Origin of the sequence: Pseudomonas sp. FP2294 (assembly GCF_030687625.1) — a bacterium.
GTDB lineage: Bacteria > Pseudomonadota > Gammaproteobacteria > Pseudomonadales > Pseudomonadaceae > Aquipseudomonas > Aquipseudomonas shahriarae.
This window is the reverse complement of record NZ_CP117441.1, coordinates 1,485,865-1,543,535: the sequence shown is the minus strand read 5'-3', so window position 1 is coordinate 1,543,535 and position 57,671 is coordinate 1,485,865. Positions and strand designations below refer to the sequence as shown.

The 57,671-nt window shown below is 60.9% G+C and carries 49 protein-coding genes (2 of these 49 only partly in view); 20 read left to right on the top strand and 29 right to left on the bottom strand.

Features of this window, described 5'->3' with window-relative positions; genetic code table 11:
• Positions 1 to 6,027: the 5' portion of a retention module-containing protein gene (locus PSH73_RS06885; protein ID WP_305462137.1), read on the bottom strand. Its footprint begins 4,782 nt before the window's first position; 6,027 of the gene's 10,809 nt are visible here — the first part of the coding sequence; it begins with the start codon at positions 6,025 to 6,027; its stop codon lies off the left edge, out of view.
• 468 nt (positions 6,028 to 6,495) lie between these two features.
• Between PSH73_RS06885 and PSH73_RS06880 the strand changes: the two genes are divergently transcribed.
• From PSH73_RS06880 to PSH73_RS06870, 3 genes are read left to right on the top strand one after another with little or no spacing between them, the layout of a single operon-like run.
• Positions 6,496 to 7,854: a TolC family outer membrane protein gene (locus tag PSH73_RS06880; RefSeq protein WP_057958844.1), complete on the top strand. Its 1,359-nt coding sequence runs from the start codon at positions 6,496 to 6,498 to the stop codon at positions 7,852 to 7,854.
• A 23-nt stretch (positions 7,855 to 7,877) separates the two neighbouring features.
• On the top strand, positions 7,878 to 10,037 hold the full coding sequence (locus PSH73_RS06875; RefSeq protein ID WP_169960383.1) for a type I secretion system permease/ATPase: 2,160 nt from the start codon (positions 7,878 to 7,880) through the stop codon (positions 10,035 to 10,037).
• Positions 10,038 to 10,046: 9 nt separating this feature from the next.
• Positions 10,047 to 11,402, top strand: coding sequence for an HlyD family type I secretion periplasmic adaptor subunit (locus PSH73_RS06870; RefSeq protein ID WP_170060457.1), 1,356 nt, complete (start codon positions 10,047 to 10,049; stop codon positions 11,400 to 11,402).
• Between the two features lie 102 nt (positions 11,403 to 11,504).
• On the opposite strand, the gene PSH73_RS06865 is transcribed toward PSH73_RS06870, so the two are convergent.
• Together PSH73_RS06865 and PSH73_RS06860 are read right to left on the bottom strand one after the other, a co-directional pair.
• Entirely contained in the window at positions 11,505 to 12,101 is a 597-nt protein-coding gene (locus tag PSH73_RS06865; protein WP_115127630.1) for a tRNA-uridine aminocarboxypropyltransferase, read from the bottom strand.
• 2 nt (positions 12,102 to 12,103) lie between these two features.
• Positions 12,104 to 12,997: a LysR family transcriptional regulator gene (locus PSH73_RS06860; RefSeq protein ID WP_057441205.1), complete on the bottom strand. Its 894-nt coding sequence runs from the start codon at positions 12,995 to 12,997 to the stop codon at positions 12,104 to 12,106.
• Between the two features lie 176 nt (positions 12,998 to 13,173).
• On the opposite strand from PSH73_RS06860, the gene speB reads away from it, so the two are divergent.
• Both speB and PSH73_RS06850 read left to right on the top strand, forming a co-directional pair.
• Positions 13,174 to 14,124, top strand: a complete 951-nt coding sequence (gene speB, locus PSH73_RS06855; protein WP_120732183.1) for an agmatinase — start codon at positions 13,174 to 13,176, stop codon at positions 14,122 to 14,124.
• 53 nt (positions 14,125 to 14,177) lie between these two features.
• Positions 14,178 to 15,560, top strand: a complete 1,383-nt coding sequence (locus PSH73_RS06850; RefSeq protein WP_305462132.1) for a sodium:solute symporter — start codon at positions 14,178 to 14,180, stop codon at positions 15,558 to 15,560.
• A 52-nt stretch (positions 15,561 to 15,612) separates the two neighbouring features.
• Here PSH73_RS06850 and PSH73_RS06845 read toward each other — a convergent pair whose 3' ends face one another.
• The 4 genes from PSH73_RS06845 to PSH73_RS06830 all read right to left on the bottom strand — a co-directional run bounded on the left by PSH73_RS06845 (position 15,613) and on the right by PSH73_RS06830 (position 18,005).
• Positions 15,613 to 15,993: a hypothetical protein gene (locus PSH73_RS06845; RefSeq protein WP_178112939.1), complete on the bottom strand. Its 381-nt coding sequence runs from the start codon at positions 15,991 to 15,993 to the stop codon at positions 15,613 to 15,615.
• Positions 15,990 to 16,568 carry an N-acetylmuramoyl-L-alanine amidase gene (locus PSH73_RS06840; RefSeq protein ID WP_305462130.1) on the bottom strand — a complete coding sequence of 193 codons (579 nt, stop codon included), beginning with the start codon at positions 16,566 to 16,568 and terminating at the stop codon, positions 15,990 to 15,992. Before PSH73_RS06840 ends, PSH73_RS06845 begins: the two co-directional genes overlap by 4 nt.
• Before the next feature lie 281 nt (positions 16,569 to 16,849).
• Positions 16,850 to 16,972, bottom strand: a complete 123-nt coding sequence (locus PSH73_RS06835) for a PA1414 family protein (protein ID WP_003210728.1) — start codon at positions 16,970 to 16,972, stop codon at positions 16,850 to 16,852.
• Positions 16,973 to 17,111: 139 nt separating this feature from the next.
• Positions 17,112 to 18,005 carry a LysR family transcriptional regulator gene (locus PSH73_RS06830; protein ID WP_057441212.1) on the bottom strand — a complete coding sequence of 298 codons (894 nt, stop codon included), beginning with the start codon at positions 18,003 to 18,005 and terminating at the stop codon, positions 17,112 to 17,114.
• Between the two features lie 102 nt (positions 18,006 to 18,107).
• Between PSH73_RS06830 and PSH73_RS06825 the strand changes: the two genes are divergently transcribed.
• Positions 18,108 to 19,271, top strand: coding sequence for a YbfB/YjiJ family MFS transporter (locus tag PSH73_RS06825; protein WP_305462128.1), 1,164 nt, complete (start codon positions 18,108 to 18,110; stop codon positions 19,269 to 19,271).
• On the opposite strand, the gene PSH73_RS06820 is transcribed toward PSH73_RS06825, so the two are convergent.
• Complete coding sequence (locus PSH73_RS06820) at positions 19,261 to 19,668, bottom strand: DUF2177 family protein (protein ID WP_169960386.1); 408 nt, start codon at positions 19,666 to 19,668, stop codon at positions 19,261 to 19,263. The genes PSH73_RS06825 and PSH73_RS06820 overlap by 11 nt on opposite strands.
• Positions 19,669 to 19,734: 66 nt before the next feature.
• Complete coding sequence (locus PSH73_RS06815) at positions 19,735 to 20,571, bottom strand: S1 RNA-binding domain-containing protein (RefSeq protein ID WP_029292380.1); 837 nt, start codon at positions 20,569 to 20,571, stop codon at positions 19,735 to 19,737.
• A gap of 334 nt (positions 20,572 to 20,905) precedes the next feature.
• On the opposite strand from PSH73_RS06815, the gene PSH73_RS06810 reads away from it, so the two are divergent.
• The 3 genes from PSH73_RS06810 (at position 20,906) to PSH73_RS06800 (ending at position 22,959) form a co-directional block, all read left to right on the top strand.
• The gene (locus tag PSH73_RS06810; RefSeq protein ID WP_007946007.1) at positions 20,906 to 21,085 is read left to right on the top strand and encodes a hypothetical protein; all 180 of its coding nucleotides are present in this window, start codon (positions 20,906 to 20,908) and stop codon (positions 21,083 to 21,085) included.
• A 218-nt stretch (positions 21,086 to 21,303) separates the two neighbouring features.
• The gene (locus tag PSH73_RS06805; protein ID WP_305462126.1) at positions 21,304 to 22,026 is read left to right on the top strand and encodes a TorF family putative porin; all 723 of its coding nucleotides are present in this window, start codon (positions 21,304 to 21,306) and stop codon (positions 22,024 to 22,026) included.
• A gap of 66 nt (positions 22,027 to 22,092) precedes the next feature.
• Positions 22,093 to 22,959 carry a DUF6279 family lipoprotein gene (locus PSH73_RS06800; RefSeq protein WP_305462688.1) on the top strand — a complete coding sequence of 289 codons (867 nt, stop codon included), beginning with the start codon at positions 22,093 to 22,095 and terminating at the stop codon, positions 22,957 to 22,959.
• Here PSH73_RS06800 and copD read toward each other — a convergent pair.
• The 5 genes from copD to PSH73_RS06775 form a co-directional block, all read right to left on the bottom strand.
• Positions 22,956 to 23,855, bottom strand: a complete 900-nt coding sequence (copD, locus tag PSH73_RS06795) for a copper homeostasis membrane protein CopD (RefSeq protein WP_305462124.1) — start codon at positions 23,853 to 23,855, stop codon at positions 22,956 to 22,958. The genes PSH73_RS06800 and copD overlap by 4 nt on opposite strands.
• Positions 23,852 to 24,226 carry a copper homeostasis periplasmic binding protein CopC gene (gene copC, locus PSH73_RS06790; RefSeq protein WP_057958833.1) on the bottom strand — a complete coding sequence of 125 codons (375 nt, stop codon included), beginning with the start codon at positions 24,224 to 24,226 and terminating at the stop codon, positions 23,852 to 23,854. The genes copD and copC overlap by 4 nt, the downstream gene beginning before the upstream one ends.
• A 52-nt stretch (positions 24,227 to 24,278) precedes the next feature.
• Positions 24,279 to 25,121: a copper resistance protein B gene (locus PSH73_RS06785; protein ID WP_057958832.1), complete on the bottom strand. Its 843-nt coding sequence runs from the start codon at positions 25,119 to 25,121 to the stop codon at positions 24,279 to 24,281.
• 10 nt (positions 25,122 to 25,131) lie between these two features.
• Positions 25,132 to 26,943, bottom strand: a complete 1,812-nt coding sequence (locus PSH73_RS06780; RefSeq protein ID WP_216312311.1) for a copper resistance system multicopper oxidase — start codon at positions 26,941 to 26,943, stop codon at positions 25,132 to 25,134.
• A gap of 98 nt (positions 26,944 to 27,041) precedes the next feature.
• On the bottom strand, positions 27,042 to 27,431 hold the full coding sequence (locus PSH73_RS06775; RefSeq protein ID WP_169989937.1) for a transcriptional regulator: 390 nt from the start codon (positions 27,429 to 27,431) through the stop codon (positions 27,042 to 27,044).
• A 155-nt stretch (positions 27,432 to 27,586) separates the two neighbouring features.
• Here PSH73_RS06775 and PSH73_RS06770 point away from each other — a divergent pair, with 155 nt between their 5' ends.
• A complete protein-coding gene (locus tag PSH73_RS06770) occupies positions 27,587 to 27,862 on the top strand; it encodes a hypothetical protein (protein WP_057441219.1) in 276 nt (91 codons plus the stop codon).
• 48 nt (positions 27,863 to 27,910) lie between these two features.
• Here PSH73_RS06770 and PSH73_RS06765 read toward each other — a convergent pair whose 3' ends face one another.
• Complete coding sequence (locus PSH73_RS06765; RefSeq protein ID WP_057441220.1) at positions 27,911 to 29,257, bottom strand: DEAD/DEAH box helicase; 1,347 nt, start codon at positions 29,255 to 29,257, stop codon at positions 27,911 to 27,913.
• Between the two features lie 193 nt (positions 29,258 to 29,450).
• Between PSH73_RS06765 and PSH73_RS06760 the strand changes: the two genes are divergently transcribed.
• Positions 29,451 to 30,749, top strand: coding sequence for a mechanosensitive ion channel family protein (locus tag PSH73_RS06760; RefSeq protein ID WP_169989936.1), 1,299 nt, complete (start codon positions 29,451 to 29,453; stop codon positions 30,747 to 30,749).
• Positions 30,750 to 30,869: 120 nt separating this feature from the next.
• On the opposite strand, the gene PSH73_RS06755 is transcribed toward PSH73_RS06760, so the two are convergent.
• The 3 genes from PSH73_RS06755 to PSH73_RS06745 form a co-directional block, all read right to left on the bottom strand.
• Complete coding sequence (locus tag PSH73_RS06755; RefSeq protein WP_200660361.1) at positions 30,870 to 31,739, bottom strand: carboxylate/amino acid/amine transporter; 870 nt, start codon at positions 31,737 to 31,739, stop codon at positions 30,870 to 30,872.
• 203 nt (positions 31,740 to 31,942) lie between these two features.
• Positions 31,943 to 32,542 (bottom strand): FMN-dependent NADH-azoreductase, encoded by a 600-nt coding sequence (locus PSH73_RS06750; protein WP_057444346.1) that lies wholly within the window; start codon positions 32,540 to 32,542, stop codon positions 31,943 to 31,945.
• A gap of 145 nt (positions 32,543 to 32,687) precedes the next feature.
• Positions 32,688 to 33,002 carry a hypothetical protein gene (locus tag PSH73_RS06745; RefSeq protein WP_057441229.1) on the bottom strand — a complete coding sequence of 105 codons (315 nt, stop codon included), beginning with the start codon at positions 33,000 to 33,002 and terminating at the stop codon, positions 32,688 to 32,690.
• Positions 33,003 to 33,051: 49 nt separating this feature from the next.
• Here PSH73_RS06745 and PSH73_RS06740 point away from each other — a divergent pair, with 49 nt between their 5' ends.
• The 5 genes from PSH73_RS06740 (at position 33,052) to aqpZ (ending at position 38,142) form a co-directional block, all read left to right on the top strand.
• Positions 33,052 to 33,975, top strand: coding sequence for a LysR family transcriptional regulator (locus PSH73_RS06740; protein ID WP_057441231.1), 924 nt, complete (start codon positions 33,052 to 33,054; stop codon positions 33,973 to 33,975).
• A 14-nt stretch (positions 33,976 to 33,989) separates the two neighbouring features.
• Positions 33,990 to 34,793 (top strand): alpha/beta fold hydrolase, encoded by an 804-nt coding sequence (locus PSH73_RS06735; RefSeq protein ID WP_057958826.1) that lies wholly within the window; start codon positions 33,990 to 33,992, stop codon positions 34,791 to 34,793.
• A 3-nt stretch (positions 34,794 to 34,796) separates the two neighbouring features.
• A complete protein-coding gene (locus tag PSH73_RS06730; protein ID WP_057441236.1) occupies positions 34,797 to 35,360 on the top strand; it encodes a peptidylprolyl isomerase in 564 nt (187 codons plus the stop codon).
• Between the two features lie 83 nt (positions 35,361 to 35,443).
• On the top strand, positions 35,444 to 37,276 hold the full coding sequence (locus PSH73_RS06725; protein WP_169989935.1) for an ABC transporter ATP-binding protein: 1,833 nt from the start codon (positions 35,444 to 35,446) through the stop codon (positions 37,274 to 37,276).
• A 164-nt stretch (positions 37,277 to 37,440) separates the two neighbouring features.
• On the top strand, positions 37,441 to 38,142 hold the full coding sequence (aqpZ, locus tag PSH73_RS06720; protein ID WP_057441240.1) for an aquaporin Z: 702 nt from the start codon (positions 37,441 to 37,443) through the stop codon (positions 38,140 to 38,142).
• 101 nt (positions 38,143 to 38,243) lie between these two features.
• On the opposite strand, the gene PSH73_RS06715 is transcribed toward aqpZ, so the two are convergent.
• The 7 genes from PSH73_RS06715 to aceK all read right to left on the bottom strand — a co-directional run bounded on the left by PSH73_RS06715 (position 38,244) and on the right by aceK (position 49,290).
• Positions 38,244 to 39,368: a GNAT family N-acetyltransferase gene (locus tag PSH73_RS06715; RefSeq protein WP_120732170.1), complete on the bottom strand. Its 1,125-nt coding sequence runs from the start codon at positions 39,366 to 39,368 to the stop codon at positions 38,244 to 38,246.
• A gap of 165 nt (positions 39,369 to 39,533) precedes the next feature.
• Positions 39,534 to 40,868 carry an OprO/OprP family phosphate-selective porin gene (locus PSH73_RS06710; protein ID WP_057441247.1) on the bottom strand — a complete coding sequence of 445 codons (1,335 nt, stop codon included), beginning with the start codon at positions 40,866 to 40,868 and terminating at the stop codon, positions 39,534 to 39,536.
• Positions 40,869 to 41,204: 336 nt separating this feature from the next.
• Positions 41,205 to 41,438 carry an anti-sigma factor gene (locus PSH73_RS06705; RefSeq protein ID WP_057441249.1) on the bottom strand — a complete coding sequence of 78 codons (234 nt, stop codon included), beginning with the start codon at positions 41,436 to 41,438 and terminating at the stop codon, positions 41,205 to 41,207.
• Positions 41,432 to 42,046: an RNA polymerase sigma factor gene (locus PSH73_RS06700; RefSeq protein WP_057441254.1), complete on the bottom strand. Its 615-nt coding sequence runs from the start codon at positions 42,044 to 42,046 to the stop codon at positions 41,432 to 41,434. The genes PSH73_RS06705 and PSH73_RS06700 overlap by 7 nt, the downstream gene beginning before the upstream one ends.
• A 43-nt stretch (positions 42,047 to 42,089) precedes the next feature.
• On the bottom strand, positions 42,090 to 43,211 hold the full coding sequence (locus PSH73_RS06695; protein WP_057958823.1) for a beta-ketoacyl-ACP synthase III: 1,122 nt from the start codon (positions 43,209 to 43,211) through the stop codon (positions 42,090 to 42,092).
• 226 nt (positions 43,212 to 43,437) lie between these two features.
• Positions 43,438 to 47,349, bottom strand: a complete 3,912-nt coding sequence (hrpA, locus tag PSH73_RS06690; RefSeq protein ID WP_057958822.1) for an ATP-dependent RNA helicase HrpA — start codon at positions 47,347 to 47,349, stop codon at positions 43,438 to 43,440.
• Between the two features lie 207 nt (positions 47,350 to 47,556).
• Positions 47,557 to 49,290 carry a bifunctional isocitrate dehydrogenase kinase/phosphatase gene (gene aceK / locus PSH73_RS06685; protein WP_057441325.1) on the bottom strand — a complete coding sequence of 578 codons (1,734 nt, stop codon included), beginning with the start codon at positions 49,288 to 49,290 and terminating at the stop codon, positions 47,557 to 47,559.
• 226 nt (positions 49,291 to 49,516) lie between these two features.
• Here aceK and PSH73_RS06680 point away from each other — a divergent pair, with 226 nt between their 5' ends.
• Positions 49,517 to 50,413, top strand: a complete 897-nt coding sequence (locus PSH73_RS06680; protein ID WP_120732165.1) for a DMT family transporter — start codon at positions 49,517 to 49,519, stop codon at positions 50,411 to 50,413.
• Positions 50,414 to 50,443: 30 nt separating this feature from the next.
• Here PSH73_RS06680 and PSH73_RS06675 read toward each other — a convergent pair whose 3' ends face one another.
• From PSH73_RS06675 to cysK, 3 genes are all read right to left on the bottom strand, one after another.
• Entirely contained in the window at positions 50,444 to 51,304 is an 861-nt protein-coding gene (locus PSH73_RS06675; RefSeq protein ID WP_057958820.1) for a DMT family transporter, read from the bottom strand.
• 689 nt (positions 51,305 to 51,993) lie between these two features.
• Positions 51,994 to 52,932: an aspartyl/asparaginyl beta-hydroxylase domain-containing protein gene (locus PSH73_RS06670; RefSeq protein WP_057441260.1), complete on the bottom strand. Its 939-nt coding sequence runs from the start codon at positions 52,930 to 52,932 to the stop codon at positions 51,994 to 51,996.
• Positions 52,933 to 53,137: 205 nt separating this feature from the next.
• Positions 53,138 to 54,112: a cysteine synthase A gene (gene cysK, locus PSH73_RS06665; RefSeq protein WP_057958819.1), complete on the bottom strand. Its 975-nt coding sequence runs from the start codon at positions 54,110 to 54,112 to the stop codon at positions 53,138 to 53,140.
• 125 nt (positions 54,113 to 54,237) lie between these two features.
• Here cysK and PSH73_RS06660 point away from each other — a divergent pair, with 125 nt between their 5' ends.
• The 3 genes from PSH73_RS06660 to PSH73_RS06650 all read left to right on the top strand — a co-directional run bounded on the left by PSH73_RS06660 (position 54,238) and on the right by PSH73_RS06650 (position 57,467).
• The gene (locus PSH73_RS06660; RefSeq protein ID WP_057958818.1) at positions 54,238 to 55,314 is read left to right on the top strand and encodes a DUF748 domain-containing protein; all 1,077 of its coding nucleotides are present in this window, start codon (positions 54,238 to 54,240) and stop codon (positions 55,312 to 55,314) included.
• 117 nt (positions 55,315 to 55,431) lie between these two features.
• Complete coding sequence (locus PSH73_RS06655) at positions 55,432 to 56,277, top strand: MoxR family ATPase (protein ID WP_029292347.1); 846 nt, start codon at positions 55,432 to 55,434, stop codon at positions 56,275 to 56,277.
• A gap of 11 nt (positions 56,278 to 56,288) precedes the next feature.
• Positions 56,289 to 57,467 carry a VWA domain-containing protein gene (locus tag PSH73_RS06650; RefSeq protein ID WP_057441266.1) on the top strand — a complete coding sequence of 393 codons (1,179 nt, stop codon included), beginning with the start codon at positions 56,289 to 56,291 and terminating at the stop codon, positions 57,465 to 57,467.
• Between the two features lie 116 nt (positions 57,468 to 57,583).
• Here the strand turns inward: PSH73_RS06650 and PSH73_RS06645 are convergent, their stop codons facing one another.
• On the bottom strand, positions 57,584 to 57,671 hold the 3' end of the coding sequence (locus PSH73_RS06645) for a biotin-dependent carboxyltransferase family protein (protein WP_282405484.1). The gene runs 827 nt beyond the window's last position; the window shows 88 of its 915 coding nt (coding positions 828-915); its start codon lies off the right edge, out of view; the stop codon is at positions 57,584 to 57,586.

The window sequence follows — 57,671 nt, the reverse complement described above, 5'->3', positions numbered from 1 at the left end:
GGTTGGGTGGCTATCGGTGCCGTTGAGGGTGTAGCGGTAGCTGACCACCCCGGTGCTGGCGTTGTAGCCAGTGATGGTCAGGGTGTTACCGAAGCCGGTGGGTTCCGATTGTGGGAAGGTCGCGGCGACGCCGTTGGTGACGACGCTGATGCCGCCCACAGTCAAGTTTTTCAGGCCATCCAATGCCGTCACCGTGAAGGTGCCGGATTGGGTCAGAGCAGACCCATCGTTAGCGCTACCCAACGGCAGGTTTTTCTCGTAGACCGTAACTTCCCCGCCATTCACCTCAAGCCCCGTCAACACCACAGGGTCATCGTTGTTATGCACCTGCAACACTAGGTTAGCGGTGCTGGTATCGCCGTCGAGATCATTAAGCTGATAGGTGAAGGTTTCAGTACCGCTGCCACCGCCATTCAGGGCGACAAATTGCGGGTCGGTCTTGTCCAGGGTGTAGGTGTAGCTGCCATCCGCGAACAGCTGCAGAGTGCCGTAGGTGCCGACGATGGTGTTGGGCGTAACCGGGCCGGTGGCAATGCGGTCAGCACCTTGTACGTCATTACCCAAAACACTGCCGCTCAAGGTCAGCAGACTTTCCGAGGCCACTTGTGCATTGGCGTCATCAACTGCAGTAGGCACATCGTCGACCACATTAACGTCCAGCGAACCATTGTCGCTGCTGTTGTTGGTGTCAGTGGCGACCACCGCGAACGACTCACTGATGCTGTTAGTACCAGCGCCGGCTGGGTGGCTATCGGTGCCGTTGAGGGTGTAGCTGTAACTGATCACGCCGGTGCTGGCGTTGTAACCGGTGATGGTCAGGGTGTTTCCGAAGCCAGTGGGTTCCGATTGTGGGAAGGTCGCGGCGACGCCGTTGGTGACGACGCTGATACCGCCCACAGTCAGGTCTTTCAGGCCGTCCAAGGCGGTCACCGTGAAGGTGCCGGATTGGGTCAGCGCAGGCCCATCGTTAGCGCTACCCAACGGCAGGTTTTTCTCGTAGACGGTGACTTCGCCACCATTGACGTTCAGGCCAGTCAGCACCACTGGGTCGTCGTTGTTATGCACCTGTAAGACCAGATTGGCGGTGCTGGTATCACCGTCGAGATCGTTAAGCTGATAGGTGAAGGTTTCAGTGCCGTTGCCGCCGCCATTCAGGGCCATGAACTGCGGGTCAGTCTTGTCGAGGGTGTAGGTGTAGCTGCCATCCGCGAACAGCTGCAGAGTGCCGTAGGTACCCACGATGGTAGTTGGCGTAACCGGCCCGGTCGCTATGCGGTCAGCACCTTGTACGTCATTACCCAAAACACTGCCGCTCAAAGTCAGCAGACTTTCCGAGGCCACTTGTACATTGGCGTCATCAACTGCAGTAGGCACATCGTCGACCACATTGACGTCCAGCGAACCATTGGCACTGCTGTTGTCGCTGTCGGTGGCGACCACCGTGAACGACTCACTGATGCTATTGGCGTCCGCGCCGGTTGGGTGGCTGTCAGTGCCGTTGAGGGTGTAGCTATAGCTGATCACCCCGGTGCTAGCGTTGTAGCCAGTGATGGTCAGGGTGTTGCCGAAGCCGGTGGGTTCCGATTGCGGAAAAGTAGCGGCAACGCCGTTGGTGACGACGCTGATGCCGCCCACAGTCAGGTTTTTTAAGCCGTCTAAGGCGGTCACCGTGAAGGTGCCGGATTGAGTCAGCGCAGGCCCATCGTTAGCGCTGCCCAACGGCAGGTTTTTCTCGTAGACGGTGACTTCGCCACCATTGACGTTCAGGCCGGTCAACACCACTGGGTCGTCGTTGTTATGCACCTGCAACACCAGGTTGGCGGTGCTGGTGTCGCCGTCGAGATCGTTAAGCTGATAGGTGAAGGTTTCGGTGCCGTTGCCGCCGCCATTCAGGGCGATAAATTGTGGGTCAGTTTTGTCCAGGGTGTAGACATAGCTGCCATCGGCGAACAACTGCAATGTGCCGTAGGTACCCACGATGGTAGTTGGCGTAACCGGGCCGGTGGCGATGCGGTCGGCGCCTTGTACGTCGTTGCCCAGCACGCTACCGCTCAGGGTCAGCAGGCTCTCGGAGGCGATGCCTGCGGGGTTGTCGTCGACGGCTTTTGGCACATCGTCGACCACATTGACGTCCAGTAAACCATTGTCGCTGCTGTTGTTGGTGTCAGTGGCAACCACCGTGAACGACTCGCTAATGCTATTGGCACCCGCGCCGGTTGGGTGGCTATCGGTGCCGTTGAGGGTGTAGCTGTAACTGATCACGCCGGTGCTGGCGTTGTAACCGGTGATGGTCAGGGTGTTGCCGAAGCCGGTGGGTTCCGATTGTGGGAAGGTCGCAGCGACGCCGTTGGTGACGACGCTGATGCCGCCCACAGTCAGGTTTTTCAGGCCGTCCAAGGCCGTCACCGTGAAAGTGCCGGATTGGGTCAGCGCAGGCCCATCGTTAGCGCTGCCCAACGGCAGGTTTTTCTCGTAGACGGTGACTTCGCCACCATTGACGTTCAGGCCAGTCAGCACCACTGGGTCGTCGTTGTTATGCACCTGCAAGACCAGGTTGGCGGTGCTGGTGTCGCCGTCGAGATCGTTAAGCTGATAGGTGAAGGTTTCAGTGCCACTGCCGCCGCCATTCAGGGCCATGAACTGCGGGTCAGTCTTGTCGAGGGTGTAGGTGTAGCTGCCATCCGCGAACAGCTGCAATGTGCCGTAGGTACCGACGATAGTGTTGGGCGTAACCGGGCCGGTGGCAATGCGGTCAGCACCTTGTACGTCATTACCCAAAACACTGCCGCTCAAGGTCAGCAGACTTTCCGAGGCCACTTGTGCATTGGCGTCATCAACTGCAGTAGGCACATCGTCGACCACATTAACGTCCAGCGAACCATTGTCGCTGCTGTTGTTGGTGTCAGTGGCGACCACCGCGAACGACTCACTGATGCTGTTAGTACCAGCGCCGGCTGGGTGGCTATCGGTGCCGTTGAGGGTGTAGCTGTAACTGATCACGCCGGTGCTGGCGTTGTAACCGGTGATGGTCAGGGTGTTTCCGAAGCCAGTGGGTTCCGATTGTGGGAAGGTCGCGGCGACGCCGTTGGTGACGACGCTGATACCGCCCACAGTCAGGTCTTTCAGGCCGTCCAAGGCGGTCACCGTGAAGGTGCCGGATTGAGTCAAGGCCGGCCCATCGTCAGCGCTGCCCAACGGCAGGTTTTTCTCGTAGACGGTGACTTCGCCACCATTGACGTTCAGGCCGGTCAACACCACCGGATCGTCGTTGTTATGCACCTGCAACACCAGGTTTGCGGTGCTGGTGTCGCCGTCGAGATCGTTAAGCTGATAGGTGAAGGTTTCGGTGCCGCTGCCGCCGCCATTCAGGGCCACGAACTGCGGGTCAGTCTTGTCGAGGGTGTAGACATAACTGCCATCGGCAAACAGTTGCAGGGTGCCGTAGGTACCCACGATGGTAGTTGGCGTAACAGGCCCGGTCGCTATGCGGTCAGCACCTTGTACGTCATTACCCAAAACACTGCCGCTCAAGGTCAGCAGACTTTCCGAGGCCACTTGTACATTGGCGTCATCAACTGCAGTAGGCACATCGTCGACCACATTGACGTCCAGCGAACCATTGGCACTGCTGTTGTTACTGTCGGTGGCAACCACCGCGAACGACTCACTGATGCTGTTAGTACCAGCGCCGGTTGGGTGGCTATCGGTGCCGTTGAGGGTGTAGCTGTAACTGATCACACCCGTGCTGGCGTTGTAGCCAGTGATGGTCAGGGTGTTGCCGAAGCCGGTAGGTTCCGATTGTGGAAAAGTAGCGGCAACGCCGTTGGTGACGACGCTAATCCCGCCCACAGTCAGGTTTTTCAGGCCGTCCAAGGCGGTCACCGTGAAGGTGCCGGATTGAGTCAGCGCAGGCCCATCGTTAGCGCTACCCAACGGCAGGTTCTTCTCATAGACCGTAACCTCCCCGCCATTCACCTCAAGCCCCGTCAACACCACCGGGTCGTCATTGTTATGCACCTGCAACACAAGGTTGGCGGTGCTGGTGTCGCCATCGGCATCCGTCAGGGTATAGGTAAAGGTTTCAGTCCCATTACCGCCGCCATTCAATGCCAGAAAATCGCTATCGGCGGTATTCAGCGTGTACACATACGTGCCATTCGCCGCCAACTCCAACGTGCCGTAAAGCCCCGTGAAGGAGCCCGGCGTAATCGGCCCGGACACGACCCGATCGGCGCCTTGCGCGTCATTGGTCAACACCGTGCCGCTCAGGGTCAGCAGGCTTTCGGAGGCCACTTGCGCATTGCCGTCATCGGCAGCGGTCGGTACATCGTCCACCACACTCACGTGCAGAGTGCCGGTGGCGGTGCTGTTGTTGGTGTCGTTGGCGATAACGCTGAAGCTCTCGGTCAGGTCATTCAACCCGCCCGCCGACGGATGCGCCTCGGTGCCCGTCAGGGTATAGCTGTAGCTGATCACCCCGGTGGCCGGGTCAAACCCGGTGATGGTCAGGGTATTGCCCAGGCCGGTGGCGATGGATTGCGGGAAGCCGGCGGCGACACCGCCGGACACCACGCTGATACCGCCCACCGACAGGTTCTGCAAGCCGTCCACGGCCGATACGGTCAGGCTGCCGGCGCGGGTCAGCGCGCCAGCGTCGGGGCTGCTGCCGTCCACCAGGTTTTTTTCATAGAGGGTCAGGTCGGCGCCATTTACGCTGATGCCGCCAATCACCACCGGGTCATCATTGTTGTGCACTTGCAGCACCAGGTTGGCGGTGCTGCTGTCGCCGTCGGCGTCGGTCAGGGTGTAGGTGAAGGTTTCGCTGCCATTGCCGCCGCCCTGCAGCGCGACAAAATCAGGGTCGGCAGTGTTCAGCGTGTAGGTGTAGCTGCCGTCAGCCGCCAGCACCAGGGTGCCGTATTGACCGCTGAACGTGCCGCCGGTGATCGGGCCGCTGGCGACGCGGTCGGCACCTTGGGTGTCGTTATCCAGGACGTTGCCGCTGAGGGTCAGCAGGCTTTCCGAAGCGCGACCCTCATGGCTGTCATCCAGCGCCTTGGGCACGTCGTCGATGAGGGTGATATCCAGCGAGCCGGTGGCGCTGTCGTTATCGCTATCGGTGGCGACCACCGCGAATTGCTCACCCAGGCTGTTGCTGCCGTTGCCCGACGGATGGGCCTCATTGCCGGTCAAGGTGTAGCTGTAGCTGATCACCCCGGTGGCTGCGTTGTAGCCGGTGATGCTCAGGGTGTTGCCCAGCCCGGTGGTGATAGTTTGCGGGAAGCTGCTGGCCACCCCGCCGCTGACCACGCTGATGCCGCCCACGGTCAGGCTTTGCAGGCCATCGGGCGCCGAGACGTTGAAGGTACCGGTCTGCACCAGCGCCGCCGGATTGCTGGCCGAGCCTTGTGCAAGATTGGCCTCGTTGAGCGTCAACTCGCCGCCCTCGACCTCCAGCCCACCCAGGCTCACTGGGTTGTCGGGAGGCACCACCACGGGCTGGTCGTTGCCGGTATCGGGCTGGCCGGCGACCTGGAACAACGGAAACTCAGGAATCCCGCCAAACCCTGCCGTGGGAAAGCCGATGACCGGCTCCACCCGCCCGGCGACTTCGGTCAACAACACAAAGGAGTGCCCACCGCCCAGCTCACCTGCCGCCGTGCTGCCGGTTTGGCCGGCGGCCGTGGCTTCAGCGGTCTGGGTCGGGTCGTCACCGGCGGCGATGGCTTTTTGCAGTTGCTGCACATCGGTCAACTGTGCCTGGCTCGGTGCAAGGTCTTCCGAGGCGTGAATCCGCGGCGCCTGGCCAGCCAGCAATTGCGGGGAAAGGCCCAGGCTGCTGTCGCGCCCCAGGGTCAGCTCCTGGCCGTTGGTCAGTTGCACCGCGACTGCACCGGCCGCACCGGTCTGCAGTTGCTCGCCGGCAAACAGTCGGTCGCCTTCGATCAGGCTTCGGCGACTGCCATCTCCTGCCACGGCAAAGACTTCCCCAACCACCTTGCTGACAACACCGATTAACTTGGCCATGCGCTTATCTCCCTGTCCGACCCCAGTAGTCGGCACCTCGGTTACGTGCACAAGTGCAGTGGATCGGGGGGGGGCGGAAGTGGCACAAAACTGATTCAAATCAGCCGCCAACCCGCGCTTCAACCCCGTTACAGAGAGCCTTTCAAAAAGAGAGAGAGTGACAAAAAACCGTCACCAAAAAACGCCCTTTTTTTCGCTACCCCATCACCTGCTCGCACTTGCGATTGAACTTTCCCCGAGCCGAAAAACACGCCACAGCGCACATAACTCAAGGCTTGTGCTTTGAACAATGTCTTGCTTCGCGCAGAACGCATAAGTTTTTTTGGACATAAACATTATGAGAAATCCTTCTTAGCTCCCCCCGCAAATGTTCTTAGCTGTGTTGTTACAAGCCTGAGACGGTTTGCCCCCTAAATTCGTCAAATAAATGGCGACAGACCAGTAACACTGACACCGGGAGATGTACCCATGCGCGCCTTTACCCCCCTCTGCAGCGCGATTCTGATCGCCATGGCCTGCACCAACACCCAAGCAATGTCGCTGACCCAAGCGATCCAAAGCACGCTGGACACTCACCCGGAACTGAATGCCAGCCGTAACAGCCGGCTTTCGGCCGATGAAGATGTGAAAGTCGCCAGAGGCGGCTTCTACCCCAGTCTCGACCTCAATGCCGCCTACGGCCGTGACTACAGCGACAACAGCACCACCCGCGCCCGTGGTGGCAATCACCACACCGAGACCGACAACTACACCCAGTCGGAACTGCGCCTGCGCCAGATGCTGTTCGACGGTTTCAACACCTCCAACGAAGTGCAGCGCACCGGGGCGGTGGTCAACTCCCGCGCCTATTACACCCGTGGCACCGCCGAGAGCCTGGCCCTGCGCACCGTCGAGGTGTACCTGGAAGTACTCAAGCGCCGCGACCTGCTGACATTGGCCAAGAACAACCTGCAGGCGCACCTGCGCGTCACCGACCAGATCGGCCTGCGCACCGAGCGCGGCATCGGCAGCACCGCCGACCGCGACCAGTCCACCGCCCGCCGGGCCCTGGCAGACAACAACTACCAGACCGCACTGGTCGACCTGCAAGACGCCGAATCGAACTTCTATAGCGTGGTCGGGCGCATGCCGGATGAATTGGAAAGCCCGGCGTCGATCAAGGGCGAGCTGCCCAGCGACCAACTCGGCGCCCGGCGCAGCATGCTGGAGAACAACCCCTATCTGAAGTCGGCCCAGTCCGATGTGATGGCCGCCGAGAGCCAGTACGAGGTGGCCAAGTCGCCGTTCTATCCACGCTTCGATGCCGAGGCGGCGGTGGGCGCCAATAACAATGTGCGCGGCGACCTGGGTCACGATAACCAATGGCGGGTGGGCGTGGTGATGAACTACAACCTGTTCCGTGGCGGCAGCGACAAGGCCCGCCTGGCGTCGGACTCGCACAAGATCAACCAGGCCATGGACATCCGCAACAACGCCCTGCGCATGCTCAACGAGAACCTCAACCTGGCCTGGCATGCCATGGACAACGCCCGCATCCAGACCCCCACCGCCCGCGAATATGCCGAAACCACCCAGCGCGTACGCGCGGCCTATCAGGACCAGTTCGGCCTGGGCCAGCGCACCCTGCTGGACCTGCTGGACAGTGAAAACGAGCTGTACAACGCCAACCGGCGCTACACCGAAGTGCGCTACACCGAAGAGTTCTCCATGTACCGCGTGCTGGCCAATATGGGCGAGTTGCTGAACAAGGAGCGCGTGGTGGTGCCGGCCGAAGCCATTGCCCAGTCGGAAGTCAGAAGCGAAGCCCACCTGCCCGACCTGAAGTAGCCAAAGACGTGGAGCAGATCGCCGTGAGCCAGATGGAACCGCTGAACCCGGGTGTCGACCCGCGCCAGAGCTTTGATGACCCGTTGCTCGACGGCCTGCTGATCCTCTGCAAGCTGCACGGCTGCAGCGTCAGCCGTAGCAGCCTGAGCGCCGGCCTGCCCTTGGCGCAACAACGCCTGAGCCTGGACTTGCTGCCACGGGCCGCGGCCCGGGCCAGCTTGCAGGCGCGGGTATTGCGCCGGGACTTGAAGGCCATCTCGGCGCTGAACCTGCCAGTGCTGTTGCTGCTCAACGAAGGCCGCTGCGCGGTGTTGCGGCGCTGGGGCGAGGATGGCCAGGCGCTGATCCTGCCCAGCGAAGCCGAAGGCGGCGAACAGTGGGTCAGCCGCGAAGAGCTCGACGCGGCCTACAGCGGCCAGGCCCTGTTTGCCCGGCCACGGCACGAAATCGAAGACCTGCGCGCGCCGCTGGTGCCAAGAGTCGAGGCGTGGTTTCGCGACACCTTGAAGCTGTCGCGCTGGCTGTACAGCGATGCAATTCTCGCCAGTTTGCTGATCAACCTGCTGGGCCTGATGGTGCCGCTGTTCGTGATGCAGACCTACGACCGCGTGGTGCCGAACCAGGCCACCTCGACCTTGTGGGTACTGGTGATCGGCCTGCTGATCGGCACGGCGTTCGAGCTGGTACTGCGGGTGGTGCGCGCCCATCTGCTGGACACCGCCGGCAAGAAGACCGATGTGATTTTGTCAGCGACCCTGTTCGAGCGCATCACCGGCATGTCGATGAAGGCGCGCCCCGCCACCATCGGCGGTTTTGCCCAAAGCATCCATGACTTTCAGGGCCTGCGCGAATTCCTCACCGCGGTGACCCTTACCAGCCTGATCGACCTGCCTTTCGCCGTGCTGATGCTGGTGGTGATCGGCCTGCTCGGCGGCTGGCTGGTGATCATCCCTTTGTGTGCGTTCCCGCTGACCATCGGCTTTGCAATGCTGATCCAGGTACGCCTGCGCGACACCGTGCAAAAAAGCCTGAGCCTGGGCGCCGAACGCCAGGCGCTGTTGATCGAAACCCTCAGCGGCCTGGAAACCCTCAAGGCCTGCAGCGCCGAAAGCGAGCGCCAGCACCAGTGGGAAAGCACCCACGGCGCCCTCACCCGCCTCGACAGCCATGCGCGCAACCTCTCGGCGCTGGCCACCAATGGCACGCTGTTCATCCAGCAGTTTTCCGGGATGGCGACCATTGTCGCCGGGGTCTACAGCATCATCGCCGGCAGCCTCAGTGTCGGCGCGCTGGTGGCCACCTACATGCTCGGCAGCCGGGTATTGGCGCCGCTGGGGCAGATCGCCGGGTTGATCACCCGCTACCAGCAGGCGCAATTGACCATGCGCAGCACCGACGCGCTGATGGCCCTGCCCCAGGAGCGCGACCCGCAGCAGCGCCCACTGGAGCGCACGCAACTGAGTGGCGCCCTGGAAGTCAGCCAGGTCACCTTCCGCTATGCCGGGCAGAACACCCCGGCCCTGAGCCAGGTCAGTTTCCAGCTCAAGGCCGGCGAGCGCGTAGGCATTATCGGCCGCAGCGGCTCGGGCAAAAGCACCCTGGGCCGCCTGGTGATGGGCTTCTACGCGCCAGAAGAAGGCCAGTTACTGCTCGATGGCCTCGACCTGCGCCAGCTGGATGTGGCCGACCTGCGCCAACAAGTGGGCTATGTGGCCCATGACCTGCCGCTGTTGGCCGGTAGCCTGCGCGATAACCTGACCCTGGGCGCGCGCTATATCAGCGATGCGCGGATGCTCGAAGTGGCCGAACTGACCGGCGTCAGCGAACTGGCCCGCCAGCACCCACAAGGCTTCGACCGGCCAGTGGGCGAGCGCGGGCAACTGCTGTCCGGCGGCCAGCGCCAGGCGGTGTTGCTGGCCCGCGCGTTGCTGCTCGACCCGCCGATCCTGCTGCTGGACGAACCCACCAGCGCCATGGACAACAGCAGCGAAGAAACCCTGCGCCAGCGCCTGGAGCTGTGGGTCAAGGGCAAGACACTGCTGTTGGTCACGCACCGTACCTCGATGCTCAGCCTGGTCGACCGCTTGATCGTGCTGGACAACGGCCGCATCGTTGCCGACGGCCCCAAAGAAAGTGTGATTGATGCACTGCGCAAGGGCCGTGTCGGCTCGGCCGCCGTCTAGGAGCCCACCATGTCAGCCACTCCCGCGCCACCGGGCTACTTCAAGAGCTTTGGCAAAACCGCAGACAGCGAATTCATGCCCGAACTGGCAGGCGCTGCGCTGCAGGACTCGCCGCGCCGTTCACGGATTATCGTGTGGCTGACCGCCGGCCTGATCATCTGCGCCCTGCTGTGGGCCAACTTTGCCGTTCTCGATGAAGTGACCATGGGTGAAGGCAAGGCCATCCCGTCGAGCAAGGTGCAAGTGATCCAGAACCTGGAAGGCGGCATCGTCACCCAGATCTACGTGCGCGAAGGGCAGATGGTGGACAAGGGCGACAAACTGCTGCAACTGGACGACACGCGGTTCCGCTCGAACAAAGGCGAAAGCGAAGTCGACCGGTATGCCCTCACCGCCCAGGTCGAACGCCTGTCGGCCGAGGCCGAGGGGCGGCCGTTCAAATTGTCCGATGAAGTGATCGCCAAGGCCCCGCAAGTGGCCGAAGACGAACGCTCGCTGTTTGAACAACGCCAGCGGCGCTTGAGCAGCGAGCAACGGACCTTGAGTGAACAGTTGCGGCAGAAAACCCAGGAACTGGCGGAGTTTCGCTCCAAACAGGGCCAATTCAGCTCCAGCCTGGCGCTGCTGCAACAAGAGATGAACATGTCGGCCCCTCTGGTGGGCACCGGCGCGGTGTCACCGGTGGAAATCCTGCGCCTCAAACGCAGCGCCGTGGAGATCCGTGGCTCGTTGAACGCCACCACCCTGGCAATCCCCCGTGCGGAATCGGCGATCAATGAGATCAAGAGCAAGATCGACGAATCGGTACAGACCTTCCGCTCGGAGGCGGCCAAGGAACTCAACGAAAAACGCACCGACCTGTCAAAAATCACCGCCACCAGCATCGCCATTGATGACCGCGTCAGCCGCACCACCGTGGTCTCGCCGGTGCATGGGGTGATCAAGCAACTGAAGGTCAACACCATTGGCGGTGTCGTCCAGCCGGGCAGCGACATGGTGGAAATCGTCCCGCTGGAAGACAACCTGCTGATCGAGGCCAAAGTACGGCCTCAGGACGTGGCGTTCTTGCATCCGGGGCAGAAGGCGATGGTCAAGTTCAGTGCCTATGACTACACGATCTACGGCGGGCTGGCGGCGAAACTGGAACTGATCGGCGCCGATACGATTACCGACGACAAGGGCAACAGCTTCTACCTGATCCAGGTGCGCACCGATAAGAACCATCTGGGCGGGGATAAAAAACCGTTGCTGATCATCCCGGGGATGGTGGCAACGGTGGACATTATTACCGGGGAGAAAAGCGTGCTGGATTACTTGCTCAAGCCGGTGTTGAAGGCACGCACGGAGGCGATGCGCGAGCGTTAGCGGTGTTTGGGCAGGCGCCATCGCCGGCAAGCCAGCTCCTACATCGACCGCGTATGTCTTGAGCGGCGCGGTCAATGGGGGAGCTGGACCTGGGTGAACCGGCTAATCACCCCCATGATTGCGCTGAAACACCTCCTCCCCCATCGCTGCAATCTGCCCGTCGATCAACGCCTCAAACGGCCGCAACAACGGATCAAATGACTGCGGCGCCTCCAGCACCTGCAAGGCCTGCACGATCGCCTCCACCGTCGACAACGCCCCCGGCCCCGGTGCCTTGCGCAACCGGTAGCGGGACACTGCGCCCGCCGCCAGCGTCACCCGTGGCAACGCCGCCAGCAGCGGGTTGAGGTGCAGCAACTTGCGCGCCTTGCGCCAGGTACCGTCGGGCACCACCAGCAGCAACGGCTCATCGGATGGGCCATAGGTCTGCAGCGACTGCGCCTCTTCGCCAGGAAACAGCAGCCGTGCCTGATACCCCGGAGGATTGAGCAAGGTCTGCAAGTCTTCAAATACTTCGCCCACTACCAACTGCGCATTCACCAGGCCCAACGCGGCGAGGCGCGCGGTGTTGAGCGCATGGTTGACCTCGCTGGGATGCTGCAACAGCAACACCCGGGTCCGGCTGTGCAGGCTCGGGATCAGCGCGCACAGGCAGTGGGTGGTCGGCCGCAGGCAGCGGGGGCATTGGGGTCTGGACATGTTCAGGCCTGATTGAGCTGTGCTTTGAGTAAATCGCGAAAGGTCTGGATCAACGGCTCGCGGCTGCGCCCACGGCGCATGATCAGCGAAAACGGCGCCTGGTAGCCAAAGGTCGCCGGCAGCAGCACCCGCAAGTCGCCCTTGTCGGCCCAGGCCTGGGCGTAGTGCTCGGGCAAGTAGCCGATGTAGGCGCCGGACAACACCAGGATCAACTGCGCCTCCATACTTTCTACAGTGGCGGCGCTGTGTTTGAAGCCATGGCGCGCCAGTTCCGCCTGGCTCCAGTAACCGCGCCCGACCATGCGTTGCTGGGTAATCACCTGCTCCGGAATGCGTCGCTCGCTGAACAGCGGATGCCGCGAGCTGCAATAGAGCCAGTGTTGTTCGCGGTACAGCGGCATGTAGACCAAGCCGCTCATGCGGTTGGAGAAGGCGCCGATGGCCAGGTCCAGGCGATTGTCCTGCACCCCCAGTTGCAGTTCGTAGGGGCTCATCACCGATAAGTGCAGATGCACCGCCGGGTGCTCAAGGCTGTAGGCGCCGATGACTTCGGCAAATGGCAGGGCCTTGTCGCTGACCGTGGAGTCGAGCACACCCAGTTTGAGCGTGCCGCGCAGTTCGCCCTTGAGCGCCGCCGCGTATTGCTCGAAGCCCTCCAGTTCGCCCAGCAGGCGCAAGGTTTCCTGGTGAAACAACTCGCCCTTGCTGGTCAGGCTGAACCCGCCACGCCCGCGATGGCACAGCACCAGGCCCAACGCGCCTTCCAGTTGGCTCATATAGGTGCTGATGGCCGACGTCGACAGGTTGAGCTCATGCTGGGCATTGGCAAACCCCTGGTGGCGCACGACGCTGACGAAGATGCGCAGCAATTTCAGGTCGGGCAAGGCATTGGCCATGGACGCTCCAGGCAAAAAATCGGCGGACAGGGAACAGGTTTCGCAAACCGGTGGAGTCTACCCCAGGCATTAGTTTAGAAAAATCTGAACTAAGTATTTCCCCACAGCGATTCTTCCGTTGCCGGGCATTTCGCAGAATCGGCCTCTGATAACCACAACAACGATGAGGCACTGCCGTGGACAAGATCTTTCACCAACCACTGGGCGGCAACGAAATGCCGCGCTTTGCCGGCATCGCTACCATGATGCGCCTGCCCCACCTGCAAACCGCCGCCGGCCTGGATGCGGCCTTTGTCGGCGTGCCCCTGGATATCGGCACCTCGCTGCGCGCCGGCACCCGCTTCGGGCCGCGTGAAATCCGCGCTGAGTCGGTGATGATCCGCCCCTACAACATGGCCACCGGCGCTGCGCCGTTCGACTCGCTGTCGGTGGCCGACATCGGCGACGTGGCGATCAACACCTTTAACCTGCTGGACGCCGTGCGCATTATCGAAGAAGCCTACGATGAGATCCTCGGCCATAACGTAATCCCGCTGACCCTGGGCGGCGACCACACCATCACCCTGCCGATCCTGCGGGCGATCCACAAGAAGCACGGCAAGGTCGGGCTGGTGCATATCGATGCCCACGCCGACGTCAACGACCATATGTTCGGCGAGAAAATCGCCCACGGCACCACCTTCCGCCGGGCCGTCGAAGAGGGCCTGCTCGATTGCGACCGTGTGGTGCAAATCGGCCTGCGCGCCCAGGGCTATACCGCCGAAGACTTCAATTGGAGCCGCAAACAGGGGTTCCGCGTGGTCCAGGCCGAAGAATGCTGGCACCACTCCCTCGCGCCGTTGATGGCCGAAGTCCGGGAAAAGGTCGGCGGCGGCCCGGTGTACCTGAGTTTCGACATCGACGGCATCGACCCGGCCTGGGCGCCCGGCACCGGCACCCCGGAAATCGGCGGGCTGACCACCATCCAGGCGATCGAGATCATCCGGGGCTGCCAGGGCCTGGACCTGATTGGTTGTGATCTGGTGGAGGTTTCGCCGCCCTACGACACCACCGGCAACACCTCGTTGCTGGGCGCCAACCTGCTGTACGAAATGCTCTGCGTGCTGCCTGGAGTCACGCACCGTTGATGTAGCGCGTCACCTGATTAGTCCATAAAAACAATAACTGGAGAGGCGCCACCATGGCTCTGGATCTATTCGTCGTACTTATCTACGCCGCCGGCATGCTCGTGCTCGGCTATTTCGGCATGCGCCGGGCCAAGACCCATGAAGATTACCTGGTCGCCGGGCGCAACCTGGGGCCGACCCTGTACATGGGCACCATGGCCGCGACGGTGCTGGGCGGCGCGTCCACGGTGGGCAGCGTGCGCCTGGGTTATGTGCATGGTATTTCCGGGTTCTGGCTCTGCGCGGCGCTGGGCACGGGGATCATTGCGCTGAACCTGTTTCTCGCCAAACCCTTGCTCAAGCTGAAAATCTTCACCGTGACCCAGGTCCTGGAGCAGCGCTACAACCCCACGGCCCGCCAGGCCAGCGGGCTGATCATGCTGGCCTATGCGCTGATGCTGGCGGTGACCTCGATCCTGGGGATCGGCACCGTATTGCAAGTGATGTTTGACCTGCCGTTCTGGGCCGCCATCCTGCTGGGTGGTGGCGTGGTGCTGGTGTATTCGACCATTGGCGGCATGTGGTCGCTGACGCTAACCGATATCGTGCAGTTTGTGATCAAGACCGTCGGCCTGATGTTTATCCTGCTGCCGATCTGCCTGTACCGCGTAGGCGGCTGGGATGAACTGGTGGCCAAACTGCCGGCGGCCAGTTTCAGCTTCACCAGCATCGGCTGGGACACCATCATCACCTACTTCATGATCTACTTTTTCGGCATCCTGATCGGCCAGGACATCTGGCAACGGGTGTTTACCGCCCGTGACGCAAAAGTCGCCCAGTACGCAGGAACCTTCGCCGGCTTCTACTGCATCCTCTACGGCCTGGCCTGCGCCCTGATCGGCATGGCCGCCCATGTGCTGATCCCGGACCTGGACAACGTCAACAACGCCTTCGCCGCCATCGTCAAACTGTCGTTGCCCGATGGCCTGCGCGGCCTGGTGATCGCGGCGGCCCTGGCGGCGATGATGTCCACCGCCAGCGCCGGCCTGCTCGCCGCGTCCACCGTGCTGACCGAAGACCTGCTGCCGCGCCTGCGCGGCGGCAAGCAGTCGAGCCTGAACATCAACCGCCTGTTCACCCTGCTGACTGGGGTGGCCGTGCTGGGTATCGCCTTGATAGTCACCGACGTGATCAGCGCACTGACCCTGGCCTATAACCTGCTGGTCGGCGGCATGCTGATCCCATTGATCGGGGCGATTTACTGGAAACGCGCTACGACGGCGGGCGCGATCAGCGCCATGGCATTGGGGTTTGTCACGTCACTGGTGTTTATGGTCAAGGATGGTTTGGAGGCAAACACGCCGATCTATTACAGCCTGGGCGTGAGTGTGGTGAGTTTTGTGCTGGTGAGTCTGCTGTCGCGTCGGCCAGAGGTGGCGACGGCCGACGCTGCCTGAGTGAAGCTGGCTTGAGCGGGTGCGATGTCGGTTGTCGCACCCACCCTCTTATTTACTGTTCAGGTCTTTCAAACAGATCACCACATTCGTCACAGGCAAAGTACTGCTCTTTCGCCGAACACCAGATGACCCCAGTAGCTCCCGCCCTAACCTGCCATGTGCAGATGTGCCCGTTGTACTTCAGGTTGCCCTCCAGATAACAAGGGGCCCACTCGTAACGGTCATGCAGGGTGCGGCTATCAATCTTCGAGGCGCGCTGGAAAAACGCCTGCACACGATTTGGATCAAGGGGCACATCAGAAGGCCGGCAACTCTCAGGTTCTTGGGATTGGAAGCTGGAGACAACAATGCCTTCAAGGTCGGGCGTGTGCCGATCCGTACATCCCGCAAGAACGAGTAATGCGCCTATCGGCCATGCTTTGATCGGCATCATTCCCACACCGCACTACTGGCTTCACCCGGGTTTTTATAGGATATCTGCGGGTGCCTGTAGACATCACCCGAGGACAGGTTGAAATGAACATATAACTCGTTGACGAGCCATTGAAGGGATTGGTTCTGCAAGGGGGTAACGGACTCATACCGCGAGGTATCCAAGTGTTTGCCCACCAATTCGATGCCAATAGAGTCGGAGTTCACAGGATAGCGTTCAGGATAGCTTTTTGCTCGCTCATGTGCGTCCAACGCCTTGATCTGCGCAGTCCATGATAACGCTTGAATACGGGCCATCTGGACGCTGTCACACGATTTTTTATCAATCGCCAGGCACTTCGAGCGTATGAGCTTTCCAACGTGGTAGCAGCGCTTTTTCAAGCTGGCCGTCTGGTAAACAAAGCCATTTTTATCAATCAGAAAGTGCGCACCACTGCCTTTTGCAAGGTAGCCGTTGAACGTATGTTGCGCAGTAGGTGCATCCGTCTGGTGGACAACTAAAGCATGTATACCGTCCAGATCCCCATGCTCAATCGCGTAAAACCGACGCAGTATCACCTTGGCGGAAACCAGCATTCCATCACTGTTAACACACGACATAGCCCTGTCTTCCTTCCTTGAAGAGAGCAGGAATATAAAGCGTCCAAACACGGAAGTGGTCGAGGGAGCAGACAAAAAGAAACGTCCGACCAGAATACTTCCAGGGTCAGACAAGGTGAGCGCAACTTAATTTAGGAGTCCGGACTTCGACTGGTACAAAGCAATCGCATACAACCGCACGCCCAATCTACTGTGCTTCAGGGACAGTGTGACAAGTGATCGCGCCCAAACACCAATGTCTGAGCGCTTTTCCGGACTTACCTGCGACGCGGGCGGCGCTGTTCGTCATCGGTGCGGATTGGCACCGGTTGCAGCGGTGGCTCGATCAAGCCGAGTGCGACGCCGAGGTCGTGCAGCCAGTTTTGCAGTTTTTCTTTCATGGTGCCCCCTTTGAGGGTAGTGCCGAGCAGCTGGAATTCTGTGGCTGCTTCCTACAGATAGTAGTACTAAGTCCCACGTAATGCTTGCCTGAAACCGCAACGAACCATTACTGAATTGATACAAATCCTGACGGGGCGGTCAGGCAATCGCCCGGGACTCTTGTACAGGCCGCGTCTTGCCCTCTTGCTGCAGGTCAATCCATGCATTGAGATTAGCCCCGAGCATGCCTTTGCGCCACATCAGCCAGGTGGTGGCATGGGCAAATGGCTCGGCCAGGGGGTGGATCGACACACTGTCCTTGCCGGGCAGGCTGTCGAGCATCGACTCGGACATCAACGCAACCCCGGAACCGGCAATCACACATGCAAGCATGCCTTGATAGGACTCGATCTCGATGGCGCGACCCATGGCCACACGGTCGTGGGAAAACCACGCCTCCAGGCGCGCCCGATAGGAACAACTGCGTCGGAAGGTGAACACCGCGCGCCCGGCCACATCCTGCGGGCCGCGTACCGGTGGGTGGTCCGCCTCGCAGATCAGCAGCAGGCGCTCCTCACACAGCGGTACGCCGTCCAGGGTCGCCAGGGTCAACGGGCCATCCACCAGCGCCGCATCCAGGCGCCCGGTGATCAGGCCTTCGAGCAGTTCACCACTGGGCGCCGACTGCACTTGCAGGTTCACCATGGGGTAAGCCTTGTGATATTGCGCCAGCAGTTTCGGCAAATGGATCGCGGCGGTGCTGTACATGCTGCCCAGCACAAAATCCCCGGCCGGTTGGCCACCCTGCACGGCACCGTGCGCTTCATCATGCAGGGCCAAAAGGCGCGTGCTGTAGTCGAGCAGCACCTTGCCGGCAGGCGACAGTTGCAGGCGCTGGCGCTCGCGCACGAACAGCTCGACGCCCAGTTGCTCTTCCATTTGCTTGAGGCGGGTCGAGAGGTTCGATGGCACCCGGTGCAGACGCTCTGCAGCACGGGTGATGGAGCCCTCTTCGGCCACGGCCTGGAAAATACGCAGTTGGCTGAACTCCACGACCTTTCTCCTAAACTGAACAAGTTACTCAGTATTATTCATTTTTACTGAACACTAATCCACCTTAGCCTGAGGTCATCGCTTCTTCCTGGAATTTGGCCCATGTCTCCCCTGATTCGTTTATTCGCCAGTTTTATCGCCCTGATGATGGCCATGGGCATTGGCCGCTTTGCCCTCACCCCGCAGATGCCGCACTTGCTCAGCGAAGGGCAAATCGACCTGACCGCCGCCGGGCTGATTGCCGCGGCCAACTACCTGGGCTATTTCGTGGGGGCCGTGGACTCGATGTTCGCGCGCAGTCATCACCACATACGCGGACGGTTGCTCGGCGGGTTGTGGTTGTGTGTGCTGCTGACCCTGGCGTCGTTCTGGGCCAACGGCTTCTGGTCGCACCTGTTGCTGCGCTTCGGCACGGGTGTGGCCAGCGCCTGGGTGCTGGTGATGATTACCGGCCTGAGCCAGCCGCTGGCGATTGCCGCAGGGCGCCCGCGGCTGGGGGCACTGGTGTTTGCCGGGCCTGGACTGGGGATCCTGCTGACGGGATTGTTGGCACTGGCCTCCAACCTGTTGGGCGAGGATTCGGCAACGCTGTGGCTGGTGTACGGCGTGGTCGCCCTGGTCATGTTGCTGGTGATCCTGCCGTTCCTGCCCAAGCCGGACAGGGGGGCGCCGCAAAGCAGCGCCCCTGCCGGGCGCAACGGCAGCATCGCGCATCTGGGCTGGATTTACCTGCTGTATGGCCTGGGCTACATCATTCCGGCCACCTTCCTGTCGCAAATGGCCAGCGCGCAGTTCAAGGGCGCCTGGCAGGCAGACCTGTTCTGGCCATGCTTTGGCTTGGCGGCGGCCCTGGGCGTGTTGCTGGTCAGTCTGCGCAAGCCCAACCCCGACACCACACGCTACTGGTTGATGGCAACCCTGGGGATGCAAGCGATTGGCGTCTTCGCCTGCCTGTGGGGCAATGGCGTGGGATTGGTGCTGGGTGTATTGCTCTGTGGGCTGCCATTTCTGGCCTGCATGCAATTGGTGATGCAACGTTCGCGGGAAGTTGCGCCCCACGGCGCACAACGGAGCACCGGCCTGCTGACGGCATGTTTTGCCCTGGGCCAGTTAAGTGGCCCGCTGCTGGCGTCGTTGAGCAACCATTTTAGCGGCGGCTTGCAGCCGGCACTGACGTTAGCCGGCAGCGGCTTGATACTGGCCGGAGCGCTACTGCTACGCCCCGCCCAGGTAAAGGTTGATTGCCGGGCGCCGGTCAGCCGCTGACGCGCCGCGCAGCCCAGTATCCCAGCGAGCAGCAGGCCGCGGTGAGAAAGGTGCCCCACGCCATGTCCATCACTGCCAGCCCCGCAGACCAGCCTTGCAAGGTCGCCCAGTTGCTCAGGTCGTAGGTGCCATAGGCGACCAACCCAAGCAAGGCACCGAGGCGGGCAGCCCGTTGCCAGCCGCCACTGGCCAGCGCCGGCAACACTACAAAGGCCACGCAGCCGAACACATAAAGGCCGTAGAACAGCGCCGCCGGGAGCAATCGCGGTTGCTCAAGCATCAGCGGCCCGAGCAGGCCCTTGTAGGTCGGCCCCATCAATACCCCAAGCCAGAGGCCATCGAGCACTAAAAAAGCCAACAACGTACCGAGGTAAGCAAACACGACTTTTTTGCTCATGGCGATGACCCACTGCAGGAGCCGGCTGACCGGCGATAGCGACGCCTACACAAGAGCAGGTTGCAATCAGCTTAGTTCAATACGATCAGCGTGAATTACGATCTGCCCCTGCTTGTACAGCGCACCAATGGCCTTCTTGAAGTTGCCCTTGCTCACGCCAAACAAGTTGCTGATCACGGTCGGGTCACTCTTGTCGCTGACCGGCAGGCTGCCGTTGTTTTCACGCAACTTGGCGAGGATCTTCGAGTTCAGGCTGGACGCCGCTTGCTCGCCGACCGGCTGCAGGCTCAGGCTGATATTGCCGTCGGCGCGGATTTCCTTGATGAAGCCCTTCTCTTCCTTGCCCGGACGCAGGAACTTGAACACTTCGTTCTTGTGGATCAGGCCCCAGTGCTTGTTATTGATGATTGCCTTGAAGCCCATATCAGTGGCTTCGGCAACCAGCAAGTCGACTTCCTGGCCCACGGTGTAGTTGGCCGGCGTCTTGTCCAGGTAACGGTCCAGGCGCGCGGTGGCGGTGATGCGCTTGGTGTGTTTGTCGAGGTAGACGTGCACCACACAGTATTCACCGGCGGTCAGCTGGCGTTTTTCTTCGGAATACGGCAGCAGCAGGTCCTTGGGCAGGCCCCAGTCGAGGAACACCCCGATGCTGTTGACTTCAACCACTTTCAGGCTGGCGAACTCGCCCACCTGCACTTTTGGTTTTTCAGTGGTCGCGATAAGTTTGTCATCGCTGTCCAGATAAATAAAAACGTTAAGCCAGTCTTCATCTTCACTGGGAATATCTTTGGGAATATAACGATTGGGCAAGAGGATTTCGCCCTCTTGTTCACCGTCCAGATACAAACCAAAGTTAGTGTGTTTAACCACTTGCAAACTGTTGTAGCGCCCGACTAAAGCCATTTCCAATACCCTCATTGCGTGGGCGGCATTCTACCCGAGTTGAAGGCGGCGGTCCCGTGTCCAGGCGCGCAACCCTGAAAAATCGCGGGTTTGCCGGGCACTTGCCGACAATTGCCCCGCTCGTCAGGTCAAGCTGCCGCCGTGCAGCAATGGCCAGGTGCTATTTTTACCCACGGTTTCTATTTAAAACAGCGAGTTAGGGCCTTCGACCAAAGACCAACTTCGGGCTTCTATAATAGCGCAGCTTATTCCTGGGAGATATTTACCAAGCAATTGTCAAGCATTTCATGTACGATGCCTGGCCAAGTTAATTTTCTACAGGTTAGTGGCCGCCATGCGCGTAAAAGCATCCAACAGCAAAGCAAAGCCAGCTCCCGCCGTTGAAACCAGCGAATCGATCAACAACCAAATCGCCGCGTTCCTCAAGTCCGGTGGCGAAATCCAGCAGATCGCCAAGGGCGTGAGCGGCCAGACATTCGGCCCGTCCAAGCAGATCACCCTGGGTAAGAAGTAAGCGCGCAAGCCGCCTACGCAGCCCACCTGGTCCCTAAGCGCCTTGCCTATCAAGGCGCTAGGACTAGAGCCAGCAACATCCCCCCGACACACATTCAACCACGCCAATCGACGAACGGGTCTCAATACCTGACTTTCGCCGGTATGCTTGCACACGTCTAGAACGGGCATTTGCCCGATTTCTCCCGTTACTGCTCCTCGCTTTTCATGGAGTGAAGCGTGCTCAAACCCTGTATTTTTCTGGTCAGCGCCCTGCTTGCCAGCCCCCTCGCCGAAGCGCAGGTTTTCCAGCGCGAACTGGGCGACTTCGACCTGAAACTGGGCACCACGCCCGGCCGCAGCATGGCCCAGGGCCTGGTCAAACCCACCACACCGGGCAGCAGCTCGTTTCACGGCGGCCTCGACCTGAGCCACGCCAGCGGCCTGTACTTCGGCCAGTTCTCTCCGAGCATGGGCCTGTCGCCCGCGAGCAAACTGGAAGTCGATTCCTACATGGGCTTCAAGCGCCCGTTCGACCAGACCCTGGGCTATGAACTGGGGATGATTCACTACAGCTACCCCAAGCTGAGCCCCCTCGACAGCCAGGAGTTCTACGGCGGCCTGAACCTGCTGGGCAATCGGTTTGGTGTGTCACTGGGCAACGACCCCGACCGCCGCGACAGCACCCTGTTTGCCGACCTGGGCGGCACCCAGCCGTTTGGCATTGGCGTGAGCATGAAGTACACCACTCATCAGTTGGGCGCCCCGGCCTCGGTGGAGGGCGGCTCTATCCGCAGTTTCAGCGACTGGTCGGTGAAATTTTCCCGACCGTGGATGGGCATGGACCTGGACCTGATCTACAGCGACTCCAACCTCAACGGCAGCGACTGCTCGGCCTACTCCGGACACAATTCGCAATGTGATGGCCTGTTGACCCTAAAGGCCGAGCGGTCGTTTTATTGATGGGCTGAACTGTCACGCCCCCGGCGGGTTCAGATGAACATCCCTGGTCTGCGCAAGGACTCGCCCATGCTGCGTCGGTTAAGAATCCTGGCTGCTTTACTGGTCCTGAGCGCCCTGCTTGCCGGCTGCAACCGCGTGGGCCTGGCCTATCGCAATCTCGACGTGATCATCCCCTGGACCCTCAACGACTACCTGGACATGAACGCCGGGCAGAAAAGCTGGTTCAACGACACGCTCAAGGAACACCTGGCCTGGCACTGCACCACCCAATTACCTGGCTACCTGGACTGGCTCGACCGCCTGCAGCAGATGGTCGACAGCCACCAGGTCAGTGACGCCGCCCTGCAAGCCCACTCCCTTGAAGCCAAGCAAGCAATCGCCGACGTCGCCCGGCAAATCACCCCATCAGCCATCGAGTTGCTGCGCGGGCTGGATGAGCAGCAAGTACGCGAGATGGATGCCGCGCTGACCAAGGACCTGGGCAAACGCCAGGACGAATACCTCAAGCCGCCCCTGGAGCAACAGATCAAGGAGCGTAGCGAGCGCATGAGCAAGCGCCTGGATGCCTGGCTAGGCCCACTGAGCGCCAGCCAGCAAGAGCGTGTGCTGGCCTGGTCCACTGCCCTCGGCGCGCAGAACCAGCAATGGATCGGCAACCGCGCCCATTGGCAGGCGCAGTTCATCGCCGCAGTCAATCAACGAGCCAGCAGCGACTTCCCACGCAAGATGGAGCAGTTGCTGGTGGACCGTGAAAGCCTGTGGACCGCGGACTATCGCCAAGCCTATGCCCAGACCGAAGCCGCAGCCCGCAGTCTGCTGGTGGACGTGATGGCCGAAAGCACGGTGCAGCAACGCCAGAAGCTGGTGCAGAGAATCGCTAAAGTGCGCAGCGATTTCCAGGCACTCAAGTGCCTCAAGGACAGCCCGGCCTAGTCGGACGACATCGGGCCCAATGTCCCCAGCCCTGCCACCAACCCCAGGATCAGCAGCACCGCGCCAAACTCCAGGCTCAAACTGCGGCGCAGGGCACGACAGGCCATTGCCTGCTCGCCGGTCTCCACCGCCCGCAGCAGAAGCGGGCTCAGATGGAAGCGGTTGAGTGCCGCCATAGCCAACATCACCCCAAACAACGCCAGTTTCAGGCTGAATAAAATGCCGTAGGTACTCTGGATAATCCCGTCCAGCTTCGCCCCGACCACCAACAGGTAATTCACCACGCCAGTGACTATCAACACCGCCACCAGCACCGCGCCGACCACCTCAAAGCCGGTCAGCGCCCTGGCCAGGATCCTCACTGGCGCAATGTCCTGCGTGTTCCCAGGCAGCAACAGCAGCCCAAACGCCGCCAATGCCCCGAACCAGGCGCCGGCCGCCAACAGGTGTGCGCTGTCGGCCATCAAGTGCCAGGCGCGCAGCGCCCCGTCACTCATCGCGCCGTGACCGGCCCAGGCCAGTGTCGCCAGCCATAGACTGCCGGTGGGCCATGCCGCACCGGCCATAACAGCCAGCACCGCGAACCACAACGCCCCGATACGCAGTATCCAGGTCAAGCCCAGCTCGGTCTGCCACAGCATCATCTGCACATGCGGCCCAAGGGCCTGCCACGCTTGCTCGCCGCTCATGGCCCGCGTCATCACCAGCAACGAAGCCATTGAAAGCAGCACGCCCAGGATGGCAGTGCCGGCCAGCCAGCCCCTGATATTCAAGACCACACCGGACACTCGTTCCGACGCCTTCAAGCCATACAGAGCAAACAACCCCAAGCCAAACAGCAGCATCAGGTCCAGGTACAACGCAAACCGTAAGGCGATACCCAGTAAGTCACTCATGGCTGGACGCTGAACACCAGATTACCGGTGATGGGATGGGTATCCGACGACACCGCACGCCAGTCCACCCTGTAGGTCCCGACCGGCAGCGGCGCCGTGGGCTTGATCAGCATCACCTTGGGATCACTGCCGCCCGACACGCTGGCCTTGACCGGCATGGGTGAATGGGCCATGCCGGGCATCGCGGTCATGATCAGTTTGGCCCCGGAGAACTGCGTTATCAGGTTCTCCGAAAAATGCAGCTCGATGGTTGCGGGGGCAGCGCCCTTGGCGCCATCGGCTGGCGATGAAGACAACAACGTCGGATGTGCCAATACCGGCACACTCATCAACAGTCCAGCACACAGCGCAACCGCTTTAAACACAGACATGCAAGGCTCCTGGCCGCTCATGACGGCAGGTTATTAGTAAAGTGGTGTTCCATCAGAACCACAGGCGTACACCCAAGACCCAGCGCACCTCGTTGCGGTCCTCGCCCTCATCCCTGGCGTATTCGGCCGTCTGGCCATAGGCGCGATTCCAGGTCACGCCGACATAAGGGGCAAACTCGCGGCGGATTTCGTAACGCAGCCGCACCCCGAGTTCGGTGTCTGCCAGGCCGGAACCAATCCCGCGCCCGGGGTCGTTTTTCCCATAGAAGTTGGCCTCGGCGGTGGGCTGCAAGACCAGCTGGTTGGTCAGCAAAATGTCGTAGTCACCTTCCAGGCGCGCGGCGCTCTGGCCGCCGTCGCCGACAAACAGCGTGGCCTCGGCTTCAAAGTTGTACAGGACCATGCCTTGCAGGCCGAAGGCCGCCCACGTCTGACTGTCGCCTGGCTTGAAGTCCTGGCGCATACCGGCCACCACATCCCACCAGGGGCTGATAGCGTGCCCCCATAACGCCTGGACCTCGGCCTTTTCGGTCTTGCCCTTGGCGCGCTCGCCCTCGGTGCGTAACCACAGGCGATCAATATCGCCGCCCACCCAGCCGTTGACATCCCACCCCAGGGCATTGCCATCGTCGGAGCCCTGCCATTCCAACTGATTGATGACAAACAACGAGTTGAGACCGCTGTCATGCACCTTGTGCCCACCCGGTGCGTTGTAGACCGCTGCACGGTCTGCGTCGGTCAACACCGGGATCGGCGTGCGACTGTGGCTGGTGGCCGCCGGCTTGGCGGGCGCCATGCCCTGCATCTGGCTGTGATCCATGGTTTGGGCAGTGGCCAGCGCCACCGGTGCGCAGGTGGCGATCAGCAGTGCAACAGGTCGAAATAAAGGGTTCATGGTCGGCTCCTCACTCTTGCACCCGGACTTCACGGAACATGCCCATTTCCATGTGGTACAGCAGATGGCAGTGGAAGGCCCATCGCCCCAGGGCATCGGCCGTCACCCGGTAGCTGCGACGCGAGCCCGGCGGCATGTCGATCGTATGTTTGCGCACCATGAACTGGCCGTTTTCGTCTTCCAGGTCGCTCCACATGCCATGCAGATGGATGGGGTGGGTCATCATGGTGTCGTTGACCAGCACCAGCCGCACGCGCTCGCCATAGGTCAGCCGCAGCGGCTCGGCATCGGAGAACTTCACCCCGTCGAAGGACCAGACGAACTTCTCCATATGCCCGGTCAGGTGCAACTCGATGGTGCGGCCGGGTTCGCGGCCATCGGGGTCGGCAAAGGTGCTGCGCAAGTCGGCATAGGTCAGGACCTTGCGTCCGTTGTTTCGCAGGCCAATCCCCGGGTCGTCGAGCTTGGGCGAGGTGCTCATCGCCTGCATGTCCACCAGCGGGTTGTTGCTTTCGCTGGCCGGATGGCTTTGCATCGACATCCCCGCCATCGCGCTGTGTTCCATGCCGGGCATCGCACTGTGGTCCATGCCTGCCATGCTCTGCCCATCCATGCCGGACATGCCTTGCATCACCCCGCCGTCCATCCCGGCCATCTGTCCATGGTCCATGTCCGGCATATCGCCCATGGCGCCGTGGTCCATGCCGCCCATCCCCACATCGTCCATGGTCAACCAGGGACGCGGGGCCAGCGCTGGAACCGGCGCCAGTAATCCCGGCTGGCGGCTGAGGGTGCCGCGTGCATAGCCGGTACGGTCCATGGCTTGGGCAAACAGGGTGTAGGCCGCCTCGCTTGGCTCGACGATCACGTCATACGTCTCGGCCACGGCGATGCGCAACTCGTCCACGCTGACCGGTTTTACCGGCTGGCCGTCGGCAGCCACCACCGTCATCTTCAGGCCTGGAATACGCACATCGAAGTAGGTCATGGCCGAGCCGTTGATAAAGCGCAGGCGGATTTTCTCACCGGCGCGAAACAGCCCGGTCCAGTTTTGCGCTGGGACCTGGCCGTTCATCAAATAGGTGTAGGTCGTGCCGCTGACGTCCGCCAGATCCGTGGGGTTCATCTTCATTTTCGCCCACATCAGGCGGTCGGCGGCAGTAGCCGACCAGCCCTTGTCGGCCACATCCTTGATGAAGTCGCCCACGGTGGGCTTATGCAGGTTGTAGTAATCGGACTGTTTCTTCAGGGTTTTCATCAGGGCGGCGGGATCTTCGTCGGTCCAGTCGCTGAACATCACCACGTAGTCACGCTGGTAAGTGAAGGGTTCGGGCTCCCTGGGGTCGATCACCAGCGGGCCGTAGACCCCTTGTTGCTCCTGGAGCCCGGAGTGGCTGTGATACCAGTAGGTGCCGTGCTGGTTGACCTTGAACTGGTAGACATACACCCCGCCCGGCTCGATCCCCTTGAAACTCAGGCCCGGCACGCCATCCATATTTGCCGGCAGGATAATCCCGTGCCAGTGGATCGACGTCGGCTGCGCCAGGCGATTGTGCACGCGCAAGGTTACGGTATCGCCTTCACGCCAGCGCAGCAGCGGGCCTGGCAGGCTGCCGTTGATCGTCAGCGCGGTGCGCACGTGGCCGGTGAAATTGACCGCAGTCTGGCCGATAGACAGCTCGAACTCGCTGCCCGCCAGCACACCCGGCTGCCCGGTGCTGGCCAGGGCCCAGACCGGTGGCCGCCACAGGCCTGCGCCGCCCAGCAGGCCGGCCGCAGCCAAGCCTTTGACGAAGGTTCGTCGAGAAGTGTTGGAGTGCATGCCGATACCGTTCCCGTCAATTGAATGACTGCAGAGTAGGGATCGGCGCCTGTCAGTTGGCTTAGCGCCAGATTACCAATTTGACAGTTTGCGCGTGCTCAGGCGATCTGTGCCTTGGAGGCCACCATCTCGAACGTCGCCGGGTCCAGCGCGTCGGCCTGCTCGTCGAGCACTTGGCGCGGGTGATCGTTACCCGGGATGGCGCTGTCGATCAATGCCAGCAGCTGCGCGCCCAAGGGCGTCAAAATGAAATTCTCGCCGTTGCCGCCCTCGCCTTCAGGCCGGGACTCGATAAAGCCGCGCTTGAACAACAGCGCTTCGTAATCGGCGGCGGTCTTTTTCAACGCATCCAGATCGCCAGTGAACTCGCCGGCCGTGGCCTTATCGGCCGCTTCCTGTTCGGCATATTTGCGCGGGGCAAAGCTGCCCTCGCCGTTCTGTACTTCATGCAACAGACGTTCGATCAGATCCCAATTGTAAGTGCTCATCCTGAATCCTCCTGCAGGCACACCGACTGGGTGCCTTCAAAAGTTGTGACCTGTGGCGGCTGCGGGCGTTCAGCCGGGTAGACGGGCGTGATTGCACTGAACTTTTCACAGGCCAGCCCCCTCAACCGGGTATCACCGCCAAGGAGGTCTACCCCATGAAAACCCTGATGCAACTGGCTGTCGCCGCCGCCCTGTTGAGCGCCCTGCCCGCCTGGGCCTGTACCCCGGAAGAAGCCACGGAAAAACGCGAACAACTGGCCAAGGAAGTCAGCACCCTCACCCAGCAGAACCCGACCAAGGCCAAGGAAATCAACGACGAGCTGCAGCAGATGGACCTGGACACCGAAAGTGCGAAATTTCCCGACAAGTGCCAGTTGATCGAGGCGCGACTCAAGGAGTTGAAGGAAGCGGCGGCCAAGGCGAAAAACTGAGGGCATAAAAAAACCGGACATTGTCCGGTTTTTTAGTGCGCTGGCGTATTACTCGGCAGCCGGTGCTTCTGGCTTGCGGCGCTTGAGCGGCGCCATGCCGTCCTTGCTGACCAACGACAGGTTGTCGGTCTTCGGCCGGTTGGCGATCTTGCGCTTGGTCGGCGACTTGGCGCCGGTTTTCTTCTTGTCGCCCTTGGCGTCGACCTTTTTCTTCTTCACGCCCACGGCCTTGCCCGAAGCCTTGACCTTCTTCGGCCCGGTGTAGGTGCCTTTGACTTCCTTGATGGTGCGGCGCTCGAACGACTGCTTGAGGTAGCGCTCGATGCTCGACATCAGGTTCCAGTCGCCATGGCAGATCAGCGAGATGGCCAGGCCATCGTTGCCGGCACGCCCGGTACGGCCGATACGGTGCACATATTCGTCGCCGCTGCGCGGCATATCGAAGTTGATCACCATGTCCAGGCCTTCCACGTCCAGGCCGCGGGCGGCGACGTCGGTGGCTACCAGAATCTTCACGCCGCCCTGCTTGAGGCGGTCGATCGCCAGCTTGCGGTCCTTCTGGTCCTTCTCACCGTGCAACACAAACGCCTTGTACTCCTGCGCCACCAGGCGCCCGTAGATCCGGTCGGCCATGGCACGGGTGTTGGTGAACACGATGGCTTTCTGATAGGTCTCGTTGGCCAACAGCCAGTTGAGAATCTGCTCTTTATGCACATTGTGGTCAGCGGTGACGATCTGCTGGCGGGTGGTGGAGTTCAGGTCGCTGACGTTATTGACCTGCAGGTGCTCAGGGTTGTTCAGGACCTTGGCGACCATCTCGCGCAGGGTCGAGCCTCCGGTGGTAGCGGAGAACAGCATGGTCTGCTGGCGGTTGACGCACTCTTCGACGAGGCGCTGCACGTCGTCGGCAAAGCCCATGTCGAGCATGCGGTCGGCTTCGTCCAGCACCAGCACTTCGACTTCCTTGAGGTCCAGGTTGCCGGCGTTCAGTTGCTCGATCATCCGCCCAGGGGTGCCGATCAGGATATCCGGGACCTTGCGCAGCATGGCGGCCTGGACCTTGAAGTCTTCGCCCCCGGTGATCAGGCCGGACTTGATGAAGGTGAACTGCGAGAAGCGTTCCACTTCCTTCAAGGTCTGCTGGGCCAGCTCACGGGTAGGCAGCAGGATCAGGGTCTTGATGCTGACGCGGATCTTGGCCGGGCCGATCAGACGGTTGAGGATCGGCAGGACGAAAGCGGCGGTCTTGCCACTCCCGGTTTGAGCCGTCACCCGCAGGTCACGCCCTTCGAGCGCGAGCGGGATGGCCGCTGCTTGCACAGGCGTAGGCTCGACAAATTTAAGCTCGGCCACGGCTTTGAGCAGGCGTTCGTGCAGGGCGAATTGGGAAAACACGGGTGCTACCTCGAAGAAATACAAAAAATCAGCTGCATAGGGTAACGGTTTCGGGCGCTCAGGCCGAGTTTCTTTACGCGAAGTGGGCCAAACAGATGGTTTTTTGTCAGGTGATTTGTCTGCCTGCACAACTTTGCCGCACTTAAATGCTCTAATCGCCCCGTCATGTCTTACAGAAGAATCGCGTTAAACCATGGATATCAAACAGCTCTGGCTCAACGTCCAGGACCTCTGGGGTGCCCTGGACCAACATCCGCTACTGCATTCAAGCCTGGCTTTGCTGGTGCTGCTGGTGGTGGCCCTGCTGGTCGGACGGGTGGCACGCTACCTGATCCTGCATGCGGTCAAGTTGCTCGGCCGCCAACCTGCCCTGCATTGGCTCAATGACCTGCGCCATAACAAAGTCTTCCACCGCCTGGCCCAGATGACGCCGTCGCTGGTGATCCAGTTCGGCCTGCACCTGGTGCCGGAATTGAGCAAGACCAGCGCGCTGTTTATCGGCAACGTGGCGCTGGCGTTCACCATTCTGTTCCAGGTATTGGCCATGAGCGCCCTGCTCAACGCCCTGCTGGATATCTACGCACGCACCGAACATGCCCGCACGCGCTCGATCAAAGGCTATGTGCAACTGGCGAAAATGGTGCTGTTCGTGTTTGGCGCGATCATCATCGTTGCAACCTTGATCGACCGCTCGCCGCTGTTGCTGCTGTCGGGGCTGGGGGCGATGTCGGCGGTGATCCTGTTGGTGTACAAGGACACGCTGCTGTCATTTGTCGCCAGTGTGCAATTGACCAGCAACGACATGCTGCGGGTCGGCGACTGGATCGAAATGCCCCAGGTCGGCGCCGATGGCGATGTGGTGGACATCACCTTGCATACGGTCAAGGTGCAGAACTTCGACAAGACCATCGTCTCGATCCCCACCTGGCGCCTGATGTCCGAATCGTTCAAGAACTGGCGCGGCATGCAGGCCTCGGGCGGGCGGCGGATCAAGCGCAGCCTGTTTATCGACGCGGCCGGCGTGCGTTTCCTGCGTGATGATGAAGAAGTGCGGATGACCCAGGTCCACCTGCTGACCGACTACATCAGCCGCAAACAGGCAGAATTGAAGGCATGGAACGAAGCCCAGGGCCACAGCGCGCAGTTGTCGGCCAACCGCCGGCGCATGACCAACCTGGGCACCTTCCGCGCCTATGCCCTGGCTTATCTGAAGAGCCATCCGGATATCCAACCGAACATGACCTGCATGGTGCGCCAGATGCAGACCACCTCCCAGGGTGTGCCCCTGGAAATCTACTGCTTTACCCGCACCACGGCGTGGGCGGATTACGAGCGGATCCAGGGGGATATTTTTGACTACTTACTGGCGGTGCTGCCGGAGTTTGGCTTGAGCCTGTATCAGCAGCCGAGCGGTAATGACCTGCGGGCCGGAGTGCTGCCGGCGGTGTTGGGTGCCAGTCATTTGCCGGTGCCGGAGAAGGCTACGCTCTAACCAGGCGCGAAGCAGCGCCTGGTTAGAGCGGGCTTGCCCGCGATAGCGGTGGGTCAGTCAACACATCTGTTACTGATCGTCCGCTATCGCGGGCAAGCCCGCTCCCACCTTTGGGAACGATCATTGCCGGCAGAGTGGCGCCGGGCGAATCCCCAACCGGCTGATCCACACCGCAGCCACAATCACCGCCCCGCCCAGGAACAGGCGCCCCAGCGGCTCATGCTGGTTCCAGATCAGCAGATTGAGCAGCAGCCCCACCGGCACATGCAGGTTGTTCATCACCGCCAGGGTGCCGCCGTTGACCAGGCAGGCGCCCTTGTTCCACCAGTACAGACCCAAGGCTGTGCTGACCAGGCCCAGAAACAGCAACACACCCCACTGCAACGGGGCTTCAGGCAGGAAGTTGGCCTTGCCGAACAGCAGGAACGCCGGCAACACCACGGCCAATGCCCCCAGGTAGAAATAGCCAAAGCGCCGGTAGTGCGGCAGGTCGCTCGGGTGTCGTGCCACCAGGCGCCGGTACAGCACCTGCCCGGCGGCGTAGGTGAAGTTGGCCAGTTGCAGCAACAAAAAGCCCATGAAGAAGTCCGGGTTGATCTGGTCAAAGCGGATCACCGCCGCCCCCGCCACCGCCACCAGCGCGGCGATCAGCGCCCAGGGGTTGAAGCGCCGGTTCAACGCGTCTTCGATCAAGGTCACATGCAGCGGCGTGAGGATGGTGAACAGCAACACCTCCGGCACCGTCAACACGCGGAAGCTCAAATACAGACACACGTACGTCACGCCGAACTGCAACGCGCCGATCAGCAGCATGCCGCGCATGAACGCAGGCTCCACCAAGCGCCAGCGGGTCAGGGGGATAAACACCAGCCCGGCCAGCAGCACGCGCACCAGCACGGCGAAATAGCTGTCGACATGACCCGCCAGGTATTCGCCGATCAGGCTGAAGGAAAACGCCTGGATCAGCGTGACAATCAGTAAGTAGCCCATGTGCGCCTCATATTCGAATGGGCGCGACATTAGCGTCTTTCACGGCGGGGCGAAACTCGGCGCAAAAAAAACCCGACCTCGCTAAAGCGGCAGTCGGGCAGGAGCACTCAGGAGCAACAAGTGCAAAGGGAGGTTCGATACGCGTACTTGAAGGGTTGCGTGGAGCTATAAAAACACCGTGCGATTATCTGGCGATTAACGCGTCAGGCAACCTGTGCCAGCAGGGCCTTGGCGTGGTTCAAGCCCTTTTCCTGAAAGTCGCCCCCCAGGTTCACCCCTTCGGCGTGGATAAAGGTCACATCATGGATCCCGATAAAACCCATGACCTGGCGCAGATACGGTTCCTGGTGATCGCTGCTCGCGCCGGTGTGGATGCCACCACGGGCGGTCAGCACAAACGCGCGCTTGCCGGTCAACAGGCCCTGGGGTCCGGTGGCGGTGTACTTGAAAGTCACCCCGGCCCGCAACACATGGTCAAGCCAGGCCTTCAGGGTGCTGGGGATGGCGAAGTTGTACATCGGCGCGGCCATCACCAGCACATCGGCGGCCAGCAGTTCGTCGGTCAGGTGGTTGGAGCGCTCCAGGGACGCCTGCTCATCCACGCTGCGCTGCTCGGCCGGCTTCATCCAGCCGCCCAACAGGTTGGCGTCCAGGTGCGGCACTGGGTTGACGGCCAGGTCGCGCACGGTGATCTGATCGGCCGGATGGGCCGCCTGCCATTGGCTGATGAACTGTTGGGTCAGTTGGCGGGAAATAGAATCCTGCTGGCGGGCGCTGCTTTCGATGATCAGAACGTTAGACATGGCTTTGTAAGCTCCATCGGTAATTGCTGTAAGTCGATGGAGTGAAGGTTAAACAGAGCCCATTCGATAAAAAAGCGCAAAAAACTGCTATAACCCATCTATAAAGTTGTTTATAAGCGGGGCATGGCCAAGGCCCCGCAGCGAATTATTTGGGTTCGCAGGTCAGTTTGATCCGCATCTTGATAATCGCGCGGCTGAACTTGACCGTAGTGTTGGTGCTTTTCCCGGCAGGGACCGTGACCTTGCGCACCCGCGCTGGCTCCGGGCCATTGGTAAACGCGACCGTACACGCAGCGTCGTTGCTGCCGTAGTTACTGAGCTGGATGGAGCTGATATCACCGTCAACATCGGAAGCGTTGTAGTCGATGCTGACCCCCTTGATCGACTTTGACACGTCGATCGGATAGGCGAACGCGCTCAACGGCAACAGTGCCAGCAATACACAACAGAATTTTCTCATTCGGCAGTCTCCAATAAGGACCGCCAGCTTAGGACAAGAGGAGCTCATCTTGAAAGCGCCCCGCGTGACCCTTGATCAATGGCGCACGTTGCAAGCCGTGGTTGACCATGGCGGCTTCGCCCAGGCAGCCGAAGTGCTGCACCGCTCGCAATCCTCGGTGAGCTACACCGTGGCCCGCATGCAAGACCAGTTGGGCGTGCCTCTATTGCGCATCGACGGGCGCAAGGCCGTGCTCACCGAGGCCGGCGAGGTGCTGTTGCGCCGCTCCCGGCAACTGGTCAAAAACGCCAGCCAGTTGGAAGACCTGGCCCATCATATGGAACAAGGCTGGGAGGCCGAAGTACGCCTGGTGGTCGATGCCGCCTACCCCAACGCCCGCCTGGTGCGCGCCCTCACCGCCTTTATGCCGCAAAGCCGGGGCTGCCGCGTGCGCCTGCGCGAAGAAGTGCTGTCGGGTGTCGAGGAGCTGCTGATTGAAGGCGTGGCCGACCTGGCGATCAGCGGCTTCAGCATTCCCGGCTACCTGGGCACGGAAATGAGCGACGTGGAATTTGTCGCCGTGGCCCACCCTGAACACCCGTTGCACCGGCTCAACCGCGAACTGAGCTTCCAGGACCTGGAAAGCCAGATGCAGGTGGTGATCCGCGACTCCGGTCGCCAGCAACCGCGGGACGTCGGCTGGCTCGGCGCCGAGCAGCGCTGGACCGTGGGTAGCTTGGCCACCGCCGCCGCCTTCGTCGGCAGCGGCCTGGGGTTTGCCTGGCTGCCCCGGCACATGATCGAACGTGAGCTCAAGGAAGGCCTGCTCAAGCAACTGCCCCTGGAGCAAGGCGGCAGCCGCCACCCCACGTTCTACCTGTACTCGAACAAGGACAAGCCCCTGGGCCCGGCCACGCAGATTCTGGTCGAGCTGCTGCGCACCTTCGACACTGCACCGCTGGACGCACCCTTTGCCGCTCCCCGGCAAGCCTGACACGGAGTTCACCCATGGCCTATTTCGAACATGAAGGTTGCACCCTGCATTACGAGGAATATGGCCACGGCGTGCCACTGATCCTGATCCACGGCCTGGGCTCCAGTTGCCAGGATTGGGAACTGCAAATCCCCGTGTTGTCCCGGCATTACCGCCTGGTGCTGCTGGATGTGCGCGGTCACGGGCGCTCCGACAAACCCCGGGAGCGCTACAGCATCGCCGGCTTTACCGCAGACCTGGTGGCGTTGATCGAACACCTGCAACTGCCCGCTGCCCATGTGGTCGGCCTGTCGATGGGCGGGATGATCGCCTTTCAACTGGCGGTCGACCAACCGCAGTTGCTCAAAAGCCTGTGTATCGTCAACAGCGCGCCCGAGGTCAAGGTGCGCAGCGCCAATGACTATTGGCAATGGGCCAAGCGCTGGGGCCTGGCCCGCGTGCTCAGCTTGAATACCATCGGCAAGGCACTCGGCGACCGGTTGTTCCCCAAACCCGCACAGGCCGACCTGCGGCGCAAAATGCGCGAACGCTGGGCAAGAAACGACAAACGTGCTTACCTCGCCAGCTTCGATGCCATTGTGGGCTGGGGCGTACAGGAACGACTCTGCAGAATCGCCTGTCCAACCCTGGTCATCAGCGCCGACCACGACTACACCCCAGTGGCGCAAAAAGAAATCTATGTAAAACTGCTGCCTGATGCGCGGTTGGTGGTGATCGAGGATTCGCGTCACGCGACACCGCTGGACCAACCCGAAACCTTCAACACAACCCTGCTCGATTTTCTCAAGACAGTCGAAACCACTTCCCAGGATCACTGACCCATGCTGAAAAAAATCGCCGTTTTTGCCGGTTCTGTTCTGTTTGCTGCCAACCTGATGGCGGCCACGCCGGCCAAGGCACCACACGTATTGATCTCCACCACCAATGGCGACATCGAAATCGAACTGGATCCGGTCAAGGCGCCGATCAGTACCGAGAACTTCCTGTCCTACGTCGACAAGGGCTTCTACACCAACACCATTTTTCATCGGGTGATCCCGGGTTTTATGGTGCAAGGTGGCGGGTTCACCCAGCAGATGTCGCAAAAGCCTACTGAAGCGCCGATCAAGAACGAAGCCAGCAACGGCTTGCATAACGTGCGCGGCACCTTGTCCATGGCCCGCACCAGCAATCCGAACTCGGCCACCAGCCAGTTCTTTATCAACGTGGCCGACAACGCCTTCCTCGACCCAGGCCGCGATGCGGGCTACGCGGTGTTCGCCAAAGTGGTCAAGGGCATGGACGTGGTCGATATCATCGTCAACTCGCAAACCACTACCAAACAAGGCATGCAAAACGTGCCTATCGACCCTGTCCTGATCAAGTCGGCCAAGCGCATCGACTAAGGTTCACAGGGAGTTGCGCGCGCCGCCCACAAGGCCGCGCGCGTCTTTAACAAGGAGAGCCCGCCCGGCGGGCGTCAGACCTAATGCTCTATCGTCGTTTTGAACAACTGATCGACATCTTCCGCGACGCTCCCAGCGCGGCACCTCCGGATAAAGTCCTACCCTTCTACCTCTATTACCTGCGCCAGGTGTGGCCGTGTTTTGCCGCGCTGTTGGTGGTGGGCCTGATCGGCGCGCTGATTGAAGTGGCGCTGTTCAGCTACCTGAGCCGCATCATCGACCTGGCCCAAGGCACGCCGCCGGCCAACTTCTTCCAGATCCACGCCACCGAGTTGATCTGGATGGCCGTGGTTGCCTTGCTGCTGCGCCCGATCTTCGGTGCCCTGCACGATTTGCTGGTGCACCAGACCATCAGCCCCGGCATGACCAGCCTGATCCGCTGGCAGAACCACAGCTATGTGCTCAAGCAGAGCCTGAACTTCTTCCAGAACGACTTCGCCGGGCGTATTGCCCAGCGCATCATGCAGACCGGCAACTCGCTGCGCGACTCGGCCGTGGCCGCCGTCGATGCCATCTGGCACGTAGCAATCTACGCCATCAGCTCCCTGGTGCTGTTCGCCGAAGCCGACTGGCGCCTGATGATCCCGCTGGTCACCTGGATCATCGCCTACAGCCTGGCGCTGCGCTACTTCGTGCCACGGGTCAAGGAACGCTCGGTCATCTCGTCCGAGGCGCGCTCCAAATTGATGGGCCGCATCGTTGATGGCTACACCAATATCACCACCTTGAAGCTGTTCGCCCACACCCAGTCCGAACAGGAGTACGCCAAGGAAGCGATCATCGAGCAGACCGAAAAAACCCAGCTGGCCAGCCGCGTGGTCACCAGCATGGACGTGGTCATCACCACCATGAACGGCCTGCTGATCGTCACCACCACCGGCCTGGCCCTGTGGCTGTGGACGCAGTCGCTGATCTCGGTCGGTGCCATTGCCCTGGCCACCGGCCTGGTGATCCGCATCGTCAACATGTCCGGCTGGATCATGTGGGTGGTCAACGGCATTTTCGAGAACATCGGCATGGTCCAGGACGGCCTGAAAACCATCGCCCAACCGCTGGCGGTGATCGACCGCGAAAACGCCCCGCGCCTGAGCGTGCCCCACGGCGAAGTGCGCTTCGAACAGGTCGACTTCCACTATGGCAAGAGCAGCGGCATCATCGGTGGCCTGAACCTGGTCATCAACCCGGGGGAGAAGATCGGCCTGATTGGCCCGTCCGGTGCCGGCAAATCGACCCTGGTCAACCTGCTGCTGCGCCTCTACGACCTGCAAGGCGGACGCATCCTGATCGACGGCCAGAACATTGCCGAAGTGGCCCAGGAAAGCCTGCGCGAACGCATCGGCATGATTACCCAGGACACCTCGCTGCTGCACCGCTCGATCCGCGACAACTTGCTGTATGGCAAGCCCGATGCCACTGACCAAGAGCTCTGGGACGCGATCCGCAAGGCCCGCGCCGACGAATTTATCCCGCTGCTGTCGGACGCCGAGGGCCGGATTGGCCTGGATGCCCACGTCGGTGAGCGCGGGGTGAAACTCTCCGGCGGGCAACGCCAGCGCATCGCTATCGCCCGGGTCCTGCTCAAGGACGCACCGATCCTGATCATGGACGAAGCCACCTCGGCCCTGGACTCGGAAGTGGAAGCGGCCATCCAGGAAAGCCTGGAAACCCTGATGCAAGGCAAGACGGTGATCGCCATCGCTCACCGCCTGTCCACGATTGCCCGAATGGACAGGTTGGTGGTCCTGGAAAAAGGCCAGATCGCCGAGAGTGGCAGCCATGCCCAGTTGCTGGCACATGGCGGCCTGTACTCACGATTGTGGCAGCACCAGACCGGAGGTTTCGTAGGTATCGACTGATTTCGGACTACTAACGGCGCTATCAATTCCGAACAATTCTGACAGTTTTTTCTATCTTGCTGGCCGTGTATCACAATCCTGCTGTACTGCAATCAGGGTCCAGGAGGGCCCTGACATCAGACTGCAGGGAAGCATCACACCCGTTGATTTAGAAGGACGCGTTCATGTCTCTGTTCAGACGTTCCGTTACGGAAGGGTTGGGTACGTTTTGGCTGGTGTTGGGTGGCTGCGGGAGTGCCGTTCTGGCCGCAGCCTTCCCGGATGTCGGAATCGGCCTGTTGGGTGTATCGCTGGCCTTCGGGCTTACTGTGTTGACCATGGCATTTGCCATTGGCCATATCAGCGGCTGTCACCTCAACCCGGCGGTCACCGTGGGCTTGGTGGTCGGCGGCAGGTTTGCGGCCAAGGAGATGCCTGCGTATATCGTCGCGCAAGTCATTGGCGGCGTGGTGGCAGCGGCCTTGCTGTACTTCATTGCCAGCGGCAAACCGGGTTTCGAACTGGCGGCGGGGCTGGCATCCAATGGTTACGGTGAACATTCGCCGGGGGGCTATTCAATGGCGGCGGGGTTTGTCACTGAACTGGTGATGACCGCGATGTTCGTGCTGATCATCCTCGGCGCCACCGACCGTCGTGCGCCTGCTGGCCTGGCGCCCATCGCCATTGGCCTGGGGCTGACGCTGATCCACCTGATCTCCATTCCGGTCACCAACACCTCGGTCAACCCGGCCCGCAGCACCGGCCCTGCGCTGATTGTCGGCGGGTGGGCAATCCAGCAACTGTGGCTGTTCTGGCTGGCGCCGATCCTTGGCGCGGTGATCGGTGGCATCACCTACCGTTGGTTGGGCAAGGAAGAAAAGGCCTGATCCAACCGCATGCACCTTGTAGACGCTGGCTTGCCGGCGATAACGGACTCCCTGCCAGCACATCATGGGCAGATACACCGTCATCGCCGGCAAGCTGGCTCCTACACCTGTCGATAAGGCAACGCCAAACGCGCCTCCTCGGCATACGCCAGAATCCCCACCCGCTCGCGCTCCAGGAAATCCGCCACGGCGGTTTTCAAGCCTGGATGGCGCAAGTAGTGCCAGGAATGGGTAATCACCGGCTCAAACCCACGGATCAACTTGTGCTCGCCCTGGGCCCCGGCGTCGAAACGCTGCAGGCCATTGGCGATCGCGTAGTCCATGCCTTGATAGAAACAGGTCTCGAAATGCAGCCGGTCAAATTCGCCCAGGCAGCCCCAATAGCGGCCATATAGGCTGTCGCCCCCCACCAGGCTGAACGCCATGGCCACCGGCCGCGCCCCTTGCTTGGCCAGCACCACCCGTATCGCCTGCGGCATGCGCTCGGCCAGCAGGCTGAAAAACGCGCGAGTCAGGTACGGCGACTGCCGGCGCACGGCGTAGGTGTTGGCGTAGCAGGCGTAGACAAAATCCCACTGGGCCTCGCTCAGCTCATGGCCTTGCAGCCACTCGAACTCGATGCCCTGCCCCGCGACCTGTTCGCGCTCCTTGCGCATCTGTTTGCGTTTGCGCGAACTCAGGGCGTCGAGGAAGTCCTGGAAGTTGCGATAACTGCGGTTCTGCCAGTGGAACTGGCAACCCAGACGCGCAAGCCAACCGGGTTGCTGGCCCAGGGCAGCATCGGCCAGGGCATCGGTGAAGTTGATATGGGCACTGGAAAGGCCTTCGATTTCCAGGTAACCAGGCAGGCTCTGGAGCAACTCCAGGCCGTCCGCACCATTGGCCACCAGCAAGCGCGGCCCGCTGACCGGGCTGAAAGGCACTGCTGTCAGCAGTTTGGGGTAGTACTCGATGCCCGCGCGTGCGCAAGCGTCAGCCCAGCCATGGTCGAACACGTATTCGCCATAAGAGTGCCATTTGCGGTAGCTGGGCAGCGCCGCCACCAGCCGCTCTCCCTCGTAATGCAGCAAGTGCTCCGGCTGCCAGCCAGAATGCCGGCCAAGGCTGGCACTGTCTTCCAGCGCACTGAGGAAGGCATGGCGCAGAAACGGCTGATCCTCGGGGACCAACGCGTTCCATTCATCAGGCGATACTTCGGACAGGCTATTCAAACGTTTCAACGGCATGCCATTCCCCGACGGTAAACGCTCGCTCACAATATTCAGGCCATTCTGACAGAACCCGCCGCCCGCGCGGGCAGCAAAAAAAAACCCCGCCAATCGGCGGGGTAAAAAAGAGGATCGCGCTTTAACGGATGAAGAAAGAGCGCGTTGGAGCGGTATGACCGTTGCTTAGAACACGTACTGCACACGACCGACGATGGAATCACCGCTGTCATCGCCATTGGCGTTGGTGATCTTGTCGGTGCTGACCTTGCTGTAGTTCAGGGACAGCTTGACCGCTTCGTTGGCGTACCAGTTCACACCCAGGGTGTTGACGTTGGCCTTGGCATCGCCGGTTTCGCGGGTAGCGCTGCTGACGACGATGTTTTTGTCGTCAACCTTGATGTTGTCGTAGCGGTAGAACACTTCCCAGGCGCCGTACTGCTTGTTCTCAGGCTTGATGGCGTCGAACTTGCCGCCGTCGAGCTTGTAGGCACGGGATTCGCCGGTCAGGGTGTAGGCCAGTTGGCCGTAGAAACCGCTGGTTTTCACGTCCTGGTAGGCATTGCTGTCAGCTTTCATCTTGCGGCTCAGGGCTTCAGCCTGCACCGAGAATGGACCGCTGGCGAAGGCAAATTCACCCCCGAATACCGTGTCGGTATCGTAGGCGCCAACCGCCGTCAGGTTGCTGGCGTTCAGGCCCACACCACCGCCGAAAGTCGCGCGGTTGCCGTTGGAGCCGGCATCGTTACCACCGGTAGTTGCTACACCACGGGCGCCGAGACGCGGACGGATCCGCGAGTCGAAGGCGGCGTCGTTCAGGTCACGTGCCGCCAGGTTCAAGCCGAAGTGCAGGACGTTGCCGCCTTTGTTCATCGGTGCCAACACGATACGGCCGTTGAATTGCTTCACGCCCTTGCCGTCTTCGTCGTTGATGTCCTTGGAAGCCAGGCTGGCGGAGCCGTAGAACATATCAGCCGCAGTGCCGCTGACCTGGATGCCCATGCCGTTTTCGTGGGTGTTGACCCAGTCTGCAACCTCGTAAGCCGAGTTACGCTCCATGGCGGTGATCCACTTGGAGCTGGTGGCTTTTTCCAGACCGAAATCCGGGTCAAAGCGACCGACGCGGATGGTCACCGGCTTGAAGCCCACATAGGACATGGACGCTTCGTCGAAGTAACCGTCGTCGGAGTTACCCGAGTTGTGGGAGAAGTCGTAGTTGAGCTGGTATTTGAAATCCTTGTAGACGGTGCCACCCAGTTCCAGGAAGGCGCGACGGAAGTAAGCAGCGTCGCCCGAGTCACCGTTCTTGGTGTAGAAGCCGTCAAATGTGCCGTAATCGGCTTGCAAGCGACCACCCAGCTTGAAGCTGAAGTTCTGGTCGGTGGTAGCAACCTCAAGGCCGCCCTTGGTTTTGACAACGATATCGGCGCCGTCAGTAGTGACAGTACCAGCGAAAGCCTGGGCGGTAACGGCCAGGGCCAGGGCGCTGGCCGCGAAACCGGCGAAGTGCTTACGGATCATCGAAGAATTCCCCTAATTGGTGGTCTTTTGCGTTGGAAAACACACGGGTTCTGGCCCGCTGGTGTTGGGAGGGGATCTTGGCGAGGGGATATTTCAGACAAGTTGCCGCAAGATAAATATTTTATTACAGGGGAACTTTCTTACAACCACCGGGAATAAGCGCAACGCTACGGCCGGCGTGGGTTTGAGCAGAAAAAGTACGAGAAATGCCAGGTGAAAAAAAGGTGAAAAAAACTTACAAACCTGCAATGTTTTTCACCGAAAGGCTTTTCAACGACGTAAAAAAGCCCACGACAATGACGTCGCAGGCCTTGGGAAGCGCAGACAGCTCTAGGGTCAGGAGTTGCGTTTACGCTCCGAAGCCAGGCGTTCAGCCAACGCCTCGGCATCGCTCACCGGCGGTTCGGGCAGGAGGCGCAAGGTGGCCTGCATCAGGCGCATCTGGCGAATGAAGCGCCGGCAATTGGCACAAAACATCAAGTGATGGCGCATCAACAGGCGCTCACGAAAGGTCAGTTGCCCATCGAGAAAATCGCTGGAGCGCGCCACTTGTTCTTTGCAGGTCAACATTCGCCGGTTTCCTCGAAATGCTCCACCGTAGCGAAGACTTTAAGCCGCGCCCGGTGCAGCAGTACACGCACATTGGAGAGCGAGATCTGCAGAAGATTACAAATCTCCTCCAGCTCCAGCCCCTGGCGCTCGCGCAACAGCAGCACGCTGCTTTGCAGCTCGGAAAGGCTCAGTAAGGTGTGCTCCAGACACTCACGCAGCTCGTTTTCGGTGAGCAGCGCCTCGGGAGTGTCCTGGTGCCAGGCAAAGGGCGCGATCAGCCAATGCTCATCGCCGGCGGCAAAGCGCTCATCGCCGATGGTGCCATGGGGCGACGGCAGGTCGTCCAGCAACACCTCGCGACGGTTCTGCTTGTAGCGCCCCTTGGCCGAGTTGGCGGTGATGGTCAGCAGCCAGGTCTTGAGGCTGGAACGCCCCTCAAACCGGGCAAGGCTGCGCACCACCGAGAGCCAGGCGTCCTGCACCACCTCGTCGGCATGGCGCTGGCCAACGATGGCGTAGGCCACTGCACGCATCGCACTCTGGTAGGTGGTGACCAACTCCTTGTAGGCCTGCTGCTCACCCTTGAGCAGGCGTTCAAGCAGGTGCGCGTCGTCGGCTGCTGCCATTCAAAACCTCATTGTGCAAGACGTGACCGCAATTGCCTGGTTCTTAGCGCTTGCGCAGGATCACGCTGCCAATCGAATACCCGGCGCCAAACGAGCTGAGTACCGCCAGCGCGCCCTTGGGCAGGTCGTCCTGGTAGGTGTGGAACGCAATCACCGAACCTGCCGAACTGGTGTTGGCGTAGGTATCGAGAATCACCGGCGCTTCTTCGATCTCGGCTTCACGGCCCAGCAGCTTCTTGACGATCAGATGGTTCATGCTCAGGTTGGCCTGGTGCAGCCAGAAGCGTTTCACATCGGTAACGCTCAACTGGTTTTCCGTCAGGTGCTGGCCGATCAATTCGGCAACCATCGGGCAGACATCACGGAAGACTTTGCGGCCTTCTTGCACGAAAAGCTTGTCTGGTGCACCAATCCCCTCTTCCGCCGCGCGGTTGAGGAAGCCGAAATTGTTGCGAATGGTGTTGGAAAACTTGGTCAGCAACTTGGTGCTCACCACGTCGAACTGGTGCTCGGACGTCGCCAGGTCGGCACGCTCCAGAATCACCGCAGTCGCCGCGTCGCCAAAGATGAAGTGGCTGTCACGGTCACGGAAGTTCAGGTGGCCGGTGCAGATCTCCGGGTTGACCATCAGGATCGCACGGGCCTGGCCCAGCTGGATGCTGTTGCAGGCGTTCTGGATACCGAAAGTCGCCGAAGAACACGCCACGTTCATGTCAAAACCAAAACCCTGGATGCCCAGGGCTTCCTGGACTTCGATGGCAATGGCCGGATAGGCGCGTTGCAGGTTGGAGCAGGCGACGATCACCCCGTCGATATCGGCGGCGGTCTTGCCGGCACGCTGCAGGGCTTGCTCGGCGGCGCCCACGGCCATCTGGCAGAGGATCGACCACTCGTCGTTGGAGCGCTCCGGCAGGCGGGGGGTCATGCGCTTGGGGTCGAGGATGCCGTCCTTGTCCATGACAAAACGGCTCTTGATACCCGAAGCCTTTTCGATAAAGGCGGCGCTGGATTCGGTCAACGCCTGAACGTCGCCCTGCTCGATGGCCACGGCGTTGTCGGCATTGAACTGTTGAACGTAAGCATTGAAAGACTGCACCAGCTCTTCGTTGGAGATGCTGTTGGCCGGGGTGTACAGGCCTGTGCCGCTGATGACGACGTTATGCACGGTCGTTCCTCTAAATCTGTTCAGGCAGAAGGGATTGGTACCTTCGTACCAAACCGTAAGTCGCTCTAGTCCGCCGCGCGGACATCAAACGGGGAAACGCTTTGTCCCGGCGCGTCGAGGCTGATACAGCCAATCTAGACGATCCCGGCATTTATAGCGGCGAAGTTTGCCATAAACCGGGGGGTTTGGCGCCTGTCACGCGCACACCCGCCACCGGCACTACAGGTCAAGGTTCGACCTGGCTCCACTGTTTGCTCAAGCGCTTATCGGAAATCGGTGCCTTGGTGCCCAACTGCTGGGCAAACAACGACACCCGGTATTCCTCCAGCCACCAGCGGTAAAGCGCCAGCTGCGGATCGCGCTTGCCTTCCTGGGTGTGCTTGTTCAGGCGCGTCTGGTACTGGCTCCACAGACCACTCAACTCGCTGCTCCAGACCCGGTCCTTCTGCACTTGGCTGGGCAGTTTTTCCAGGCGTAGCTCGATGGCCTTGAGATAGCGCGGCAGTTCCTTGAACCACTGCGCCGGGGTCTCGCGCACAAAGCCCGGGTACACCAGGTTGCTTAGTTGCTGCTTGATATCGTTGAGTGCCACGGCCTGGGCCAGGTCGATCTTGCCCTTGAAACGTTTTTGCAGGCCATGCCACAGCTTCAATACTTCCAGGGTCAGGCGCGCCAGGCGTTCAGCGTGCTCGGTCCAGCTACCACGCTTGCGCTCGGCCAGGGCTGCCAGGCCCGCGCCATCCCGGGGCAGGCTGGCCTCGCCTTCCAGCACGCAGGTGTCGAGGCTGGCCAGCAAAATGTCTTCCACCAGGGCGTCGATACGTCCCAGCTCGCGGTACATCAGCCCCAGCTCGGTAAGGCCCGGCAGCTTGCCGCGCAGGAATTTTGCCGGCTCGGCCAATTGCTGCATCAACAAGCGCTGCAAGGCGCGGCGATGCTGGAACTCGGCTTCGGCGGCCGTGGAGAAACGTCCTTCCTTGACCGTGCCGTTTTCTTCTACCAGCGCCGGATACACCGTCATCGACAGGCCCGCAATCTTCTGCTGGGTAGTCTCGGCAACCGCCGCGAAGACCTTGGCCTCCACCGGCTGCTGGCTTTTGGCAGTTTGCGGCACTGCCAGGGCGGCCTGGCTGGCTTCGACAAACCGCGCAGTCAGCGCTGCCAGGTCGCGGCCCTCACCGAGGAACTTGCCCTGGGCATCGACCACTTCCAGGTTCATCTTCAGGTGGTTTTCCACCTGCTGCGCGGCTTCGCTCCAGGCTTCGTCGCTGACCCGCGCGCCGGTCATGCGCAACAGCTCACGCCCCAGCGCCTGGGGCAGCGAGCCCTGGGCAAATTCGATCCGTTGCAGCGCGGCCTTGACGAAGTCCGGCACCGGCACGAAGTTCTTGCGCAGGGCCTTGGGCAGGTTGCGCACCAGGGCAATGCACTTGGCTTCGATCAGCCCGGGCACCAGCCACTCCAGGCGCTCGGCGGGCAAGGCCGGCAACAGCGGTGCGGGCACGCGCAAGGTCACACCGTCGCGCGGGTGGTTGGGTTCAAAGTGATAACTCAAGGCCAGGGCCAGGTCGCCCAGGTGCAAGGTGTCAGGGTAATGGGCGGCGGTGACTTCACTGGCTTCGCGGGCCAGCACGTCTTCTTCGCGCATGATCAGCAGTTGCGGGTCTTTCTGGCTGGTGATCTTGTACCAACTGTCGAAGGTCGCCGTCTGGTGGATCTCTGCCGGCAGGCGCGCGTCGTAGAAGGCGTACAGGGTTTCTTCGTCAGCCAGGATATCGCGGCGCCGGGCCTTGGCTTCCAGTTCGTCCAATTGCTCCAGCAGCTGTTGATTGGCAGTCAGGCACTTGGCCCGGGACTGGATCTCGCCACGCACCAGGCCTTCGCGGATAAACAGCTCGCGGGACACCACGGGGTCCACCGGCCCGTAATGCACGGGCCGGCGCCCCACCACAATCAGGCCGAACAGGGTGATCTGTTCAAAGGCCACGACCTGGCCGCGCTTCTTCTCCCAGTGGGGTTCGAAGTGGTTTTTCTTGATCAGGTGCCCGGCCAATGGCTCGATCCAGTCGGCATCAATCTTGGCCACCATGCGCGCATACAGCTTGGTGGTCTCCACCAGTTCGGCGGTCATCAACCATTGCGGGCGCTTCTTGCCGATGCCCGATGACGGATGAATCCAGAAGCGCCGCTGGCGGGCGCCGAGGTAGTCGCCGTCTTCGGTTTTCTGGCCGATCTGGCTCAACAGGCCGGACAGCACCGCCTTGTGCAGTTTCGCGAAGTCCGCCGGTTCCTTGTTGACCGTCAACTGCATATCACGGCAGATCAGGCTCAACTGGCGATGGGAGTCGCGCCACTCACGCAGGCGCAGGTAATTGAGGAAGTTCTTGCGGCACCAGTTGCGCAGCGGGCTGGCGGTCAGTTCCTGGCGCTGCTCTTCAAAGCCGCGCCACAGATTGACCAGCCCGGCGAAGTCCGAATCGGGATCCTTCCATTGCGCGTGGGCCTGGTCGGCCGCTTGCTGGCGCTCCGGCGGGCGCTCGCGCGGGTCCTGGATCGACATGGCACTGGCGACGATCAGCACTTCCTGCAAACTGCCGAGCTTGGCCGCTTCCAACAGCATGCGGCCCATGCGCGGGTCCACCGGCAGGCGCGCCAGTTGCCGGCCCAGGGGTGTCAGCTGGCTGTTACGGTCCACCGCCGAGAGTTCCTGCAGCAGGTTGAAGCCATCGCTGATGGCCTTGCCATCCGGCGGCTCGATAAACGGGAAGTCGGTAATTTCACCCAGGCGCAGGTGCAGCATCTGCAGGATCACCGCCGCCAGGTTAGTGCGCAGGATCTCCGGGTCGGTAAATTCCGGGCGCCCGATAAAATCTTCTTCGCTGAACAGGCGCACGCAAATGCCCGGCTCGACCCGACCGCAGCGGCCCTTGCGCTGGTTGGCGCTGGCCTGGGAAATCGCCTCGATCGGCAGGCGCTGGACCTTGGCCCGGTAGCTGTAGCGGCTGATGCGTGCGGTGCCGCTGTCGATCACATAGCGGATGCCCGGCACGGTCAGCGAGGTTTCCGCGACGTTGGTTGCCAGCACCACGCGCCGCCCCGGATGGGACTGGAAAATACGCTGCTGCTCGGCCGGCGACAGGCGCGCGTACAACGGCAGGATTTCCGTGTGCTTGAGCTGGGCCTTGCGCAGCATATCGGCGGCATCGCGGATCTCGCGCTCACCGGGCAGGAACACCAGCACATCGCCTGGGCTCTTGCGCTCGCTGCGTTCAAAGGCGGCGATTTCATCAAGGGTGGCAAGGATCGCCTGGTCCACGGTCAAGTCGTCTTCGACGCGGTTGCCTTCCTCGTCCTGCTCCAGGGTCAGCGGGCGATACCAGGTTTCCACCGGGAACGTGCGCCCGGAGACCTCGACAATCGGCGCATCGTCGAAGTGCTTGGAAAAACGCTCCAGGTCGATGGTCGCCGAGGTGATGATGACTTTCAGGTCCGGGCGGCGTGGCAGCAGGGTCTTCAGGTAACCAAGCAGGAAGTCGATGTTCAGGCTGCGCTCGTGGGCTTCGTCGACGATGATTGTGTCGTAGCGCTCGAGGTATCGGTCGTTCTGGGTTTCGGCCAGCAGGATGCCGTCAGTCATCAGCTTGATCAGGGTGTTGGCGTCGCTCTGGTCCTCGAACCGCACCTGATAGCCCACCAGCGCCCCCAGCGGTGTGGCCAACTCTTCCGCGACCCGGCTCGCCACACTGCGCGCGGCGATCCGCCGGGGCTGGGTATGGCCGATCAAGCCGTACTGGCCGCGACCGATTTCCAGGCAGATCTTCGGCAACTGCGTGGTTTTACCCGAGCCGGTTTCGCCCGCGATGATCAGCACCTGATGCTTGAGCAACGCCGCCTTGATCTCGTCGCGCTTGGCGGCGATGGGCAGGCTGTCGTCATAGCGGACCTGCGGCACGCTGGCCGCGCGCGCCGTGACCTGGGCACAGGACGCCTGCATGCGCGCCACCCACTGCGCCAGCTTCTCCTCATCGGGCTTCTTGCGCAGCTCAAGCAACTGCCGACGCAAGCGGTGGCGGTCGGCGAGCATGGCGTGATCGAGGTTTTTCAGGAGTTGGTCGATAGCGGGCGCTTGGTCAGTCATCAGGTACTTTGAAGGTCGTCTATTTATGCACGGCCGGCAATTGTGGCAGAAAAGCGCACACAACGTTAAAGGCCGCGTAAATCACGCGTGGGAGCTGTCGAGCCCCGGCGAGGCTGCGATGACGGCGGCACGGCCAACATCAATGCTGCCAGGCCCAGCGCTATCGCAGCCTCGCCGGGGCTCGACAGCTCCCACAGGGTTTAGCCCCTATTCGTTATCCAGGCCCTTGCGCCGATACGGGAACACATCAATCACCTTCCCCGCCCGAATCGCCTCCTGCAGGCCTTTCCAGTAGTCGGCGTTGTACAACTCGCCGTGCAGCTCATCGAACAAACGCCGTTGCCCGGCATCGGCAAACAGAAATGGCGGGAACTCTTCGGGGAACACGTCCAGCGGGCCGATGGAGTACCAGGGCTCGGAGGCCATTTCATCTTCCGGGGTGCGCGGTGCCGGGATATGGCGGAAGTTGGCTTCGGTGAGGAAGCAGATCTCGTCGTAGTCGTAGAACACCACGCGACCATGACGGGTGACGCCAAAGTTTTTCAGCAGCATGTCGCCGGGAAAGATATTCGCCGCCGCCAATTGCTTGATGGCCAGGCCGTAGTCTTCGAGGGCTTCGCGCACCTGGGCCTCGTTGGCGTTCTCCAGGTAGAGGTTGAGCGGGGTCATGCGCCGCTCGGTCCAGCAGTGGCGAATCAGTACCGTGTCGCCTTCCACCTCGACTGTGCCGGCAGCCACTTCCAGCAATTCGGCCAGGCATTCAGGCTCGAATTTGCTCAAGGGGAAACGGAAGTCGGCAAACTCCTGGGTATCGGCCATGCGCCCGACCCGGTCGACACTTTTTACCAGGCGGTACTTCTCGATCACCGTGGCGCGGTTGACGTTTTTCGATGGCGAGAAACGGTCCTTGATGATTTTGAACACCGTGTTGAAACCCGGCAGGGTGAACACGCTCATGACCATCCCGCGCACGCCCGGGGCCATGATGAACTGGTCATCGGTGCTGGCCAGGTGGTTGATCAGCGCCCGGTAGAACTCCGACTTGCCGTGTTTGTAGAAGCCGATGGAGGTGTACAACTCGGCGATGTGCTTGCCCGGCAGGATGCGTTTGAGAAAGCCGATGAATTCCGCCGGCACCGGCACATCCACCATGAAATAGGAGCGGGTGAACGAGAAGATGATCGACACATCGGCTTCATCGGTGATCAACGCGTCGATGCGGATACCCTGCCCTTCGCGGTGCAGCAGCGGAATCACCAGCGGCCACTGTTCATCGCGGGTGTAGAGGCGGCCCACCAGGTACGCGCCCTTGTTGCGATAGAGCACCGAGGAAAACAGCTCGACGTTGAGGTCCGGATCCTTGCACACCCAGTCCGGCAGGTTCTCGCGCAGTTGTGCTTCCAGGCGCTGCAGGTCGGCAGGCAGGTCGGCGTAGGGCTCGCTAAAGCGGTAGTCGCTGAAGATCTGCTCGAGCATGCCCGCCAGTTGGCCCTGGGGCTTGTAGGTACGGGTTTGCGCAGCACGGGCGCGGCGCAGGCTCGGGCGGGTGGTATGGATGAACATGCAGCCGTCGCTGATCAGGTCGTGGCTGAACAGCCCGCAAAAGATCGAGTTGTACCAGGTCTCGGACAGCTCATCGTCAAACCGCAGGTCGATCAGGCTGATATAGGCACTCTTGACCAGGGGCCAGGACTGGATGTCCAGCAGCGCGCCCTCGTCGAAGGTAGCCCGCAAACGCGTGGTGACTTCGCCGACCTTCTCTTCATACAGGTTGATCCGCGCCGCCGAGGCCGTTTGCGCCTCTTGCCACTGGGCCTTTTCAAAACGCTCACGGGCGCCGTCGGTGATCTGGCGAAAGTGTTCGCGGTAATCGTCGAAGCCATCGAGGATCATCTGGGCGATGGACTGCGCGGTGTCGATGGCAGACGTTTGCTGCGGCATGTCGGAGACCTCTGCGGGCATTCGGAAGACCTGAGATTAGCCAGTGTCCGCAGCCAGGAGAAGTACAATTTTTGCTGGGAGCTGTGTCCCGGATAGAGGGGCTTCAAACCCTGGCCGTGCACCTCAGTGGCTGGGTGACGCGCTTTATTGTGCAGTGGATACGTAAAAGATTGTGTCAGGCAGGCCCCTGGGCAACACTCTCGCCCTGGTTAAGAAGGAGTTGTCCGTGAGACCTGTCGACACCCTGTACCTGCTGGTACTGGCCGCCATCTGGGGCGCGAGCTTTTTGTTCATGCGAATCATCGCACCGGAAATCGGTACGCTGCCCACGGCGTTTTTCCGCGTTTCGATAGCCGCCGCCGGCCTGCTGGTGATCCTGGCCCTGCTGCGGGTGCGCTGGGACTTCCAGGGCAAGTTCAAGACCGTGCTGTTGCTGGGGGTGATCAACTCGGGGATCCCCGCCACGATGTATTCGGTGGCGGCCCAGGTCTTGCCGGCGGGTTACTCGGCGATTTTCAATGCGACGACGCCGTTGATGGGGGTGTTGATTGGCGGGCTGTTTTTCCATGAACGGCTGACCCCCTCGAAGATCGCCGGGGTGTGCCTGGGGCTGTTCGGCGTAGGCATCCTGACGCGGGCCGGGCCGGTGGCATTTGACCTGGAACTGCTGATGGGCGCCCTCGCCTGCCTGTTGGCCACCACCTGCTACGGCTTCGCCGGCTTCCTGGCGCGCCGCTGGCTGGATCAACAGGGTGGCCTGGACAGCCGTCTTTCAGCACTGGGCAGCATGCTCGGCGCCACATTGTTTCTCTTACCCTGGTTTGGCTGGAACGCCATCAGCCATCCGCCGGCCAGCTGGGGCGGCTGGAATGTGTGGTTGTCGTTGCTGGGCCTGGGACTGCTGTGTACGGCGTTCGCCTACATCTTGTACTTCCGTTTGCTGACCTCCATCGGGCCAGTGAAGTCGATGACGGTCACCTTCATGATTCCGCCATTCGGCGTGTTGTGGGGGGCGTTGCTGCTGGATGAGCCATTGTCCATGGCGCACCTGTACGGCGGGATGTTGATCGCGGGGGCATTGTGGCTGGTGCTGCGGCCGGGGAAATTGATCAAAGCTGTGTAGGAGCCGGCTTTCGGCTCCTACACAGGGGTATCACGCTTTACGGAAGACGAATACCAACCCAATGATGATCAAACCCATCCCCAGCACGCTCAGCACTGCCAGCCGATTGCCGAAGATCAGGTAGTCCATCACCGCAGTGACTGCCGGCACCAGGTAGAACAGGCTGGTGACATTCACCAGGTTACCCCGTGCAATCAGGCGGTATAGCAGCAGCGTCGCCAACACAGACACCACCAGCCCCATCCACAGCACCGGCAGGTAGAAGCCGCTGTTGTGCTCGAAAGCAAAGGGCTGGAACGGCACGAACACTGCGCACAGCAACAAGCCCGCCAGGTACTGCACCGGCAAGGTGCCCAATGGGTTATCGGTGATGCGCTTCTGCATGATCGAGCCCAGGGTCATGCTCGCCAGCGCCAGCAAACCAAACAGCATGCCGGCCAGGGACATGCCGGCCAGACCGATGCCCTGGTACACCACCATGATCAGGCCCGCCAGGCCCAACGCCAGGCCGAACATCCGGCGCCATGAACGCTGGCGCTCCATCAGCACCACGGTGAGGATCGGTTGCACACCCATGATGGTCGCCATCACGCCGGGGGTGACCTTCAGGTCCAGGGCCAGCAGATAAAAAATCTGATAGGCCCCCAGTAGCACCAGCCCGGTGGCCGCCGCATACCACAGCGGTTTGCCCGCGCGCGGCAACTGCAGCTTGAGGATCGGCACCAGCAGCACCAGGCCCGCCAGGGCAATGGCAAAGCGAATCAACAGGAAGGCAAAGGGTGACGCATGGGCCAGGCCCAACTTGGAGAAAATCGCCCCGCTGCTCCACAGCAGGACAAACAGGCTCGTCGAGGCCGCCGCGGCCACGGATTGTTTCGAAATAACAGACATAAGAACACCTGTAGTCAGGCAAAAAGCCAACTCAGCCAAGGCTGAAATTCAGTAGGTTCGGTACAGGCGGGCAACGGGGAACAGCAGTTTGCTGATCAGCCCGAAACGCCAACGCCCGGCGGTGATACGACTGCGTACACCGGCGTGCTACTGACAGGTGGGGGGTAATGACTGATCTGCACAGGCTGCTGATTCCCGCACGGCACGACCGCAGCGTTGACCGCTGAATCGACTACCGCTATGCGTGGGGATGCAGGCATGGGCTGATCTTTTTTGAAGGGATGAAAGGTGCTGCGAAACACCTGGCGCCGACTATAACCAGCCGGCGACACGCTTTGCAATGGCTTTGCCAAAAGGCCAGTAAGGACACGTTGAGAAACCACCTCTAGCCTTGGGAAAAACCAACGCACTCCACTTAAGGAGACTTTCGACTCATGACCGCCAATGCCAAAAACACGCGGCGCCTTGCGATACCAGCTCTACCGATCCAAAGCCTTACGCCTTGCTAATGCATCGACGCATCTCCCCTCTATCAAAACCTGGGCTTTGACTTCGATTCACGGGGCAGGCTTGTGATAGCGGTAGAGAACCAATAGCTTCGAAAACATGTTCAATTAATGATCAATTGTGGAGGCTGCATGGGAGAACGTATAAAAAAACCGCTCATACGAGCGGTTTTTTTGAACCCATCAGCCAAATAACCAATACACCAACGCCACAACCACCACCGCCGCCAACACCGGCCGCATGATGCGATAGGCTTTGGGATGCTTGCGCTTCCACTGCTTGACCACCCCACTGAAGCGATCGCTGAAGCTCTTGCTCCAGGCGTAGGCCTGGTTGATCCCGCCCACACGCTCGTCATCCAGGTTCTGTGGCGCGGTTGCACGGCCTAGCTGGGCACTGACCCAACGGTTGATGCGGGTCATCAGCCGGTTGCTCAGTGGTCGCTCGATATCACAGAACAGAATCACCCGGGTCTTCTCGGTTTCGTTCTTTACCCAGTGCACGTAGGTTTCGTCGAACATCACGTCTTCGCCATCACGCCAGGCGTAGATCTGGCCATCGACGAAAATGCGGCAGTCGTCGGAATTGGGTGTCGACAACCCCAAGTGATAGCGCAGGGAGCCGGCGAACGGATCGCGATGGGGGTTGAGGTGGCTGCCACCGGGCAACAGCGCAAACATGGCGCCCTTGACGTTGGGGATGCTGCTGACCAGGGCCACGGTTTTCGGGCACAGCAGCTCGGCCGACGGCAGCGGTTTGTCGTACCACTTGAGGTAGAAGCGCTTCCAGCCTTTCTTGAAGAACGAGCCAAAACCGGCATCGTTGTTCTTCTCGGCGGCGCGGATATAGCCTTCGTCGAACAGGTGCATGGCCTCGTCGCGAATCACTTCCCAGTTGTCCTTGAGCACATCCAGCTCGGGGAACTTGCTGCGGTCCAGGTAGGGCTTGGACGGCACCGCCGAGAAGATGTACATCAAAGCGTTGTACGGGGCGAACAACGCCGAATGGTTGACGAACTGGCGCAGCACCGGCAAACGTGCCTTGCCGCGCAAATGCACGTACAGCGTACTGCCGATAAACAGCAACAGCACCGACAGCTTGGCGGCCAAAGAAAAGGTCATGCAGCAACTCCTGGAAATAGCCTCCCGGCAGCGGGAAACCAGACATAGCAGCCGGCCATGATAAACACTCCGGGCCGGAGGAAAAACCCGCGTTATCCAACAATCCGTTTTAAGGGGCCCGCGGCGAGCAATCAATTATGCATATGAGGCATAAAACCGGGCTGATATGGATCAACCCGATTTCGGTACACCGACACCTGCAACGTCAGGCCTGGTTTTCCTGATCGGTGAACAGATCGCTGAACAGCATGCTCGACAGGTAGCGCTCACCGGAGTCCGGCAGGATCACCACGATGGTCTTGCCCTGCATTTCCGGTTTTTCGGCCAGACGCACCGCCACCGCCATGGCCGCGCCACAGGAAATCCCGCACAGGATGCCTTCCTCCTGCATCAACCGCAGGGCCATGGCCTTGGATTCATCGTCACTGACCAGCTCCACCCGGTCCACCATCGACAGATCAAGGTTCTTCGGCACAAAACCCGCGCCAATCCCCTGGATCTTGTGGGGGCTGGGCTTGATCTCTTCGCCAGCCAACGCCTGGGTAATCACCGGCGAGCTGATGGGCTCCACCGCCACCGAGAGGATCGGCTTGCCTGCAGTGTTCTTGATGTAGCGCGATACACCCGTGAGGGTCCCGCCCGTGCCAACGCCTGCCACCAGCACATCCACCGCGCCATCGGTGTCGTTCCAGATTTCCGGGCCGGTGGTTTTTTCGTGGATGGCCGGGTTGGCCGGGTTGTCGAACTGGGCCGGCATGAAATAGGTCGCAGGGTCGCTGGCAAGGATTTCACTGGCTTTCTCGATGGCGCCTTTCATGCCCTTGGCCGGCTCGGTCAGCACCAGTTCGGCACCCAGGGCCTTGAGCACCTTGCGCCGTTCGATACTCATGGACGCGGGCATGGTCAGCAACAATTTGTAGCCACGGGCCGCGGCGACAAAGGCCAGGCCAATCCCAGTGTTGCCTGAGGTCGGCTCGACGATGGTCATGCCCGGCTTGAGTTTGCCGCTGCTTTCCGCGTCCCAGATCATGTTCGCGCCGATCCGGCACTTCACCGAATACCCAGGGTTACGCCCTTCGATCTTGGCCAGGATGGTCACGCCACGGGGCGCGATACGGTTGATCTGAACCAGGGGCGTGTTACCGATGGAGTGCGCGTTGTCTGCAAAAATGCGGCTCATGGCGGGGTCCTTTAGGCGGTTTTCAGGAAGGCAACAAGGGTATGCCTCGTACTCCAAGGCGTCCAGTCGAGGAACGTTGACGCTGCCTGTGTAGTCAATCGCCTATACACAGGGAGGAACAACCTATGAAGCGTCGCTACAGTTGGCCGATATGGACGGTCGCCGGGCTGGTGGTCGTGCTGGTGGCACTGGATATCGCCCTGCCCTACCTGGTGCGCAACTACCTCAATGAAAAACTCGCCGACATGGGCGACTACCGTGGCCAGGTGACCGATGTCGACCTGGCCCTGTGGCGCGGCGCGTACCGGATCAATGGCCTGCAGATCGTCAAGGTCGATGGCAAGGTGCCCGTGCCGTTCGTCAAGGCGCCAGTGATCGACTTGTCGGTCAGTTGGCATTCCTTATGGTACGACCACGCGGTGGTGGCCGAAGTGCAATTCGTCAAGCCGGAACTCAACTTCGTCGACGGCGGCGCCAACAAACAGGCGTCCCAGACCGGTCGCGGCACCGATTGGCGCGCCCAACTGGGCAAGCTGCTGCCCATTACCCTCAACGAAGTGCGGATCGACGACGGCAAGATCGCCTTCCACAACTTCAGCTCCAAGCCGCCGGTCAATATGGGCGCCACCCAGGTCAATGCCAGCTTCTACAACCTGACCAACGTGGTGGACGTCGAAGGCAAGCGCGATGCGCGCTTTGACGGCAAGGCCCTGTTGCTGGGGCATGCGCCGCTGGAAGCCAGCGCGACCTTCGACCCGCTGAGCAATTTTGAAGACTTCGAGTTCCGCTTGCGCGCCCGTGATATCCAGCTCAAGCGCATGAACGACTTCGCCTCGGCCTACGGCAAGTTCGACTTCAATGCCGGCACCGGCGACGTGGTGATTGAAGCCCAGGCTGAAAAAGCCCAATTGACCGGCTATATCAAGCCGCTGCTGCGGGATGTGGAGGTGTTTGACTGGCAACAGGACGTGGAGAACCAGGACAAGGGGATTTTCCGCTCGATCTGGGAAGCCGTGGTCGGTGCCAGCGAAACCGTGCTGAAGAACCAGAGCAAAAACCAGTTCGCCACCCGGGTGGAACTCAGCGGCAGCGTTCACCAGCAAGATATCAGCGCGTTCCAGGCGTTTTTGCAGATTTTGCGCAATGGTTTCGTCCAGGCGTTCAACGCCCGCTACGAACAACCCAAACCCAGTGCGGAGTGACCCTGGCGTGACTGGTCATTCAGAGACTGAATAACCCGTCTGCGTTCACAGTCACCGGGGCTGCGCGCTATAGTCGCAGGCATGCTGACTACCGGCGTCATGTTCGAGGATTGAGAAATGAAGTTCGAAGGCACCCAGGCCTACGTTGCCACCGATGACCTGAAACTGGCTGTCAACGCTGCCATCACGCTGGAGCGTCCGCTGCTGGTCAAGGGCGAGCCGGGCACCGGCAAGACCATGCTTGCAGAACAACTGGCCGAATCGTTTGGCGCGCGGTTGATCACCTGGCACATCAAGTCCACCACCAAGGCGCACCAGGGCCTGTATGAATACGATGCGGTCAGCCGCCTGCGCGACTCGCAACTGGGCGTGGACAAGGTCCATGACGTACGCAACTACCTGAAGAAAGGCAAGCTGTGGGAGGCTTTCGAGTCCGAGGAGCGGGTGATCCTGCTGATCGACGAGATCGACAAGGCCGATATCGAGTTCCCCAACGACCTGCTGCAAGAACTCGACAAGATGGAGTTCTACGTCTACGAAATCGACGAGACCATCAAGGCCAAGAAGCGCCCGATCATCATTATTACCTCCAACAACGAGAAAGAGCTGCCGGACGCCTTCCTGCGCCGCTGCTTCTTCCATTACATCGCCTTCCCCGACCGCACCACCCTGCAGAAAATCGTCGACGTGCATTACCCCGACATCAAGAAAGACCTGGTCAGCGAAGCGCTGGACGTGTTCTTCGACGTGCGCAAGGTCCCCGGCCTGAAGAAAAAGCCCTCCACCTCCGAGCTGGTGGACTGGCTCAAGCTGCTGATGGCCGACAACATCGGCGAGGCGGTGCTGCGCGAGCGTGATCCAACCAAGGCCATCCCGCCCCTGGCCGGCGCCCTGGTGAAAAACGAGCAAGATGTGCAACTGCTTGAGCGCCTGGCGTTCATGAGCCGTCGCGGCACTCGATAAGGGCTTTTGCCATGCTGCTCAACCTGTTCAATGAAATGCGTGCAGCCAAGGTGCCGGTCTCGGTACGTGAGCTGCTGGACCTGATCAACGCCCTGAAACAACGGGTGACCTTCGCTGACATGGACGAGTTCTATTACTTGTCCCGGGCGATCCTGGTGAAGGACGAACGCCACTTCGACAAGTTCGACCGGGCGTTCGGCGCCTACTTCAATGGCCTGGAGAAACTCGACGACCACTTGCAGGCATTGATTCCCGAAGACTGGTTGCGCAAGGAGTTCGAGCGTTCGCTGAGCGATGAAGAGCGCGCGCAGATTCAATCCCTGGGCGGCCTGGACAAGCTGATCGAAGAGTTCAAGAAACGCCTGGAGGAACAGAAGGAGCGCCACGCCGGCGGCAACAAGTGGATCGGTACTGGCGGCACCAGCCCGTTCGGTTCCGGCGGCTTCAACCCCGAGGGCATTCGCGTGGGCGATGCCGGCAAGCGCCAGGGCAAGGCGGTCAAGGTCTGGGACCAGCGCGAGTACAAGAACCTCGATGACTCGGTGGAGCTGGGCACGCGCAATATCAAGGTGGCCCTGCGCCGCCTGCGTAAGTTTGCGCGCCAGGGTGCAGCCGAAGAGCTGGATATCGACGGCACCATCGACCACACCGCCCGTGACGCCGGCCTGCTGAATATCCAGATGCGCCCGGAACGGCGCAACACGGTCAAGCTGCTGTTGCTGTTCGACATCGGCGGCTCGATGGATGCCCACGTCAAGACTTGCGAAGAGCTGTTCTCGGCCTGCAAGACCGAGTTCAAGCACCTGGAGTACTTCTACTTCCACAACTTCATTTATGAATCGGTGTGGAAGAACAACATGCGCCGCACTTCCGAGCGCACCTCGACCCAGGACCTGCTGCACAAGTACGGCGCCGACTATAAGGTGATCTTTATCGGCGACGCGGCCATGGCCCCCTACGAAATCACCCAGGCCGGTGGCAGCGTGGAGCACTGGAACGAAGAGCCGGGGTATGTGTGGATGCAGCGGTTCATGGAGAAGTACAAGAAGCTGATCTGGATTAATCCGTACCCGAAAGACACCTGGGGCTATACCTCGTCGACCAATATCGTGCGGGATTTGATTGAGGACCAGATGTATCCGTTGACCTTGCGCGGGCTTGAAGAGGGGATGCGGTTTCTCTCCAAGTAGGGGGTGGATTCACCGCCGCTATCGCAGGCAAGCCAGCTCCCACATTTGGACTGCATTCACAAAGCAAAATATGTGAATGCATTCTGAATGTGGGAGCTGGCTTGCCTGCGATGCCTTTAGCGATTCGTAAATCGCTGCAAATAGCTCAGATGCTCGCGATGCGCCGTCTCCTGCATCACCGGCGCCAGCCTCACCTTCTCCCCC

Bases quoted from the DNA above. Each gene is read 5' to 3' on its own strand.
- PSH73_RS06880 (WP_057958844.1), top strand. From the start codon at position 6,496: ATGCGCGCCTTTACCCCCCTCTGCAGCGCGATTCTGATCGCCATGGCC.
- PSH73_RS06870 (WP_170060457.1), top strand. From the start codon at position 10,047: ATGTCAGCCACTCCCGCGCCACCGGGCTACTTCAAGAGCTTTGGCAAA.
- PSH73_RS06865 (WP_115127630.1), bottom strand. From the start codon at position 12,101: ATGTCCAGACCCCAATGCCCCCGCTGCCTGCGGCCGACCACCCACTGC.
- PSH73_RS06860 (WP_057441205.1), bottom strand. From the start codon at position 12,997: ATGGCCAATGCCTTGCCCGACCTGAAATTGCTGCGCATCTTCGTCAGC.
- PSH73_RS06850 (WP_305462132.1), top strand. From the start codon at position 14,178: ATGGCTCTGGATCTATTCGTCGTACTTATCTACGCCGCCGGCATGCTC.
- PSH73_RS06845 (WP_178112939.1), bottom strand. From the start codon at position 15,993: ATGATGCCGATCAAAGCATGGCCGATAGGCGCATTACTCGTTCTTGCG.
- PSH73_RS06840 (WP_305462130.1), bottom strand. From the start codon at position 16,568: ATGCTGGTTTCCGCCAAGGTGATACTGCGTCGGTTTTACGCGATTGAG.
- PSH73_RS06835 (WP_003210728.1), bottom strand. From the start codon at position 16,972: ATGAAAGAAAAACTGCAAAACTGGCTGCACGACCTCGGCGTCGCACTC.
- PSH73_RS06825 (WP_305462128.1), top strand. From the start codon at position 18,108: ATGTCTCCCCTGATTCGTTTATTCGCCAGTTTTATCGCCCTGATGATG.
- PSH73_RS06820 (WP_169960386.1), bottom strand. From the start codon at position 19,668: ATGAGCAAAAAAGTCGTGTTTGCTTACCTCGGTACGTTGTTGGCTTTT.
- PSH73_RS06815 (WP_029292380.1), bottom strand. From the start codon at position 20,571: ATGGCTTTAGTCGGGCGCTACAACAGTTTGCAAGTGGTTAAACACACT.
- PSH73_RS06810 (WP_007946007.1), top strand. From the start codon at position 20,906: ATGCGCGTAAAAGCATCCAACAGCAAAGCAAAGCCAGCTCCCGCCGTT.
- PSH73_RS06800 (WP_305462688.1), top strand. From the start codon at position 22,093: ATGCTGCGTCGGTTAAGAATCCTGGCTGCTTTACTGGTCCTGAGCGCC.
- copD (WP_305462124.1), bottom strand. From the start codon at position 23,855: ATGAGTGACTTACTGGGTATCGCCTTACGGTTTGCGTTGTACCTGGAC.
- copC (WP_057958833.1), bottom strand. From the start codon at position 24,226: ATGTCTGTGTTTAAAGCGGTTGCGCTGTGTGCTGGACTGTTGATGAGT.
- PSH73_RS06785 (WP_057958832.1), bottom strand. From the start codon at position 25,121: ATGAACCCTTTATTTCGACCTGTTGCACTGCTGATCGCCACCTGCGCA.
- PSH73_RS06780 (WP_216312311.1), bottom strand. From the start codon at position 26,943: ATGCACTCCAACACTTCTCGACGAACCTTCGTCAAAGGCTTGGCTGCG.
- PSH73_RS06775 (WP_169989937.1), bottom strand. From the start codon at position 27,431: ATGAGCACTTACAATTGGGATCTGATCGAACGTCTGTTGCATGAAGTA.
- PSH73_RS06770 (WP_057441219.1), top strand. From the start codon at position 27,587: ATGAAAACCCTGATGCAACTGGCTGTCGCCGCCGCCCTGTTGAGCGCC.
- PSH73_RS06760 (WP_169989936.1), top strand. From the start codon at position 29,451: ATGGATATCAAACAGCTCTGGCTCAACGTCCAGGACCTCTGGGGTGCC.
- PSH73_RS06755 (WP_200660361.1), bottom strand. From the start codon at position 31,739: ATGGGCTACTTACTGATTGTCACGCTGATCCAGGCGTTTTCCTTCAGC.
- PSH73_RS06750 (WP_057444346.1), bottom strand. From the start codon at position 32,542: ATGTCTAACGTTCTGATCATCGAAAGCAGCGCCCGCCAGCAGGATTCT.
- PSH73_RS06745 (WP_057441229.1), bottom strand. From the start codon at position 33,002: ATGAGAAAATTCTGTTGTGTATTGCTGGCACTGTTGCCGTTGAGCGCG.
- PSH73_RS06735 (WP_057958826.1), top strand. From the start codon at position 33,990: ATGGCCTATTTCGAACATGAAGGTTGCACCCTGCATTACGAGGAATAT.
- PSH73_RS06730 (WP_057441236.1), top strand. From the start codon at position 34,797: ATGCTGAAAAAAATCGCCGTTTTTGCCGGTTCTGTTCTGTTTGCTGCC.
- PSH73_RS06725 (WP_169989935.1), top strand. From the start codon at position 35,444: ATGCTCTATCGTCGTTTTGAACAACTGATCGACATCTTCCGCGACGCT.
- aqpZ (WP_057441240.1), top strand. From the start codon at position 37,441: ATGTCTCTGTTCAGACGTTCCGTTACGGAAGGGTTGGGTACGTTTTGG.
- PSH73_RS06715 (WP_120732170.1), bottom strand. From the start codon at position 39,368: ATGCCGTTGAAACGTTTGAATAGCCTGTCCGAAGTATCGCCTGATGAA.
- PSH73_RS06710 (WP_057441247.1), bottom strand. From the start codon at position 40,868: ATGATCCGTAAGCACTTCGCCGGTTTCGCGGCCAGCGCCCTGGCCCTG.
- PSH73_RS06705 (WP_057441249.1), bottom strand. From the start codon at position 41,438: ATGTTGACCTGCAAAGAACAAGTGGCGCGCTCCAGCGATTTTCTCGAT.
- PSH73_RS06700 (WP_057441254.1), bottom strand. From the start codon at position 42,046: ATGGCAGCAGCCGACGACGCGCACCTGCTTGAACGCCTGCTCAAGGGT.
- hrpA (WP_057958822.1), bottom strand. From the start codon at position 47,349: ATGACTGACCAAGCGCCCGCTATCGACCAACTCCTGAAAAACCTCGAT.
- aceK (WP_057441325.1), bottom strand. From the start codon at position 49,290: ATGCCGCAGCAAACGTCTGCCATCGACACCGCGCAGTCCATCGCCCAG.
- PSH73_RS06675 (WP_057958820.1), bottom strand. From the start codon at position 51,304: ATGTCTGTTATTTCGAAACAATCCGTGGCCGCGGCGGCCTCGACGAGC.
- PSH73_RS06670 (WP_057441260.1), bottom strand. From the start codon at position 52,932: ATGACCTTTTCTTTGGCCGCCAAGCTGTCGGTGCTGTTGCTGTTTATC.
- cysK (WP_057958819.1), bottom strand. From the start codon at position 54,112: ATGAGCCGCATTTTTGCAGACAACGCGCACTCCATCGGTAACACGCCC.
- PSH73_RS06660 (WP_057958818.1), top strand. From the start codon at position 54,238: ATGAAGCGTCGCTACAGTTGGCCGATATGGACGGTCGCCGGGCTGGTG.
- PSH73_RS06655 (WP_029292347.1), top strand. From the start codon at position 55,432: ATGAAGTTCGAAGGCACCCAGGCCTACGTTGCCACCGATGACCTGAAA.
- PSH73_RS06650 (WP_057441266.1), top strand. From the start codon at position 56,289: ATGCTGCTCAACCTGTTCAATGAAATGCGTGCAGCCAAGGTGCCGGTC.